The sequence below is a fragment of the Chitinophaga sp. W3I9 genome, from assembly GCF_050434025.1.
GTDB lineage: Bacteria > Bacteroidota > Bacteroidia > Chitinophagales > Chitinophagaceae > Chitinophaga.
This window is the reverse complement of sequence record NZ_JBNPWC010000001.1, coordinates 4,001,305-4,058,975: the sequence shown is the minus strand read 5'-3', so window position 1 is coordinate 4,058,975 and position 57,671 is coordinate 4,001,305. Positions and strand designations below refer to the sequence as shown.

Below are 57,671 nucleotides of genomic sequence, written 5' to 3'. Positions count from 1 at the left end.
TCCGGGCATTTCTTTTTAATGTAGTGGACAATTCGTTTTACAGCCCGTTGGGCCTTGAAAACTCAGCATTTAAACCCGGGTACATCTTCCGGAACATCGTATAAGTTACACTTACCATTATAAACGCCACAACAGCATCTACGGTTGCCAGTAACCCAAGTACGCTTAATTTTGATGCAAAGGCAAAGATGATATCAAAAAAGATTCCGGCGAACACCCATTCCTTTAACCGGAGCAACTTGCCAGGCGCTAAAAGAACGGCTACACCAGACAGTTTGAAAACACCAAGCAGGTATATGAAATGTGAGGGATACCCCAGTTGCTGCGTTATTCCCCATACAATGGAATTTCCGGTGATTTCAAAAAATCCGCTTGCTCCAAACCATAAGGAAGTGAGTACGGTTCCTATCCAATAAATTGTTGTTACAGTTTTCTGTGTCATGAGAATTTTTGGTTTATGTTATCAATGACACAAAGTTGTTGCAGGAAGGGGGAATAGTCCAGGTAATTTGAGGTGAAGCGGACAAATGAAAAGGCTGATTAGACAAAGCGCTACTTCAACCAATCCGCAATCGTAACCCCGCCAAGATACCCCATAACAAGCACCACCAGCCACCCCGCCAGCTGCATCCATACAGGATGCCGGTAATGTTGCAATAACCTTGCGCTGCCTGCCGCCACCAGCACTACTGCAAGCGCCACCGGCAATATAAGGCCATTAAGCGCGCCTGCCATCAGCAACAGCTGCACGGGGTTGCCGGCTATTACAAAAACAACAGTGGAAAAAAGTATAAAAACGCTGATAAACCAACGCTCGTTCGCCGCAATAAAAGGATGAAATGTCTTCAGAAAGGAAACAGAAGTATACGCCGCACCTACCACAGAGGTAATAGCAGCGCTCCACATTACGATACCAAAGAAACGGTAACCGATCTCCCCTGCCGCGATCCGGAATACAGATGCCGGAGGATTACCACTGTCGAGCACCGCGCCCTGTGTGATAATACCCAATGCCGCCAGGAACAATAAAACGCGCATGATGGCGGTAATAACAATGCCGCTTACTGCACTGCGGTTAACAAACCGTACCTGTGTTGTTCCACTTACACCAGCGTCCAGCAGCCGGTGTGCGCCGGCAAAACTAATGTAACCACCAACGGTTCCGCCCACAAGGGTAACAATGGCTTTGGTATTAATCACTGCGGGCCATACGCTTTGCCGCACCGCCTCCACCATTGGCGGATGGGAACTGATGGCCACGTACAACGTGAGCAGCACCATCAGGATACCAAGCCAGCGCGTAAACTGATCCAGCACATTGCCGGCCTCCTTCATCCAGAAAATAAACAGCGCGATACCACAACTCAGCAACGCACCATAAACAGTATCCATACCGGTGAGTACCTGTAACCCCAATCCACAGCCACCTATGTTGGCAATGTTAAAGGCCAGTCCGCCTGTTACCACTAATGCCGCCAGCACATAACCCAGACCCGGCAACAACGCGTTGGCAAGATCCTGCGCGCGGTACCCGGAAACAGTGAGGATACGCCAGATATTCAGTTGCGCACCGATATCCAGCAACACCGATATCAATATTACAAATCCGAAAGACGCCGCCAGCTGCTGCGTAAATACCGTTGTTTGTGTCAGGAAACCGGGACCAATGGCGGAAGTAGCCATGAGAAAGGCTGCGCCCAGCAGCACGGAAGATTTTTGTTTACTCAAGGCCGTTGTATAGTTAATTGATGATGATGTAATGCAACATGAATGGTGCGCGCAAATTCGACAGCATGTGCGCCATCGCCGTGAATACAGATGGTTTCAGCCGTCATCGGAATCGTATGCCCGTTAACGGTAGTTACCTTTTGGTCGGCGACCATCTGCAACACCTGGGCTATCACCTGCTCCTCTTTTTCAATAAGCGCATTGGGTTGTGAGCGGGGAGTGAGAGAACCGTCGTCCTGGTAGGTCCTGTCGGCAAATACTTCGCTGGCTGTTTTAAGTCCGGCCTCCCTGGCGGCGGTAATAAGCCAGCTGTTACTGAGACCGAAAAAACAAAGCCGGGAGTCCACATCTTTCACTGCTTTAACAATCACGCGCGCCATTGCGGGAGACTTTGCCGCCATGTTATACAATGCACCATGTGGCTTTACATGTCGCATAGTGGTATCGAGCGATTTGCAAACCAATTGCATGGCATACAGTTGTGTGGTAATCAATTCATACAATGCATGATCTGAAAGCTGCTGTTCTGTTCTGCCGAAATGTTCTTTATCTGCAAACCCCGGGTGGGCGCCAATAGCCACGTTATTTTCGAGCGCCAGCATTGCCGTACGCAGCATCGTATCATGATTGCCGGCGTGGTAGCCGCAGGCAATATTGGCGCTGCTGATAAAAGGCATAATAGCGGCATCGTTGTCCAAACCCTCTCCCATGTCGCAGTTGAGATCTATATAATGCATAGTGATGATGATTAAACAGGCTGCTGTTGCAGCCATTCCTCCAGTCGTAATTTACAGGCATTTTGAAGAAAGAGCAAGTCCTGCTCCTGTTTCCACAACAAGGCAGACGCCTTTTTTTCCTCGGTCATGCTGAAATGAATCTCCTGGTATGGCATGCGTTGCGAAAGGGAAGGCATATCCGCGGTTGTCACGTGCGCCAGCCGCCCATACCCACCGGTGGTTTGATGGTCGGCCATCAGTATAATGAGTTGTCCGTCCGGCAATAACTGGATGGTGCCCCTGGTGGTGCCGGCAGATAGCTGTTCCTCCCGCGGCTCGGTAGCCAGGGCCGGTCCGCTTAACCGGAACCCCATCCGGTCGCTTTGTTCCGTTAAGGTGAAGGCAGTGTTGGTAAATTGCTGACGGGTATCTTCGGATAACAGGTTCCATTGACTGCCCGGCAATGTATGTATAATGCCGTTTTTGGTATAAAGATGGCTTACATCAGCGGTCCATGGCAACGCTACAAACTCTTTACCCTGGAACCATGACGGGGAAATATTGCCTGACCGCAGGTGGAGGCGGTCATTTTTTTTCAGCGGCCGGCCATCAAACCCGCCGGCGCCTGCCTTTAAATGGGTGCTGTAGCTTCCCAGCCAGGGCGTCAATGCCAATCCTCCCCGTACTGCCAGGTAGCACCGCGCACCGGAAACAGGCTTGTTAAAACGCAGCACCGTTTGTTTACTGACCAGCACCGGCCGGTTAATATCGAGGGGCCTACCGTTGACGATTGCCCCGAAATCAGCGCCGGATAAGGATATCATGGCTTCTGTATCAAACAGGAAAGCAGATGCCGGAAAATGCAGTTCAATAGCCGCTTCGGTAATGTCGTTTCCCACCAGGCTGTTGGCAACTGCAAGTGCAACCCGATCCATAGCCCCTCCGGGGTTAATGCCCAGGTGCTGATAACCGTACCGCCCTGCATCCTGGATGGTATCCAGCAATCCTTGTTGTATTACCTGTATCAATGTTTTCTGGTCTTAATGTGTCAAATATAATGGGTCATCTCCCGGAAATCTTCCAGTGATACCGGCATAAACTTCACCTGGTCGCCAGGTTCGCAATAACAAGGGGCTTCCGCAGCGGCGTCAAACAGCCGCAAAGGGGTACGACCAATAATATTCCAGCCCCCCGGCGATTCCTGCGGATAAATACCGGTTTGTGCACCGGCAATACCTACACTTCCTGCCGGTACCCTGAGCCGGGGCTGCTTTAACCGGGGCGTAACCAGCAAGTCGTGAACGCTGCCCATGTAGGGAAAGCCGGGCAGAAATCCCAGCATGTACACCGTGTAGGTTTGTGCCGTATGCAGTTCGATGATATGCTCCGGGGAAACTTTCTTGCTCTCCGCCATCGCATGCAGGTCAGGTCCTAGGGAAGGATGATAGCATACAGGGATCTCCAGCAGGCGGGGTGGCGGGCCGGCAGTGATTTCCGCGGCCCCGTCCAGCGTTGCCGCAATCAATTCCCGGATCTTTTCACCGCCGTAACTATGCTGTTGACGATACAGCACCACCGCATCATATACCACCGTCAGCGAGGCATAGGCCGGGATAAGGTCCAGGATGTAAAGCTGATGCAGCTCCCGTAGCCGCCGGAACGCCTGCATCACCTGGCCATGAATATCCCCGCCAATCTGTTGTTCCCATTCGATGATAACAGCCCGGTCGCCCAGGGAAGATATACGGTAGTTTTTGTGCATATATCTATGAAGATAAAATAACTTTAAAACATTATGGTACATTGCTGTTAATACCGTAATTTCAGGGTACATAACATATCTATGAATGAACCTTTTTAGCCTCACCAAGCTTAAATTGGGTCCATCACTACTTTTATTGCTATTAGCGGATTGTTTTATTTTTTCGGGAGTAACAGCACAAATCAAAGCAGATTTCAATGCTTCATCAACCAGTGATTGCGAACTGCTACTAACAACATTTAGTGATAAATCGACAGGTCAGCCTATATCCTGGCAATGGGACTTTGGTAACGGTTATACCTCTACTGAACAGCACCCCGGGGCTACCTATGTCAAGCCGGGTGTGTACACCGTGTCCCTCACCGTGAAGGATGCAGCCGGACAATCTTCTACCATTACCAAAACAGGATTTATTACAGTAAGATCTAAGCCCAAAGTGGACTTCACGGCTACCAATGTAACCGGCTGCGCGCCTTTGCAAACCACCTTCACAGATAAATCAGACCCGGTAAGCGGCACCCTGCTCACTTATACCTGGGACTACGGAGATGGAACTACCGGCACCGGCAGCACCAGCACACATACTTATCAGCAGGCAGGAAAATATCCCGTAACACTCATTGTTACCAACAGTTATCAATGCACCAGCTTTAAATTGGTAGATACACTGGTAAGGGTATCCCCTCCTATTGTGGCCGGTTTTACGGTCGCCGATAAAATATTCTGCAGCGCACCCGCCATTGTGCAGCTCACCAATACCTCCACCGGTCCCGGCCAACTGGCCTATAACTGGACCTTTGACGACGGAAGCTCTTCTTCTTTAAAAGATCCCGGCACACATACCTTTACCAGCAAGGGCCTTCATTCGGTTACCCTGACGGTGACCAACGAACTGCGTTGCAGCTCGGTTAAAAAAGCAGCCGATATTAACGTAGCCGCCTATACTACCGATTTCACCTTTCCATCTCCTGTTTGTTCCAATACGCCGGGCATTTACAGCGGTGTATTTGCTACTACCGGTCAGCTCCAAGTAGCCTGGGAGATCAACGGTCAACCGGCTTTAAACAACCCGGATAATACTACCACCTACACCCCGCCTGCTACTGGTCCGTTACATATTAAACTAACCGCTACCTACGGCAAATGTGTGGATGTAGCAGAGAAAACACTGGATGTTAAACCATCACCGGCGGCCAACATCGCCGTAACCGTCCCGCTTTTCTGTAACCTGCCGGCTACCGCCACGTTCACCGGCAACGCTCCTGCCGCCGCTGCATGGAAATGGGACTTTGGCGACGGGCAAACCGCTACCACGCAACACCCCGCACATACCTATGCTGCAGAGGGTAACTACACCGCTACATTGCTAACCACCAGCAAGGATGGCTGTATGGCTACCACCAGCAGCAGCTTCGATATATCTCCCGTAAAAATAACCGCAGCAGCAAAAAACAACAGCGGTTGCGAAGGACTAACGGCCACCTTCAGCGCCGCTACCAACAATGCAGACGTCATTAAAACCTACCTATGGGATTTTGGCGATGGTAGTCCCGCATCGGCATTGGCAACTCCTGCCCATCAATATAGTGACGCAGGCATCTATACGGTTTACTTAACCTATACTACCGTCAATGGCTGCACGGGAAAGGTAGAGACAGTGAATAAGGTAGAAGTATATAAAAAACCGGTTCCTGACTTCGTTTCACCTGATGCGCCGAAAATATGCGGTAATAATCCCGCTGCATTTAAAGACCAGTCAGATATTGGCGACAGCTGGCGCTGGGACTTTGGAGATGGAGCCGCCGCCGCCGGCAAAAACACCACGCATAGCTATCAACGCCCCGGAACGTATGACGTGCAGCTGATTGTGGGTAATCACACCTGCTATGATACTATTGCGAAAAAGGAATACATTACTGCTACTACTCCATTCCCCCGGTATGCGGTAAGGCCGGTGGACTGTAACAAACGCACTGCTATCGTTTTCGAGGATCATTCCTTAGGAGCGGAATCCTGGGAATGGAATTGGGGCGACGGTACCGATACGGCCTATAGTAAGGCTACCGCTACTTTAACACACGTTTACCCGGGCAGCGGTACTTACCAGGTAGTGCTGACTACGAAAGACAGTCACTGTACCACCCATCAAGGATTGATGGTAACCGTGATCGCTCCTTCTCCTGTAGTCATCAGTACAGATAAAACTACTTTATGCAGCAATGAGTTGCTGAACGCGGCTATCACCAGCTACAACCCTGCTATATATAAAATCTCAGGCTACAAATGGCTGGCAGATGGCATCGACCAGAGCGATCCCGACAACCAGCAAACATTCATCTACAAAAATCTTCCTCCGGGTAAAAAACTGATACAATTATCAGCCGAAAACCTGCAGGGCTGTATAGACCTCAGTAACATTATACCCGTAAACGTTCGCGGACCTGTTGCCGGGTTTAAACTGCCGGCCGCAAAATGCGCCGGCACCGAACTCACTTTCACGGATGTTACCACTACGAAATACAGTGCAGGTATCAGTCAATGGCAATGGGATTTCGGCGATGGCACCCCGGTAGCCACCTTTACAAAAGGACCTTTCGTGCATACCTACGAGCAGCCGGGCAATTACAACCCGATGCTGAAGGTAACAGATAAAGAGGGTTGCGTAAGCTATGGTTATGACAACACCCTCCAGGTAAAAGGCCCTCATGCTGTATTCGACGCCAGCAGTTATCTTGTTAAACCAGGTACAGATGTATTTTTCTATAACAAATCCAGTGAAACCGGCGGCACTATTACCAGTGTGAACTGGAACTTTGGAGACGGGCATACTTCTGCCGCCACCGAAACAGTGGTAAATAACTACACGCTTTCGGGAACCCACCAGGTAATACTGCGCGTAAAGGATAACAATGGTTGTGAAGACAGTGCCAGGAAACAGGTAAGAGTGTCTGCTGTTGGTGCAGCCTTTACCTATAGCGGTATTTTTGCTAATGGCGGCAGTTGCGCACCTATGATCTTCTTCTTTACCAATACTTCCCTCAGCTATATTTCCAGCCATTGGAGCTTTGGCGACGGCACCACTTCTACAGAAGCGGATCCCATTCATACCTATACGGAACCCGGACGTTATGAAGTGATACTAACCGCCCGGGGCGAAGCTGGCGTAACAGATCAGTACATTGATACCATAGAAGTAAAAGGCCCCTATGCCGCTATAATAGCCAGTTCTGACGGCGGCTGCCTGGAAAAGGAGATCCGGTTTAATGTGGTTAGCAAGGGTACACAGGATTTCAGCTGGGATTTTACAGATGGTATTATCCTTCATACCAACGACCAGGTAGTGACGCATGTTTTTAAAACGCCCGGCATCTATCAACCGAGGCTGCTCCTCACTGACTCTGCCGGTTGCAGGGGCAGTGCACTGCTGCGCAATCCGATTGTTATTGACAAACTCGACGTGCAGTTATCATCCATGCCCGCTATCCTTTGTGGTAAAGGAACGGTTACTTTTAATCCTGTATTCAACAGTTTTTCGATTGATCAATTAGGGAAGCCGGCTACCTATCAATGGGATTTTCATCCCACATTGGTACCCTCCAATGAAACTACGGCCACCCCATCCTTCTTTATCCCCGCACCGGGTAAGTATGACTTTAGTCTTACCACCACTACCGCCTATGGTTGTAAACAAACAGTAACTACCAACGTAAACGTGTATACGAAGCCTGAAGCCAGCATTGCCGGACCTGATAAAGTGTGTGTGGAATCGCCGGTCAGCTTCACCGGCAGTGCCACCAACGACAATGGTCTCACCTGGGAATGGAACTTTCATAACGGGCAAACCCCTGCCGGCAGTAAACCTCCGCAACAAGTGTTCTCTCAGCCTGGTCCTGTGGATGTATCTCTTGTTGTTGCCAATAAAGACGGCTGTACAGATACGGCCCACCACCTGCTCAACGTGCAACCTTTACCTAATGCAAAGGCCACTTCACTGAGTGAATTTATCTGTTTACATAATACTACTGTACTACAGGCTTCCGGCGGCACCAGTTATGAGTGGACACCCGTAACAGGGCTCAGCAACCCGCTCACCGCCAACCCCGCGGCAAGTCCTGATACCAATACCATGTACCACGTGAAAGTAACAGACAGCAATGGATGCGTTAATACAGATCAATTGACGCTGGCCGTAATCCAACCCTTTAAGGTAACGGCCACACCGGATACCTCACTATGTCTTGGCGCAGTATTGCAATTATACGCTTCCGGTGCAGACTATTACAAATGGGAAGGCAGCGGCCTGACAAATCCCAATACGGATGCTACCACGGCTACATTAACGAATACAGGCAACTATACCTACACCGTAACAGGCTATGACAGCAAAGGATGCTTCTCCGATAAATCATCCCTGCAGGTAACCGTAGCGCCCCACCCATCGGTAAATACAGGCCCCGACCGGAATGTTCCCGCGGGCACTCCTGTGCATTTGACTGCTGCCGCAAGTAATGATGTAGTCAGCTATAAGTGGACGCCACAACAGGATCTCAATTGCCCTGGCTGTGCCAGCATACAGGTGACTCCCAACCTTACCACCATCTATTCCGTAGAAGTGGAAAACCGCTATGGCTGCAAAGCAACAGATGATGTTACGGTACACGTACTGTGTAACCAGTCCGCCGTTTTTATGCCTAACGCATTTACGCCCAACCAGGATGGTCAAAACGACCGCATTTATCCTAAGGGAAAAGGCGTAAAAGAAATTGAATACCTGCGCATCTATGATCGCTGGGGAAAACTGGTATTTGAAAAAACACATTTCCAGATCAACGCACCTTCTGCCGGTTGGGATGGCCGGATAAACAATACAGCGGCCGCTTTTGGAAGCTATATTTATTACATGCAAACCATCTGCGAAAACGGAGAGAAATTTGAATTCAAAGGAAGCATTTTACTGGTGAAGTAATCTTTCCAAACCCGGAGCAGATACCACCATCATCTTCATGGAGCTGTATGCCCCGTCCGACAATGGGTACGGCCGTTCATTCACCATCTGCACAAACTCAATGCTGAGCGCCAGGAACAACGGGAAAGGACTGTGCGGCGAAATACTGACGGTAAGCGTCAACGGCGCAGTAAAGCGGCTATCCAGCAGCAATGGAGCACTACTTACCTCGTCACTTTCAAAACGCGCTCCGGCAAAATCGATTGCACTCACTCCGCAGGTAATAATGACATGTGTTGCGCCGCGGGGAGCCTGCACCTCCTTTGCCGGCAGGAAAGGTGGTATTACAACGGTTCCCTTGCCGGTATCGCGATCGATGGCCGCCGTTAAGGGTGCATAAAAAGAAGTACTCATCACGCGCGCTGTATTGAATTCAAAATGCTCCATGATTTTTATATCGCCATCCATCACGTTGCGCCATCCGCGCTCACTGATCGTATCCGCTTTTATCACCTTCAGGAATTCCCGGAGGAGGCGGGGTGTAACGCCACCATCGGCTGCGTTCCTTATCATATTACGGAAAGCGGTGCGGAGCAGTTTCCCGGCCCTTCCGGCCCGGCCAAATTCCCAACTATTTTCCCTGCTGCGCTGGAAGGCAGGGTCTGTGGCTACCCGGGCGCCCGGCACACCGGATCTTTTTCTGACCACGTAACCATGTTTGGTTTTATAAAATGATAAATTTTCGAGTGGGCCAGTAAATTGCAGCAATCCATCTTGTTTGCTCATAGTAAAGTATTTTCGTTAGAAGAAAGGCAATTTAGGTAGCTATGCCTGTTAAGCTGCTCCTGTTGATCAACCAGGTACTATGCGAAGTTCTTTACCGGCAGGCACACGTAAAAACAAACCTGCCGCTTTTGCCGCTTTTTGTCACATTTTGCCGGAAATGGTTGTGACATAGTGTATGGGAAGTGTATGGGAAGTGCATGGGAAGCCCATTGGAAGTCCATGGGGAGTGCATGGTAACCGTATAGATAACGCAGGGAATACGCAGGGATCAGGCATGACTGAAGCAGGTGGTAGTCATCCCTCACCCGGTGGACATCGAAAGAGAAATGATGCTATTTACGCTGTAGCTCTTGAATATGCTTATATAAAGGTTAACAATTCTTCCGTTACCAGTGTACTTTACTTTATGTTTCCGCTTAAAACACTTAATTCATTCGCTGTTAACAGAATCATTTCATAAATTTACTATTAATTGTTATCACTAAACCTACCTATATGATCCCCCCAAAAGAAGTTGCTATTGACGATTCCAAGGCCGTACCATCACCTCCCAAGCCACCAAAAATTGTACAGTTAACGGATTTGCTCAAGGTTGTATTATGGCCAACAATTGCGTTACTAATCATTATAATATATTGGCGGCCTTTATATTTGATTCTGGACGAGTTACCTGGAGTAATAAATAACTCAGAATCAATTACAATAGGCAGCTTGTCTCTCAAAATTGAGAAAAGTATATCCCGGCCTCCTTCAAAAGAAATCCGGGATATTTTGAGTTCGATGTCAGCATCTGGCGTAGAGACCTTAATCACTGGTGAAGGAGTTACAAAGTATTATCACAAGAGTGAGGCTTTATACGGACAAGAAAAATACGCTGAACTGATAAAGCTCGGCTTATATAAGGAAATAGATGTTAATCATCTCAGCCTTGACCCTAATAATATTAAATATCAATACGGAGTTCAACCCACGGAGCTGGGCCTGCAGGTTCGGGATTACTTAATGAAAGTATTTGCTGCCATACTTAAAGAAGTGTGACAAAGCAGGTCCTTCACTTATAGGGCGAAGCCAGTAAATTCCCTGGCAATAAATGAGGCTGCCCCCCATCTTACTCCCCAAAAGTATGGATCACCTTCGGCTCGCCATTCCTTGCAATGTCGCTGATCAATGCGCTGTCGCCGGGATAAAATAAGCGCTTCCCGGTGCAGGTATGCAACCCACAGGGCCAGCAGGAAATTATGTTCTGTTGGATATTGATGTAATCCTCTCCCCTGTAGCTGACCAATGTTACACTGCCGCCCTGCTTAAGCGACACAAAGCTGTCGATGGCATGTTTCAGCCAGGGTAGATTCGCCACAGGATTTTCCACATCACAGGCGGTTGTCTTTTTCCTGTCTTTCTTACAGGCCGCTACTAACAATGCTGCAGCTAAAATACAGTAGATAAATCTCATAGGGTTGCATTTTTTTATTAAACGTTTTTATCCTGCATAAAGTTACATATTGCTAAAGCTAACGCACGGTAATGCCATAACGCATACCATTACCGGCCATCGGTACAACCAGTTGCACTTCCATTCCATTCAGCGTATAATCTGTAATTTGCACCGTGTTGCCGAATACTTTACCGGTCGACTTCACCTTATACCCCTCTCTCAATAATTGTTGCTGAATGGTTTCCAGGTCATTTTTATAGATAGTGTTGTAGGTTATTGTATTAGGCCTGTCAGAATACAATATTTTTTCCATAGTTAATGTTCCACCCTCCTTTTTCAGTTCATAAGCATGGTATGTATACGGCTCCTCCGGCGGCATTCTTTTATTAGCAAAAACAAACTTCTGCTTATCCTCCATCTCTATCCTGAAAGCGTCCATACTCATTTTATTCATCTGCCTTAAATTTTCAAGACTAAAGCTTTGGGCAAAGGTACTTCTGCCCAATAACAATAAAATGACAACTGCAATCGCCTTTATCTTTTTCATAATCTCTTCTTGAATTTAATTTGCTTCCGGTTCATGCATCAGCGCTTCCGGAAAACTATAGTTCTTATTAATCCAGGGAATAATGACGCTGTCTGTTTTCTTTTCTTTTTTAGAGACAAGACAACTGCTGCGTATAATTTTCAGGTCGTAATTTTTCTTTTCTGATTTGATAAACAAATAGTTTCTTTCGTTGCATATTTTCAGGCTTTTTTCATCATGCGACGACCCAAAATCACCATAGCTATGATGGACAACGACAGAAGTCAGGTTGTATAATTTACCGGCTTCCATCGCAATAATATCATCTTGTTCCACCAGATCTCCCATATGCATTTGCCCACCGGCGATTACCAAAGCTACCACATTAGTCCCGGCCTGAAGCAACTTCTTAAATCCCCCGGAATTGCCGTACATACCCCCACCTCCCGCATGTAGTTTAAAATCTGTCATCCGCCATTGTTGATCTTTTTGCTCAAAAACAAAGGCATCGCACCAGCCGTAGCTAAGAATGCCCTGCTCCCGCCCGGGATTCTCCACCACTACTACCGCATATACGCCACCAGGAGTTTGAAAAAACCGGGGATCGTTAACAATGCGTTGAGCGCTCTTTTTATTAACAGCCGCATCGTTTTTTACAGTATCGTATACAGGTTTTATAAAATTATTCACCGTCGCTTTGTCCAACCCGGGCTGGTCTATTAATTTAAGGTTCCAGCCTTTTTCTGCCCTGTCAGTTTGTAACAGGCTGGTACTCCGGATAAACCATTTGTGTTCTTTCTCTACCAGCACAAAGTTCTGGATATACCTTCCGTCACCGTTCACCGGGTCTTTTACTACCACATCTACTTTTGCTTCCATGTTTTTAGTGTCGCGCTGTCTTTTATAAGTAACAGACGACAGGATAACATGATTAATACCGCCGTAACTGCCTGAATCGGCAAATTGTTGCAGGGTGCCCCATTGAGGCCCGGTACACAACGCATAGGCACTGTCAAAATCCCGCTTTCCCAGGGCACCGTAAAATTTTTCTACAACGCCCTTGTATGCCTGGGCATAAATAAGGGGTGATGCAAGCATTAACAAGAAAAAAGAAATCAAAAATCTGCTATTCATTATCCCGATAAAAAAATACGTGACTCATAAGTTTTTTCACAAGATGGTCGTTGTGTTTTAAATCTAAAAGTAACCATAACACGGGCTACAATAAATACCTGCTTTCAGGTATTTATCTGCCGGTAAAACTGTACTACTTTTAAAAAGCCAATACCAATATACGCTTGCAGAAACCATCAAAATGAAATAATTGATGAACCAAAATAATCTATTTAAGATAGTATCGCTGCTAATAAGCAGCCTTTTTTATTTTACTTCGTGCGCGCAGGAAATGGAATATGCCATCCCACCGGGACAGTTTAGCCGGATACAACCTATGAGTGAGGGACTCCTGAGCGTAAAAACAAAAAGAGATGGACTATATGGTTTTATCAATGCCGCAGGTGAGTGGAAAATACCCGCCCAATATAATCTGTCATCCCCGTTTAGTGAAGGCTTCGCGTCGGTAGTACCAGCGGGTGCTGATCTCTATGGTTATATTAATAAAACAGGAAAACTGGTTATTGAACCAGGATATAAGGATACAAGACCTTTTTCCTGTGGACGCGCCATTGTGTGGATTCCAGGAGATAAAGGCTGGGCCTGTATCAACACTAATGGCAAAATAATATTTACGGCGGAAAGTATAAAAGCCGAACCTACCAGTATGCCCTATATGTTTAAAGAAGGCCTGCTGGAAGTTTTCCAGGCAGATAAAGATAACAATTTCCGCCACGGATTTGCGGATACTGCCGGCCGGTTGGTGATCCCCTATCAGTATAGCAATACCTTTTATTTTTCAGATAGCGTGGCGGTAGTAACAGTAACAAAAAAAACAGGGAACCAAAACGAAGGAGACGAATACCATGCAATAATTGATAAGAAAGGTAATACCTTGTTTACCATTGCCAACAATATAAATGAAGTAACAATATTTAAAAAAGGCATCGCCAGGTTCCTTGCAGATGGGCATTATGGATTAGTAAATAAGAAAGGTACAATAAGGTTAGCTCCCCGTTTTGATAGGTTGCCGCCAGATTACGATGGCGGGCCTCTTTGGGGCATCATACGTGGAAAGGCGGGTGACAGCAAAGACGGCTTCCTTTACTTATTGGACAGCAATTTTACAGAAACAGGCAAACTGCTCCTTTATGCCGCAGGCAAACGTATTACCGGCACTGAAGGCAATTTTAGCGAAGGGCTACTGGCGGTAAGACAAGATGATTTATGGGGTTATGTTGACACAAAAGGTAAATGGATCATACCACCACAATTTACCGAAGCCGGGCAGTTTAATGAAGGGCTGGCTATTGTGAGCAATAGTGAGGATTCAGTAAGCATTATTAAGAATCCATTGAGTAGCTCTAAATAACCTCCCTGGTTCCACGTCCCTTTCTATCTAAATCGGAATTAGCCTATATTTGCTTTGTCATTATTCTTCTTTTCCGAAATTCGCTTCTTTATGCGGCTCAGCGATTGATTTTTGATACCTAAATAAGAAGCAATATGAAACGAAGGTACACGCTGCACAATGTTGGGATGTTCTTGTAGTAAATTCAGATACCTTTGTTCATGGGTTAAAAATAGCAGTTCTTCTGTCCTTCCCTGAGAATGATTAAAAAAATGCTCTGCAAGAATTCTCCCAAATTTCTCCCATCCTTTATGAGATGCGTATAAATCCTGCAGATCGGGGTAATTCAGGCACAGGATCTCTGCATCCTCCAATGCTTCTATATAGTAGACACAGGGATACTGAAAAATAAAACTTCTGAAAGAAACAATAAATTGATGCTCGGAAAAGAAAAAAATGTTTCTTTCCTCATCGGTTTTAGGGTCATAATAATAAACTCTGAACATTCCCTTGACCACAATTCCTAAATCTTTACAAACAACATTTTGCTTGTTATAAAAATCTCCTTTTGCAATTTTCCGTTTATGCCAAAAAGCAAGACTAACAGAGAGATCCTCCTCTGTCAGTCCTGAAAATTCTCTTATTACCTGTCTTAATAAATAAGTTTCATCAGTAGTAATCATTTATCTGCATCAATTTTCTACTAATGTAGAATAAGTTACCGTATTCCGGCAGATTTGTTGAATTTTTTCTGTTTGATAAACTGATAAACAGCGCCCGCAATAAATAATACCAGTACCACTAACAGCGTTCTGCCAACCACAGGGTCGCCTGGTCCGCTTGCCAACGGGTGATGCAGCGGAATCCTTGTTAAAGTTTCGTTGACAGTTGGGATCATAGAAAGGAAAAAGCTGAATGAAAAACAAAAGTTCTCCCAGTAACGCGCTTTTTTACTTTCCTGTTTTCTTTTAAACAGGAAATATGAAATGCCTATCAATGCAATCACCAACAAACTAAGTCCATGCCCGGGATTGAACCCTCCATGCCTGGAGATACCCAGCGCGGTCAGGGATGTAACCAGTGTTCCGAGAAAGTAAACCTTGCCTGACCAGTGAGCCAGGCTGATTTTTCCAAATTTAAAAAAGGATGCCAGTCCTGCGATAATGGCTACCACACCAATAATAGTATGAAAGATGCCTAAAGGTGATATTCCCATAATTGAATATTTTTAGGCAAAGCTGGGGGAAAATGAGGACGTTTTTTTTCACTTAAGTTAATTTCAGAAAATGTTTTATTCGGAGGCTTACGCATCATGATAAGATCGACCACTCCGTTGCAACCTCTATCCTCTATAATGATACAAATTGTCAACATTATGATACAAATTGATGAACCGGTTAAAGAAAGTCTTTTTAACTTTTAGAAAGTTTAATCACATTAACCTCTAAATGTTATCTTATGAGCAAAAGGACTCTACTTTTGACCGCAGCCATCATTCTTAGCTGCGGTTTTAGCATGAAAGCCACTTCCGCGTTAAAACAAACAGCTTCCATCCCTGGCGTGAAGGCGCCGGCTTTCGCCTGGAATTTCATCTATGCCTTTGGTAATGGCCCTGTATCCGGCTTAAGCTGGTCGAGCAATTATTTGTATGTTTCTTCCGGCAGTTACATAGTATATTCCGCGAACGGATATGGATTCCTTACACCATCGACCCCGGTTTATTGTAATGCGGCAGACAATGCAAACACCTATGTACAGGTGGCTGTAAACGGCGGCCCCGTTTCGTATTATGACTTCCAGGAATATTAATTAAAAAAAGAGCAGCGCCTTTTTCAAAGCGCTGCTCTTTTATTCAGTGACTATCTTTCTTCCTGCGCTTTTGTTGCCAAATCCTTGATGTCTGCAACCATGTACGGTATTGCCCTGTGATAAGAATGATCCATACCTGAAAACACCCTGTAATTTGCCTGTGGCATTAACTTTTGGTAAGTTTCAAATTGCTGACGGGGAATCACCTCATCGTCTGTTGAGTAATAAAAATAAATATTATCCAGCTTGTTAAGATTACCTGCAAAATCATCTTCTATAACATATTCCGAAACATCCCAGTTCTGATCCTTCCAATAGGGAACACCGAACAGGATCATTCCTATTATTTTATCCGCAACCGGCTCCTGGGAAAAATGCTTTAATATTACAGAGGCTCCTAAAGAGTGGCCGAGCAGGATAACCTTTCCCGATAAGTTTTCCAGGCTGGCCGTTAAAACAGCGTCCCAGGCCTGATAACTGGGATTGTCAGCATCCGGAATAGGCGGGTATATAATCCTGAACTCATTGCCAAGTTCAGCCTTCAGGGCGTCTGCAATTACCTGTTCTTCTTCTGTGGTTACAAGGCCCGCGCCCTGGATTAATAATATTTCATAACTCATAGCACTTCGTTTAGTAAGGTGGTTAATAAAGCATCGCTATTCTACAAACTGCCGGGGCTGTATCCGAAATGTTTTTTAAACGCATAGGAAAAATGGGAAAGATCCTCGAAACCTGCATCGAGGTAAACCTCGGATGGCTTTCGTTTTTTTTCAGAGATCTGGTAATGCGCCAGTTCCAGGCGTTTTTGGGTGAGCCATTTGCCGGGTGTGCTGTTGAAAGCTTTTCTGAAATCTTTTTTAAAGGTAGTCAGGCTTCTGCCGGTCAGATAACCAAATTTCTCCAGCGGAAGATTGAAACAATAGTTTTGCTCCATGAAACTAACCAGGTCCAGTTTGCCGGGCTCTTCAAAATGCCCCAAGAGCAGATCCACCTGAGGGTCAATTACCCGGAGTACACGAATGGCTTCCTCGACTTTTAAGGCAGCGATGTCCTCCGGCAAAGCATCGGCCAGCTCAAAGTAAGGTTGTAAAGAATTGAACAAACTTTTCAATAAGGGATGTTCTCCTAAAACCATGAGCTCCGCACCATGGCGTTGTGAAGTGGCCAACTGATTCTCCGTATAATATTGCTGTAGCTTTTCTTTACGGAACACTACTGATATGGCGATGCAGGGCTGCCCCGCCAAAGGGAGTTTGCTCATCCTGCCCAATTGGTTACGGGGTAACAAGATCGTATCGCCTGCAAAAAACTGATAGTGACGTTCCGCAGTAACAATCCTCATTTCGCCGGAAACTATATGTACCAGCGCTGGTTGCGGTAAAATTAGCTCACGGCTGTAATGGGCCTCTTTCTTGCAGGCAATAAATACTTCGGCTACTTCCATCGGTATAAAGTTAGCTTTATTGATCGAGTAATTGCAAACGGATCAGGCTTTGTGCAGCGGCCAGTATCGCTTCCTCTGCAGGGCGCGGAGACCAGCCGAGCTGACGAATGGCCTTTGCGCTGGTTACGTTCATCACTTTACCCAACAGCGGGATCATCGATTTAACCATCGGGTCTTTCAACGCGGCAATACGTAACAAAGTATTGGGCAATTCTTTCACTTTAACTTTGTCGGCAGCAGCACCAAGGTTCTCTTTTAATATTTTTGCCACAGCCACCAACCAGATACTTTCGCCGGCAGTGGCAATAAAACGCTCACCGCTTGCTGCAGGATTTTCCATTGCACGCAGGTGCAGGTCCGCCACATCACGCACATCTATAAAACACGAGTTGATCTTAGGGCAACCCGGCATCTTTCCGGTCAGGAGATTTTTGATCAGGTGAATGGAATGCGAATAATCAGGTCCTAGTACCGGCCCCATAACCGTTACCGGATTAATAACAGCAAGTTCCAGCCCGTTTCCTTCCGTTTTGATGAAGTCCCAGGCCGCTCTTTCCGCCAGAGTTTTTGATTTTTGATAGGCTGGAGCATTTGCTGTATTCGTCCAGGTATTTTCATCGAAGGGTGCTGTTTGGTTAGGATGTCCGTAAACAACCGCTCCGATGGCGGAGGTCAGCACTACACGTTTTACCCTGGCATCTTTGGCTGTGCGCAATACATGCAGTATACCTTCCCGCGCCGGAATAATCATTTCATCCTCATGTTTGTAATTAACTTTTGGAGTAGGTGAAGCCACATGCAAAACGTAGGTGCAATCACTTACCGCTTTACTCCAGTTGGCATCTGAAGCAAGATCGGCCTGCACGAAATTTAGCCGGTCACCAGCGTCAGCGCCGCCTTCGCGCAACATGGCTCTCACGGTGTCCCCACGGTCCAGAGAACGCAATGTCGCTCTTACATGGTAACCGGCATTTAATAATTGAGCAATGCAATGCACTGCAATAAACCCAGTGCCACCGGTAACCAGCACCAATTTTTCTTTACTTGAGTTCGTGTTCATCTCATATTGTTTTGATGAACCAAAATTCGGTTTAAAGAAGATAGCTTGTTTTGTTTAAAAGGCGCATTATGCTTTGTTTAAAAGGCGGGGGAGATTAGACAGGCACCATCGCTTTAGGGCTTATCATCCGAAATGGCCTCCTCTATCCGCAGACTTTCTTTATGGATGGCATTGAGCATTTCAGTGACTAATTCGGCCGATAGTCCTTCTTTCTTACCCGCCTCAATCCCTCTTTCCAGCACCTTTTGAAAGCGGGCGGCCTGTAAAGGAGCAATATGATGCCGGGCTTTATAAACACCTATCTCACGGACAACCCGTTCTCTTGCCCCTAGCACCTCGAAAAGCTTTTTATCAAGCGAGTCGATGTCCTTTCGTTTGTTTTCCAAAACAGTATCAGTGATATTTGTGGACGGGCTTTGTCCATCTGCTTTGTCCGCAATGGCTATAGCAGCCAGAGTGATAATAAAGACAAGAAATGTATTTTTCATACCGGAAGGCCCGCCATTTTAATGCCATTTTTGGTGAGCGTCAATGTCATAGTAGGGATTCCCACGTCGTTTATTACACCAATCATAATAAAATTTGTATATTGTTGTCGTATATACTATATTTGTGACAACAATACACATACACAATGAGAAAATTGGAATTTGCATCCCTGCAAGTCAGGGATCTTGAAACCTCGAAAGAATTTTACATTACCAAACTAGGGTTTGAAGAAGCAGGAATCTCCAATCCGGGAGCCTGTATTTTTAAATTTAACAAAGGCGAAGCAAGTTTTGCCATCAGAACGCCTATCGGTAACCTCGAAGGAAAAGAACTCGGCATAGGTACCTCACTTTGGTTCGCAATCGATGAGAAAATAGAGGAGCTGCAAGCCCGGTTATCAGCAAAGAATGTGCCCCTGTTAGGCCCGGTCCAGGCAACACCTTTCGGGAAAATCCTCGTTGCTAAAGACCCCGACGGATACAACATCACCTTTCTAAAGTCAAACTAAATCATTCGGATATGAACAGGGATACGAAATACTGGATCATCGTGGCATCGAAAGACCATGTCAAAACCGGAATCGCAGAGGGGATTGCCCAAACCTGCCATGGAAAGGCATCACCTTTGAAAAGGATGCGTAAGGATGATTTCATTATCTATTATTCGGGAAAGCAGACACTGGGAAAACCCGAGGCCTGCCAGGAATTTACCGCGATAGGAAAGGTTATGGATGATGAAATCTATGAGATCCGGGTGTCTGAGAACTTTTGCCCATCAAGGCGTAAGATTGAATTTTTGCCAGGTGAGGATGTTTCTATTTTGCCGTTAATTCCCCGGCTGGATTTTATCCAAAACAAGAAAAGCTGGGGCTATCCATTCCGTTTTGGTTTCTTCGAGATCAACCGGCACGATTTTGAACTGATTTCTTCACAGATGCTACAAAAAAACTATGCCCAAAAAGATTGAGTTTCATTTTAAAAAGCCAGAGGACAGTCCGGGCTATTTGCTGGGACAGCTGACCATGTTATGGCAGAGAAAACTAAAGCGTGTTTTAGATCCTCTGGACCTGACGCATACCCAGTTCATACTGCTCTGTGCACTGGCCTGGCTTTCCAGGGAGAGCGATGCCGTAACACAGATCGATATTGCAAACCAGGGGAATGCGGACAGGATGATGGTATCGAAGGTGTTAAGAACACTGGAAGATAAAAAGTTTATTACCCGTCACGAGCATCCGACGGACACGAGGGCCAAAACGATCAGGCTTACAGCTACAGGGGAAAAGATCTTACAAAAAGCTATTATCAGCGTAGAAAATGCTGACCTGGAATTTTTCACAAAATTGGGTACTGATCTGGTGGCGTTCAATGCTAATATGGCCAATCTGATTAAAGAGAACAAAACAGAATAGTTTTCTCCAATCGCTAATGGGTCCTTCCGGTTTTCGCTGGTAAGACAGTTTCAACAGCACGAATGTAGAACGACTGTTCAACAGGTACTGCCGACTGGAACTTTCCTGTAATGCCATACTGCCAGGCCACCACAGTAACTTTTAACGGTAGCTTTGCACGTGGCGGCACGCTTGTAAAAACCAGCTTATTGTTGTCAATATATGCGGGACCTTCCTTTACATAATAACTCACCGGCAACCCCGAAGTCGCCTGTGCCGCCAGTGGCAGACCTTTTATCCCCTTTCGCTGATCCGGCAGTGATTTGAAATGTATCTGCTGCGCTTCGCCGGTAGTTTGCGGTAGCGGTATCTTAATATTCAACTGCTGTACAGCGCTCTTAAACGTATCATCTCCTTTATTCTCCGCTACCAGCCAGATATCGTTGCTTCTCTTGGTATTATTAAAGCCCATACGGTAAAAATCCAATCTGAAAGTGGTGTCATTTATCTTCTTAACGGGGCCGCATATACGATTAATTTGCAGCGCCGTTGAAGCATGTTGAGTAACTTGTTTCGTTCTGGCCGAATCGCTAAAAAATGCGCTGATATGAAAAGTGCCATCGCTTAGCGGATGGATGTCTAGGGCATATACAGCATGAGATTTACCGGGTATTAGCGGCTTGCCATCCTGCATAAACCCGATGAACTGTTGCTGTTTTCCTCTTGCCATGCGGTAATACTGTTCGGTGGCATCGGCCATTTGCCGGTCAAATACCCATGAAGCAGATTGCCTGTTCCCCGTATATGCGTTGAAAGGCGCCGCAGCGGCGTTAGGCAAACTATCCCTGTGCCATCTGTCCACCAACCATCCCTCCTCCGGCTGCACCGGATGTAAACCCTTTGCACGCCAACGGAATTTCATCGCTTTGCGTATAAACAAGGAGAGATAATCGACTAAGGCATCTGATGCATCAAAATGACTGTGACCGGCATCTGCAAATAAGGAGATGACGCTACGCGGATGTGATTGTATGTAGGAGAATGCCGGGACAATCCGGTCTTCCCACCACTCATATTCTCCCATGATAAAAAGAGAAGGCACACCATTTATATCCCTGTTGCCCCAATCCGGATTGGCCTTACCGCTACCGGTTAGTGTTGTAAGCGGCGCATCGCCATGAAGGGATATCACTGCCAGCGTTCGTGCCGGATTCCATGCCGCAAAATTCCAGGGAAAACTGGCCTGGGCAGAATGGCCGATAGGAATAACAGGAATTGTTTTTAGCTCCGTGTATCCGGAGACCTCTGCCAGCCGGTTCATCATCATCTCAAAATCTGCAGGTGCATTTTTGGTGAAATCGAACATCTGCGTGGTAATAGGGGTAACCCATATTTCTCCCACCCCAAGTTCAGCCAATGTTTTACGGAATGCAGGATGTTCCAGCACCGTTTCTTCCGTCATGTTATGCTGCCCCCAAACTACCGCCTTTAACTTTTTACAGTTCTCAGGTATCCAGAGAAATGCATGCGGAGGTGCTTTCGTCTCACCGGAAATAATATTGTCTACCAGAATACTCCACTGCCAAACCTGCGCAGCAGACCGGGATGCAATGAGAAGAAATATTACAATTGCGAAACTTACCTTCATCCTTCTTTGGGTTTTAATGCAGCCGAACACGTACCGTAGTGGTATTTGAAATATTGGAGGCCGCAGCCACACCAATCAGTACCGGCTGGTCAGCGCGCCATTCTACAGATGCCAATTGCTGCCATTTTATACCATCGTAGGATCCGGAACCTGTTATGGTATTGCCTGATCGCTTAAGCTTTAACCAGTAACTTCCTGTCAGGCGGCCGTAGGTTACCGCCGGCGGTGTTAATAGTTCCCTTGCAATAACAGATGCATTAATTCCGGGAGCCTTCCGTTGCAGGAACTGCATCATCCATGCAGGCACTTCTATTTCCTTTGTTTTACCAGGGTACAACATCAGCGCGGCAAAAGGACTGTCGGGCTCCAGCCCGGACCTGATCATCAGTCCCACCGTTGTAAACTGTGAACTCGGCTGCGGACACACCCCGACAATCATCTCCTCATTTCTTAACAGCTTCCTGTAGGTATAATTGAAAGCTTCCTGCAAGGTGTCTGTAAATACGCCCCCTGCCTCTATCCTGAGCAGATTGCCATCATACTGTGCGTAACCGGCCTTTCCTGTATTTCCGATATCACGGTTACGCCAGCCGCCGGGAAGCCCTCCGCCCGCTAGAGATACAGGGATTGATGCGGCTGATTCTTTTCCATTACTTATTCCTGCAACAGTATAATAGTATACAACTCCTTTTTTTACATGATCATCCGAGAAGAAATTTCCCGTAGAAGTTCCTATTGTTAGATACGGACCATTTTTTTTATCTGCCCGTTTGATTATGTAAGACGAAGCATCTACCAGACCAACCCAGCTCAGCGTACTTGCATCAGGCGTTGCTGTCAATACCAGCCCGGCAGGACTTTCAGTGACAATATTTTGTGCATGCCTGTTTCCCTCTCCCGGATCAATGGAATAAAATAAGGTACCATACCCGGGATGATCTGCCCCCGGATTACCGGGGCCTTCAGGCCGGAGTTTATCAGCCGCCGCTTTTGTAAACGGCGCCTCTATCCCCATCCTGTGTACATAGTGATTATACACCTGTTCAAATACAGCACGCAGATTACCCCGTGCCACCTCCGATGGACGCATATGGCTGTATTTACCTGTGCGGTCAGGCATTGGCGTATAGGGAATATCGTTATACCCCAGGTTATATTTTGCGGTGTATTCAAATCCTTTTAATAAACGGTTGTCAGCATAGGCATATAGGTTCAGTCCCTGGTGCCAGGCCATTTCGCAGCATTCGGCCAGCATGCCAATGCCGAGCTGCGTGTGGGCCTGATCCCTTCCTGTTTCCTGTACCTGGCCGGTGTCGTTAATAATATAGTGAGTAAGGCTTCCATTCCCCCATCCGTTTACATAGTAGCGGACTGCCGTTTCAAAAATTTCACGGTCATTGCAGAAAATCCCTATCCCCATCACCGTTTTAAGCGCGGCATCGTCCCAGTTGCCATTTGCAAAAGGCGCAAACTCCGCAAGAACAGGATAAATCACCTGGCGAAAATGTTTCTCTGTACGCTTTGCGGCATCTTCCGGCCACCCCGCATTACTGTGTCTTATAATCTCTGCGGCGTTAACCATTTTAAATGGGCCCAGGCCGGCCATCAGCACGGCGTCTTTTCCGGTAACCGCCTTCAGCGTATTACTCCATGCGTCAATGATGCGGATCGCTGTTTCGGCATAGCGTTTATCACCGGTGATGGCCCACATCAGCGCATTCTGATAAGCGGCATTGGCATCACTGTCATAGTCGGACTGGCCAATGCCCGGGTTTCTGCCCACGGTCGTCAGCGGTCCCTTTATCCTGTAATCATAATGTGAAAAAGGACTTTCCCTGAAAACTAGGTAACCTTCGTATATGGGTGACCGTTGCTGTGCCACGCCGTTTCTCATGCGCTGTAAATCAGCCTGGCTATGCAGCAGGCCAGGGTGTAAAAAAGCAGGCGCCTGTGCGAAAGCGGTATCATAAAACAATAATATGCATGCCACAAATGATACGATTATTAGTATCACATTTTTCGTGCGACTCATCATCTATTCGATTTTTATTTTTCGGGGTTGTTGGCGCCTGATCTGAAAATGATGGCCTGTCCACCTTTCGCTAAAAGCTTTACCGGCAGCTTGTCGGTATTGTTGAGTGTAACGGTTCGCTTATTGATGGCTTGATTATCGCCGTCTTCATAAATAGTGGCAGTATAAGTAATGCCAGGCCGGAGAAAAGAAAGGTCCAGCATAGTTTCCCAATCCTGCGGGCCGGCTGCACAACCAAGGTACCAGGTATCTCCTTTTCTCCTCGCCACTGCTATACCCTTTCCGATATCGCCCGACAGGTAATGCGATTCATTCCAGGTAGTAGGTACATAGTCGTAGAACGCGATCTCTTCATCGTTGATATAGTCGTTGGGCTGGCCATACCAGAAAACGGCCTGCAGCGGGCTGTAGTAAACCACACTGAGCGCCAGCTGCTGGGCTTTCGAAACTTTTATATTTTTTGAAAAACTATTCTTCGAATTCGGGAAACAATAGGTAAAATCAGCAGCTCCGGCGAAAAAGCGCGTAAATGGCAGCGTAGTATTATGAAAAGCATCAGGGCTGTTTTCATCTCCTCTTATGCCTTCCTGCGTCAATAACGCCGGGTAGGTCCGGCTAAGACCAGTAGGTTTGTAATTATCGTGTATGTTCAGTACAAAACCATAATGCTGGACTTTTTTAATGGCCTGCGACAGCCAGCTGAGACCCGCCTGGCTAAGACCATCCACGAAACCGAATTTAATACCTGCTACACCCCATTGCTTATAAAGCGGGAGAATGGTATCCAGTTTGCTTTTCAGCCCTACATAATTTACATACAGGATAACCCCAATATTTTTTTCCTTGCCATATGCTATCACCTTCGCCATATCAATCGCGGGGATTACCTGGCAGGGATCGGAAGACGAACGGAACTCCGCACCATACCAGCCTGCATCAAACATGATATGCTGAAAATGATGCTTTACTGCAAAATCAATACAATCCAGTCCGCTTTGGGTATTCAGCTGTGCACGGATAAGTTTCCCAGGCCTGATCCACGATAAATCGCCTGGTGCAGGCGCATCTGCCAGCTTCAAATTCAAGGTGCGGCAATGAGCCAGCGCAATAGCAGAACCGGCTACACTCAACGTTCTCCATGGTGTTTCAATTTGTTTGCTAAACAGTACAGCGGTATCACGAGGAAACTTTACCGCCAGGGTATTTCCATCAACTCCACGGGTCAGTTCCACTTTCGTGTAATTAAGGTTCGCGGCCTCTCCAAGCTGGCAATAATTTCCATCTGCCAGGAGTGTAACCGGCAAATCCGTAGTAGTGTGGAAGGTATCCACCAAGGTCGGCGTAAAAACAGACTCCTGGTTGTATTGATAGATGAGTGGAGAAGATGGGAAAGAGAAGGTAGTCAACTCCCGGAGCTGATGCGGTACGGCGTCAGCAACAGATACGGCATAACGGAATGCCACACTGCTGTCCATCACCCTGAAATCCAACCTTACCTGGTTACCACTATTGGTTTTCAGATACAATTTTGCCTGCCGGTAATTGCTATACAAAGTGTCCTGTTCGCCCAACGGACTCGCAAAAGATTCCCGGTGCAATGCAGGCTTAACATACCGGCTGATTTTTGCCGTGTTGAAAGACACGCCATCCACTGTAATCTCAAGTGCAGACCTGGTCGTAATTGTTTTTTCTTTAAAAAAGAGCTGATAGCTGAGCTTCCCACCTTCAGCCCGTAATTCCAACACTGTTGTTCCACCCGGGGATGCAATGGAGTATACTTTTTGTGCAGCTAGTTGCCCATACTGCAAAAGAAGTATCAGGCCCAGCATTCCGGGTGATTTCAACCAAAAGAATCTTTGACTCATTTTCAATTTTTATCAATTTAAAAAATTAATTGTGCTATTTCTGAAAAAGGTACTCCAGCAAGGTATTCACCATACACTATTCTGTTTTCCTGAATACCAGGCTATCTACAAACTCACCTACAAACATCCGCGCCATATCTGCTGTTTTATACCATCCTGGTTTTCCCTTCATATTATCGGACATGAGTGTTCCATTAATTTTCAGGTTTTCGAATACAACGTTCCTGACCCTTCGCGCTTCGCTGTAGCCGGTAATAATAGAAAGTTCCGGGTTATCGCCGTTGTAGGTTATATTTTTGAATAGTATATTTTCTATGCCTTCGCCGGGCGCTGTGCAGTATTTCTTATTAAACGGGATCTGCAGATGCACCAACTGGCCGCACCTGATATTCTCTATGCGGATATCTTCAAAGGATACATCTCTCACAAGATTATTATCGCCCGCATTGATGGCCATGCATCCCTGGTAGTCCACCTGCATTTCCCGGTGCTCCAGGATATCGATGTCGGTATAACGCACATTTTCGATCGTATCCGGATGCGGCGTATTCCCATGGAGACCAATATGAATGGGATGCGCAACATCTGCCCAGAGCGTGGAATGCTGCATGACTATATTCCGGCAGCCACCCACAAAACCCTTTCTTGTGGCGTATACGGTACTGCAATCATCTGAGTTGCGGCAAAAAACACCATCATACAATACATTATTGCTGGCAAATACATTCATGCCGTCACCCCATTTGTAAGCGCTGATGCTTTTTACATTCCTGACTATCACGCTATCTGAACTACCCACCGGGCATTGTGTGAGGATAATACCCTCCAGCAATACATTTTTTGAATGCGAAATTTTCACCCCTTCCTGCCCGGGAGAATCAATAATACCCCTGCCGCCTATTTTCACATCCCGTACACTGTCCACCACAAAATGGCCTTTTACTACAGCACCACCGGCGAGGTACACGTATTTTCCGGACGGCACTTTCAGCACCCCGCCTTTGATTTCGTGGATACCCGGACCAAAATAAATAACATTTTTTGCTTTCGGATCCGGGACCGCTGCCTGTACAGGATTGGCAAACAAATGAAGATTATGAAATTTATCTCCGTTGATTTCAATGGAAAGATGCTTCGGCTGAAGCAGGCGGAAATAAATCGTATTGTTTACCACCTTGCGACCAATTCCGTATGAAAGCGGCCGTATTGCCACCTGTCGTATTGGTGCCCTGTTGCTGGTGATGGCAACTTCTACTTCTCCAGAAAAATCAAAGGATGCCATGGAAGCGTTTTCCACATGATGATTAACTCCGCGTACCTCATCTACCTTTACATTATACTCATATAAGTCCTGCCACTTGCCACCGGGTTGCCGCACCTTCACCATAAAATCTGCGTTATGCGCAGGATTTCCCGCCTCTGGTGCGGGGAAAGGATAAGCCACCAATTGCTGCTGCTGTGCCATACATACTGCTGAAAACAACACACAAATAATAATACCGGTTAGCTTCGTCAATATCCGATCGAAATTCATCATTGTAAAATTGAAAACACTAATAAAATTACTTGCCGTAAAATTCAATTTCCGCTATGTTACAGTTGCCTGCCGGAGAGTAATAATAGATATAGCGATAACTATTGACAGTTGAAATTTGCGCATCCGTATACACACCATTAGGCGGTGCAGCGGCAATGGTATAAAGCACCACATAGTCGGACAGTGACGGATCATTGGCTGCTCTTATCTGTCCGCCCACCATCCGGGCGGCATTGCCGCTCCTGGGTACGTAACGTACCGATTTCAGTAATGCCGCTTTCCCTTCTCCCATATCGTATCCAACATAACCGGTTGCGGTAGGTCCATCTATGTAGGTATTCAGATTACCGTCTACAGCAGCAGGAATCATGGTGGCCGGGTTATTGGACCAGGAGCCTGAATGTCCAAACAGTATACCGGTAAGCTTCTCCGCGTTTATCAGCAGGTATTGTACAATGAGGCGCTGACCATCAACAACCAGTGTTACGGATCCGGGAAGCGCATCCGGCACCTTGAATTTTACCTGTGCCGATGCAACGCTCAGCACTTCTGCCTCCTTTGCACCAACAAACACATGAACGAGGGATTTATCTGTTCCGAAGTTATTTCCTGTGAGCGTAATTTCATCGCCTGCCTGTGCTTTATCCTTACTCATAGAAATCAGTCGGGCAGAGGCTTTGAAGGTAAATACCTGCGGTATGGAATCGCGCTTGCCAAATATCTCAACGGTGACTACACCGGTGATGCCTTTTGGAGGGACCTGCACTACAATCTTATTGCCGGTAACGCTTCTCACAGTATCTGCACGCACGTTACCAAAATATACTTTCACTGCACCAACCACTTCCCCGAAATCCTGCCCGTCTATCGTTACATTGGACAATGCATATCCCTGTTTAGGTGAGAAGTCTGTCACCACGGGAGCAGGATAATTAAATTCCCTGAATTGTGCATCCTTTTCACAGGCAGGGAGAAATATGCCGGCAACCAATATCATTCCCGGCAGGAACAGGTTTTTAAAAATATTGCTAGTCATATAAAATGCGCGCTGTTAATTGTGAATTGAATGTTTTCAATAACCCGGGTTCTGCAGCAGATTTTTATTTAAGATCATCTGCGAGGTGGGAACCGGGTACAGGTAATGTTTCTTTGCAACACTGTTATTACGCGAACTGGCGACCACCACACATTTCAACATACCGGCCGGTGTTGCCGCGGTTTCCTCTCCAAACACATAGGTGGATGGTTTATAGGCAGCCGTTGGATTGCCTGCGGCATCTTTAAACGGTGTTTCATAAGACGCATCGCCCACTACCCTGCCAAGCCGGGAAGGATTCAGTGATGCCTCCAGTATGCCCCAGCGTTTCAGATCGTCAAAGCGTTTACCTTCACGATACAATTCCACAGTACGTTCCCTCCTGATCTCTTCCTTGATATCCAGGCCGTTTGCAGTCACCAGTGCATTGGTGAGATGGGCTACGCCGGCACGGTCACGCAGTTTATTGATGGATGCGTCTAACTGTCCGTCTGACATGTTTCCATTCAATTCTACCAGCGCTTCCGCATACGTGAGGTATACTTCCGCAAGGCGGATGACAGGCCAGTTGGCCGATTCAGTACGATCAGTTCTGCGGCCGCCGAAACCGTAAACACCATATTTGTTGTTGCCATAGCCGCTGGATCCCAGGCCGCCGAAGTCCAGCGTCACGGTTGCCGGCGCTGTAGCGGAAGCATACAGGTAGTTCAGTAAACGCAGGTCACGGTTTTGAAACTCAGCGGCAGCCGTATGGTATCCCTGGAACAGGGATGACTTTGCCGGTGGCAAACCGTCTGTACAAACCGCCATATCCACAAACTTGCGGCTGGGGTACAACTGCCCTACGGTCCAGGTGATGTTGATGCCGGATTGCCGCAGCGTATAGTCGTACACGGTATAGAGGATAAATTCCTTGTTGGATTGCTTATTGTAACCGCCAGGGTTACTGCCTTCATCTTCAAGATTGAATAAATACCAGGAACTTGAATTGGCCATTTTTGAATCGCTGTTCTTGTTCCACAACTCATAACCGCCGTTGTCCATTATCTGCTGGCAAAGGCTCACGGCCTCATTGAGGTATTTGCCGGCATTGGCAGGATCGTATCCCGCAGTGCCTGCGCCAACGCTGCTGCCATCGCCATCCGGCGCCTTGCCTACATATTTTTCCCAGGTAGCTTCATATAGTTCCACCTGCGCCTTCAGCGCCATGGCGCCCCACTTACTTATTCTGCCTTTATCGGCAGTACCAATATTCTGCTCGGTGGGCAATCCTGCAATAGCCAAATCAAGGTCAGCTAATATCTGGGAAACTACCTGGTAGCGGCTGCTGCGCTTGTCATAGAGTTCAGGCGACTCCACACCCAGTACCGTTGTTACAATGGGTACCCCACCATAGAGTTTGAGCAGGTTAAAGTAAGCAAAGGCACGAAAAAAATAGGCTTCTGAAACATACTGGCCGATTTCACCGCCACCGGTATACGCAGCTGCCTTTGATAACAGGATATTACAACTTCTTATACCATTGTAATTCCAATTGGTGCTGCCAACAGCAATAGTACCAGTGCCGATGTCCGAGCCATTGCCATTTGTATTGGCGGAAAGGTCAGAGCCATTGTCCATGGAACCAAAATTCCATCCGGGTAATTGACCATAGAACCCTGTGGCGAAGTCTTTGAAATCCGACGGCTTCTTAAAATATACTGCGTCCGTAAACTGGGCATTCGGTTCCAGGTCAATAAAATTCTTCTGGCAGGCAACCATTCCCAAACAAAGGCTCCCTATGATAATATTATTAAGTATAGATTTCATGAGTTTTGTTTTTATAAGTTCCGGTATGAAAGATGAATACCTTATAATCCCAGGTTTAAACCAAAGGACCAGGTTCTTCCGAATGGATAGCCACTGTTGATGGAAGCCTCTCCCATTTCAGGATCAAATCCGTCTTTAATGGAAGTCGATTCCCATAGGTCGTTGCCGGAGAAGTATACACGGACCCTGTTCAGTTTTGCTTTTTCAGTCCATCGTTGTGGCAGCGTATAACCGAGTATGAGTGATTTCAACCGGATATAACGGTTGTTTTGCAGCATAAAATCATTATTGGCATAGTTCCAGCCTGCACGGGTTGGATTCACCGTTAAACGCGGGTACATCGCTTCCGGGTTGCTGGTGGTCCAGGTCTTACCGAGGAATATAGGATTCTGGTTAGTGTATACTGCGCCAAATGGATAAGCCATATAGCCATTACGCATCATATTCTGTTTAAGCTGTCCCTGGAAAGTGGTGAAGATATCAATACCTTTCCAGGAGGCGCCGAGGTTAAGGCCAAAGGTGAGATGAGGTGTGCCGTCGCCTGCATACACCAGTGAGCTTTTTTCATTTCCGATATTGGTAATATTTTTCGTACCGGCTACATCTACCCTTTTCGTGTCGCCGGGGCGCAATGCAACCGCCTGATTGTTCTGAGGCATATTCGCCAGCAAAGTACTGCCTCCATAGGCGGCATAATAAGCGTCTACATCAGCCTGATCGCGGAAGTAACCGTCTGTTTTGAAAACGAACCACGACTGATACGGATAACCATTCACAATATCGTTTCTTCCGGGGCCATAACTATCTCTCCCTTCCACGCCGCTAACCACTGTATTGGTATTGCTGATATTAAATGTGGCACTGTAACTGAAGTCTTTTTTCGAGTCTTTCCACGAGAGTATAAACTCCCATCCTTTGGTTTTGAACCTGCCGCTGTTCGTTTTCGGAGCCGATCCACCCAGCACGGAGGGATAGGTTACGTCTATCAGCATGCCGATATTTTCTTTTACGAAGTAATCTACGTTGGTCGACAGCCTGTTGGACAGGAAGTTCAGGTCCACTCCGATATTCTGCTGCTTTACTTTCTCCCATGTTCTGTTATAGCTGATCAGGCCATTATTATTAAGTCCGGTCGACTGCTGCTGCGTAACGGGAGATCCCAATGCCGTTGTTCCGATATTGACGGTAGACAAATAGTCGAATGCACCCAGCCCGGATGCTTCATTACCGGTAGTGCCGTAGGTAGCACGGATCTTACCAAAACTTAGAATGGAGTTAAATCTTTCCATAAAACCTTCGTTGGTAAATACCCATCCCAGCTGCACGGTACCAAAGTTTTTGAATTTATAGCCGGGGGCAAACCTGGAATTACCATCTCTTCTTCCCACTAACTCTAACAGGTATTTTTCCGCATAGTTATAATTCAGGCGGCCAAGATAAGAATAGCGGCCATTCAGACTTTTAGACCCTGAATTGGTTTGGGTGGTGGTAGACGCCAGGCCGATGTCATACACGCCCATATCGGTAAAGCCTATACGCTGGGCCGACACCCACTGTGCATTATTCTTTTCGGCGTTGATACCGGCCATTGCTGCAATATGGTGTTTCGTGGCGAGGGTTTTATCGTAACGCAGTAATCCTGAATAGTATTGGTAGGTACCCTGCCAGGCATAGGTATAATAAGTATTATTGGTTCCTCCTGTGTTAAGACCAATACCGGTAGGTACGTTATACCAGTTGTATAACTGCACCGGTAATACGTAACGTTCCTGGTTGAACCGCTCGTTCTGAAGAGAAACCAGGCCTTCCAGCGACAAGTCTTTTGTGATCTGGTAGGTTGCCTTTACATCCACTCTGCCTGTCAGTGAATTCCTGTTGTTTCGCCCACCGGCTGCGCTCATAGCTGCCGCATTCCTGTTGGCGCCGCCATCGATACCGTTAAAGGTAGCAAACCAGTTGCCGTAGGGATTCTTTGCGGGGAAGAACGGCATATCATATGCATAGAGGGTATTATCCAATCCTACAGCAGGCTCGCTGGTTTTTGCATCGATCAGGCTGATATTGGTTTCCAGTTTCAGGTCCTTTGTCAGGTTGTAGTCGTAATTAAACCTGGCGTTGTATTGTTTCTGTCCGTCGTAGGCGGTAGCCAGATTACCCTGGTTATCTGCATAGCCGAAAGACAGGCGATAGGACGACTTTTCTGTACTGTTGGAAATACTCAGATTATGCTGATAGGAATATCTTGGCGCAAACATTTCCTTAATCCTGTTGGCATTGTATATATAGAACTCGGTACCATACAGTGGATACGCGCCTTCAACGCCCTGTTGCATTTTCTTCACGTTATCTTCGCCCCATACCCACCAGTTGGGAACGGTTTCCTCCTTGTTGGCTTCCACCCACATGGTGGCATATTCCTGCATGGAGGGTGAATAACCGGTGATACCGTTTGTAACGAAACGCATATTGCCGTTGTAGTCTACTTTGAGTTTGCCCTTGCCTCTTTTGGTAGTAACAAGTATCACCCCATTGGCTGCACGGGATCCGTATATAGCCGCAGATCCATCTTTCAGCACAGAGATACTTTCAATATCATCCGGATTGAGGTTCTGAAAAGAGTAATTGTTGAGAACAGGCACGCCATCTACTACAATCAGCGGATCACTCCCATTTACAGAGGAGGCGCCGCGGATACGCATGGAAATCCCTTCGTTGCCCGGGCGGGGAGAACTTCTTGTAACCAGCAGGCCCGGCGTTTGCCCCTGGAGTGCCAGGGCGATGTTGGTGACCGCCCGGCTTTCAAATATTTTGCCGGATACCTGTTCTACCGCACCGGTGAGGGTAGCCTTCTTTTGTTTGGCATAGCCAACGACTATCACTTCGTCGATATTTCCGGCAGGCTTGAGTTTTATATCCAGGAAACCTGCTGTGACAGGCACTTCCAGCTTTTCAAAGTTCAGGTAACTAACGGTCAGTGTGGAGGAAGAGGTGGATACCGGCAGGGAGAAGAGTCCATTTTGGTCGGCGGTTGTTCCCACCTTGAGTCCTTTAACCAAAATGGTGGCGCCAATTAATGGCTCGCCCGTTTCGGCATTTACCACTTTGCCGGAAACGGTTCTCCCGGTTTTAACCTGTGCCGGCAGGGAGTTTACAATTAATAGTAATAACATTGTTCCGAGGATGGCGGCACATGTTGGTAATAGTCTGATTTTACGCATACCAGTTTTTTTTGTGGCGTTGAACGTGGATAATAAATCTTGATAAAGCTTTTGTACTGTTTTTTACTGACAAAAAATCAGGGATAAATCACGCTGGTGATTCATAAAACGTAGAATGATTGTCATAACGGGTAAATTCAATTTTGATTGATAAGTATTACTGGCCAGTATGCAAAGTAAACACCAAGCACTCCCAACTATAAGGGGGAGTATTCGCATAAAAAGGGGGGTGTAGTGTGAAATTTAGGGAGAATTTACCCCTCCCCGGGCGGATTTGCCGGGAAGGGGAAGCGGGGGTTAACATATCCGGGTGTCAGACTTTCTTTCGACCTGCCCTCTTTTTCCGTGTATCTGTCTGTTCAAGGTTGTATTTATCTTCGAATACCTTCCGGTAACGCCTTATATATTCGGAAGGATTCACGCCAAATACCTTGTTGAACTGTCCACGGAAAAATTTAACGTCATTAATGCCGACCTGGAAACCTATTTCATTGACATTCAGACTTGTATTTATCATCAGCTCAGCGGCTTTCCTGAGCCGTATAAAACGCACGAACCCTCTCAGCGACTCCCCGGAAACCTGCCGGATCTTTTTATAAACCGAAGAGTGGCTCATGCCAATTTCCCTGGCCAGTACCTTTATATTGAATTCATCATTATCGAGGTTAGCCTCCACTATTGCAATACATTTTTCGACAAACTCCTTATATTGACCTGACACTTTAAAATCATTCTTACGGAGAGTCACTTCGTTCAGAAAATAATTACGCAGGTTATCCCTCATCTGCAGTACCCCCTGCACAGCTGCCGCTAACAACTCCTTGTCAAATGGCTTGGTGATGTAATAGTCGCTGCCAACTTCAGCGCTTTCCAGCTTTCCCTCTTCAGAGGAGGAGCCCGTGAGCAGGATAACCGGGATATGATTCAGCAATGCATGCTGTTTGATTTCTTTGCAGAGCTCCAGCCCTGACATCGTCTCCATCCTGATATCGCTGACCACTACGTCCGGTAGTATGGCTATTGCCTTTTCCAGGCCTTCTTTCCCATTGCCGGCTTCCTCTATGTTAAATGCTGAGCGGAACATGCCTGAAATGTATTGGCGTATCTCCGCGTCATCATCTACTATCAACATGGTTTGTTTGGCCGTTATTATGGTACCGATCGCTTCCTCGTCAGACGGTCCGTCCAGTATTTCTTCGGGCTCTTCATCTGCCATTGTGGTCAAAAAACTGGTTCTGTCAACGGGAACACTATGGGGAGAATCTGAATGAACCTCGTTCTTACTACGGGGCAAAACAACTTTGAATACAGTGCCCTTGCCCTCTTCGCTTTCAAAATTGACATTGCCGCCGTGCAGCGCTATAAACTGTTTCACCAGGTACAGGCCAATACCGAATCCCGGTTGTTGTGTATGACCATTGCCCTCCGACCTGTAGAACTTCTCAAATACGTGATGGGCGCTGTCGGCACATATTCCATAACCAGTGTCCGCAATGGTTATTTCCACCTGGTCGCCGGCACAAACGAGTTTCATTTCAATGCTGCCACCGGCAGGAGTATATTTTAAGGCATTCGATAACAAATTGAATAACGCTATCTCCAGCTTCTCCCTGTCACCGGATATCCATAGCGCCTCGCTTTCGCAAACAAATGAATAGTGCTGACTGGCCGACTGGGCCTGCTGTTCAAAGTACTGGAATACCTCCTGGCATAATTCCGTGAAATTAAAACGGGCTGGCTTCAACCGGTCTATATCACTGTCTGCCTTCCTGAACAACAGCAATTGATCCAGCAACCGTAACAGCCGGCGGGCACTCCGGTATATGGTAGTCAGCTCGCGATGGTGCTTTCCGCCGGGCTCCTGCTCTGTCATCAGGTCCTTCACAGGATTAATAATGAGCGTGAGCGGTGTGCGGAACTCATGTGATACGTTGGTAAAAAAGGCGATCTTCTTTTCATTGAGTTCCCTTTCTTTCTCCGTATTCAGATTTGCCATGGCAACCTGGTACCTGAGCCTGCGTTGTTTTGTTTTATAGGTAATATAAATGGCCGTCACTGCCAGTACCATGAACAGGTATAGCAAATATGCCCACCAGGTGTCATACCAGGGAGGCAATACTATTATCTCCAGGCTTATTTCGTTACTGATCCATTGACCTTCTGCGCTGGTGCTTTTTACCCGGAATGTGTAATGACCCGCCGCAAGATGTGTATAGGTGGCAGTTCTTGTATTCCCGGCCTGGACCCAGTTTTTATCCCAGCCATCCATATAGTAGGCGTAGGAGATCTTATCGGAAGTAGAATAATCCAGCGCGGTGAAGTCGAAAGAAAAGACGGCATCGCGGTAGGGCACCCGGACTTTCTGTATGTCGTCACCCAGCCGTTTGGCAATGTAGCCTGGTCGCTGCCCTACAGGCATATTGTTAATATGGATATCGGTGAAAAGCATTCTGGGCTTTTCGCCTGATGCTATAATATTTGATGGCCGGAAGATGTTCAGCCCTTTAATTCCTCCAAACATCAATTCGCCCGAGTTAAGCCGTAGCGCTGCATTGTAATTAAACTGGTTACTGGAAAGGCCATCGCCCTGGTAGAAATTGGTAAAATTTTTCCGGGTGGCATTGAACCTGGAGAGGCCATAAAAAGTACTTAGCCACAGGTCTCCGGCTTCGTCTTCCAGGATATTGAGTACTGCATTGTTGCAAAGCCCTTCGGCTGTAGTATAGCGTTCCAGTATTTTACCGTGCGTACGATCAAATAAAATCAGGCCTCCTCCTTCGGTACCGATCCAGAAACGCCCTTTACTGTCTTCATGAATGGCTCTTACCGGGTTGCCCAGCGTATAGGAGGTATGCATTTTGTTTTGAGGGTCAATCTTTATCAGGCTGCGAAGATTCCCCGCCCACAGTTGCCCGGACCGGTCCTCGTTCATCGTAAACAGATCCCTGATCCTGTCGTCAAAGAGTCTGAAAGAATCCTGCTGCCTGTCATATTTATACAATGCGCCCTTATATAATGAACCTCTGCCAAAGGTTCCAGCCCATAGCGTATTCTTGTTGTCTTTATACAGGTAAACGGTTTTACTCTCTTTTTGGGTGTTATTATAAAACAGGCGGTAATGCCGGAAGCTATTTGTTTTTTTGTCAAACCGGTTGATGCCTCCCCAGAAAGTAGAAACCCAGATATGCTGCTCATTGTCGCATCGCACATTTGTTACAAAATTATCGCTGAGAGATGCAGGTACACCTGCCTGATGAACGAAGTTAGTGAACAATCCTGCTTTTCGCTGCCACCTGCTTAGCCCACCACCATCTGTACCTACCCAGATGGTTCCGTCGCCCTCTTCGCAGAAGGTGAAAATGAAATTGCTGACAAGACTGTTCCTGTTTAATGGGTCGTGGAGAAAAGACTGAAACCTGTCTTTTTTAGGATCTATGATGTTAACGCCCCCCCTTAGTGTTCCGATCCACTTTCTACCGTCCGCATCTTCATAAATTGCGCTTACTGAGCCACTTGCAAGCGTATAGTTGCTATTGCCCGAGGGGATACTCTCCGCTACCGTTCCGTCTTTTGTATGAATGATATTTATGCCTCCTCCATTAGTGGCAATCCACAGCTTGCCGCATTTGTCGAGGAACAGGCCGGATACTTTGTTGTAAGAGAGTTTTCCGTTTTCTTCCGTATAGCTCTCCTGGTATTGGTTAGCGGGAATGGAGTATTTCTGCAGTCCATTTGGTGTACCTATCCAAAGCAGGTCCCTGTCGGCTTTTATACAGTCGCCCGTCGGATTAGTTCCGTTAATCAAACTAACCCGGGCAGCGCTTTTATCCATGCGGCACAATCCTTTCCCCTGCACAAACAGCCATACATCGCCATTAGCGGCCACCTCAATGGCTCCTGCATCATATGAAACGAGGCGCACCCCATCAGCATCCAATGGTAACGGTATAGCAGTATAGGTTCCGGCGGGGCAAAACAGCAGGCCGAGTCCCTCTGTCCCAATCAACATATTTCCTTTCGCATCTTTTTTAATATCGCGCACAACTGCCGTGATCGGCTCATATCTTGTTGTACCGGTTACCTGGTAACGTACACTGCTGAATTTCCCGGTTACCTGATCGTATATGTTAAGTCCCTGACGCGTGCCTATCCACAGTTTATACTGCAAATCCTCGTTAATCGTGAATACCCAGTTATTTACCAGTGAACTGCTGTCGTTGAACCTGTTGCGGAATACCTTAAATACGTTACCATCGTACCTGTTCAGCCCATCATAGGTGCCAAACCACATAAATCCTTTGTGATCCTGGAACACACAGCGCACAGCGTTATTCGATAAACCCTGTTCTATGCCCAGGTATGATATAACATGGTAACGATTATCCCGGGCCTGGGAACCCGGTGTGTGGAATGTTGCCGCAATAAGCAGCAAACAGTGCATTACAAATTTTCTCATCCCGTGAAATTGAAAATAGTACACAAGAATTACTGACAATTCCTTCTATCTTCCTATTATGATCTGGTTGACTGGCTGAACTACGAATTTACCCCATGTCCTACATGATTAAGGTCTATTCTCATCATTCAGAGTGCATAATAGTAATTATTGTCAAAATGACAATTTTTTATTTTGAGGTGATATTGGGGCGATGACCGTCTGCCGGGAGGGGATGTTGGAACCGGGGCATTGTTTCTTTCTGTGCGCTAAGATATAGTCCAATTAACCATGTCGGTTATGTGCCAGGCGGTCCTCACCCGGCGATTCAATAGTTAGCATAAAAACAATTCCACGTTAAAGCATAAACCTTATTTGGCGGCGGCAACTCTTCTATTAAGATCAGGCCAATATTTCACATACCCGACATCTGTGGAATCTCCTATCTGCAATTTTGGATCCTTTGAACCATTCTTATACGCCTCCCCATTGACATAAAAAAGATAAGAATAAGATCCATCATGACTAACAGGGCTATTACCCATATAATTTTTTGTCATCGATAATTATGGCCCTGGTCCTCTGTGCATCATGTTTCAATAAATAGCTGGTTAGTTGTCTTTTACCAACCTTACAGAAGATAAAACTAAACATGATTAAAAAAGCAATAATTGTTGCTATACACTTTAACTTATTCATTGCATTTATCACTTTTCTCCTCTAATTTGCCCTTGCTCCCTCATTCTCATGATAAAGAGCATTCAGCATATGGAAGGTCTATGTCTTTGTAATATACTTTCTAAATACAAGTCTAAAAAGAACCCATCCTGCCAAAATAAAAACAACAATTCGAACAGGTATCACGAGGGCACGTTGGGCTGGATCGGAGTATAAGATGCTCCAACCTATGAAGTTAACTGGTAGAGTGAGTAACACTCCCCACATAGCCCACTCACCATAAAATAAATTATAGTGTCAACAATAATTGCTCTGTCATACTTTGCAATAGTATTTGACTTTGTAAAAGGAAAAATGGTTAGCGTCATCGGTATACTCTTGGCTTTCATTACCCGACAAGAACCGCCAGCCGCTGTCCGCATTTTCGGTAGGTTCTTCTCTATACATGTAACCGAGGGAGCCGCCATCTACTGTAATCATATCAGAAGCTATACAACCCATATTTGAGTCAATAACCTTAATGATATCTTCGGCGGATATTTTGAACTTTTTCCCTTTCATAAATTCAACATCTATTTCGCTGATGGGTTATCAAATCAACCTGAATGATGGGATGATAAACAGGCTTACTGAAAATCCCACAACTCCTTGCCGAATCCCTCATCCAAATAGGGGAAAACAGTTTCCTTGTAGTTGGCATTCCGCTGTACATTATTCAAAATGGTATTTACCAATATTATGATATCATATGTTTTACTATTGGACAGAAAATTTTATTCTATACTCCTTTGGTGTCATGCCAGTAGTCTCTTTAAAGAAGAATGAGAAGTAAGAGATATTGGTATAACCCAAACTGTAGCCAATTTCCTTTATTGACAGTTCGGAGCTATGAAGGAGTTTTTTGGCTTCCAGGACTACCCGTTCCCGAATCATCTCCAGGGGTGACTTCCCAAATTGCTTGCGACAAATAATTCCCAGGTAGTTAGGTGTTATGCTCAGTTGCTGAGCATAAAAAGCGACAACTTTTTGAGATTTATAATGCTTATCTATTAAGGCATGGAACTTATTTGAAAGGCTTGCGCCTTGTGATATTTCGGTATATCCGTGTACATGTTCTTTCCATAAGTGTACAATTAGAGCAATAAGCCTGGCCCTGGCATTAATTAACTCAGGGAAAACAATATTTGAGCCAATTTCTTTTTTGATCGCATTGAACTCAGAGCTAAATCTCTCATATCCTTCTTCATCAAGGCTTAGGGCAATATTTTTATTTAAAGATGAGAATGTGTGCCTTATTGGAATTGTAAATGTTTCCATTAAGGCGCTTTTTATTAAAAGTCTTCTACCGAAGGACTCAGGCGAAATTTTCCAATCAAACGTTTTATCAGGAAGATGGATGAAAATCTGCTTTGATCGGAGTTCAAACATGGTATTGCCTGTCCTGCATTCACCAGCGCCATTGTCAAGCAGAACAATCGTAAAAGATCTATCCGGAAAGTAATTTAGTTGTGCTGAACTTGAAAATTCCTGATATAGCACGTTGGACTCATTTTTAACTATTCCGGCCCGATTAGAATTCAACTCAATTGAATGGTTATTATTTTCTTCAGTCATCTGATTTTAATATAAATTCCGAAAATACCATGAAATTAATAATTTGCATAGTACCATAAATAAAATAATAATAAAAAACCGGTGCATTTCAAGACAAAAATATAAAAATAACAGTTGGGCTCAAAATTCGTCCAGGCATACAAAAAATATCAAAATAAAATGGAATTTGTGTCGAATATTGTGATATTAATGTCTATCATTATCACTTCCTGAGACTTCAATTTATATTCTATCCTACCCCGATTTTAGCATGAGGTATTTTTTTTAATTTTATGATGTTGATTCATTTTCAATAAAATCATAGCCTCAAATTATTTATATGAGGATCAGAATGCCTGAAATAATGCTCAGGGAATTGGCACGACTAATACGGTGGGTTTCAGTGGCTGGTCAGCTAAAGGAGTCTGCTCATTGAAAAGGATTGTGTTTGTATTGATACTGTTGAAGATCAAAGCGGTAATTCCCAATCCTCTGTTTAACTGTCTGTAAAAACTTGTATTTATGAAAGAAGACCATCATGCAGGAGATCAGCATCCTGGAGGAACAGAATGGGTTCTGAAGGCTATACCGGATGCTGAAAACCCATATCGGCTGCTGAATCTTAAACTAACTCCGGTGAAAAGCTGGGCTGCGGGCATTCCTGCAGTGATGGCGGCGATGAAGGATCTCATGGAGGAGAAGGCTTTTTTAAGAGGAAACATTGCCTTGCTGAAAATGAATCAGTTTAAGGGCTTTGACTGCCCCAGTTGCGCATGGCCTGACCCTGATGATGAGCGGTCTCCGATAGCTGAGTATTGTGAGAACGGCGCAAAAGCCTTGGCAGAAGAAGCAACTACTAAAAAACTTACTACGGAATTCTTCAAGGATAATTCCGTGGTTGATCTGGCAAAATTAGATGATTACAGGATTGGCAAATTGGGACGGTTAACGGAACCGATGTACCTGCCCAAGGGAGGAACGCATTATCAACCGATATGCTGGGATGACGCATTCAAAAAGATTGCTGAGCATCTTAATGCGTTGGAAGCTCCTGATGAAGCGGCATTTTATACCTCAGGGAGAACAAGTAATGAAGCTTCCTTTGTATACCAACTTTTCGCAAAAGAGTTTGGAACCAACAATATGCCTGACTGTTCCAATATGTGCCATGAAACATCTGGTTCGGCGCTACGTCCCACCATTGGTATTGGCAAGGGAACGGTGAAGTTGGAGGATTTTTATGATACTGATGTAATAATTGTTATAGGACAAAATCCCGGAACCAATGCGCCAAGAATGATGAGTGCTCTGGCAAAGGGAAAGAAGAACGGGGCCAGGATTATAGCGGTCAATCCTTTACCTGAAGCTGGATTAATGGGCTTTCGTAATCCACAGGAAGTATCAGGTGTTTTGGGGAATGGAGAAAAACTGGCAGACCTGTATCTACCGGTGAGAATAAATGGTGATATGGCATTCTTAAAGGCTATAGAGCTGTTATTGCTGGAATTTGAAAAGCAATCTCCGGGAGAAGTATTGGATCACCGGTTTATCAGGGAAAAGACTGTAAACTATGATTTATTCATTGAGCAGTTTGCGAATTATAACCTCGATGACCTTGCTGCTGAGGCCGGACTCGAACCTGCTGCGATATATGAGGCTGCACAAATGCTCGCCTTTAAAAAGCGCATAATTGTTTGCTGGGGCATGGGACTTACCCAGCAGCCTAACGGAGTGGACATGATCAGGGAGATGCTGAATATTTTACTGCTAAAAGGAAGTATAGGTATACAAGGCGGAGGTGTTTGTCCTGTGCGGGGGCATAGCAATGTACAAGGAAACAGAACAATGTTAATTGATGAAAAGCCAACTGACGAGCAGCTGGACCGACTTGAAAACTTCTTTGGGTTTAAAGTGCCGCGTAGTCACGGATATGATGTAGTGCGGGTCATTAAAGCCATGCACGATGAAAAGGTAAAAGTTCTGTTTTGTATGGGCGGAAACTTTCTATCTGCAACGCCGGACACGACTTATACTGCAAATGCGTTGAGAAAACTTAATTTGTTGGTATGTGTTTCCACAAAATTAAACCGTGGCCATTTGATTCATGGGAAGGAAGCTATCATTTTACCGACATATGGGCGCAGTGATAAAGACATTGTTAATGGTGAGCTTCAATTTGTTTCTACCGAGAATTCAATGGGAGTAGTACAGCATTCTAAAGGTGTATTGGATCCTGTATCCCGGAACCTCATCAATGAAACCCAGATTGTGTGCCGAATGGCAATGGCTACATTAGGAAGCAGGGCAGTGGTAAATTGGCAGCGGTATCACGATAGTTATGACGCGGTTAGAGACGATATTGAGCAATGCATTCCTGGATTTAAAGATTATAACGTGCGGGTGCGGGAAAAAGGAGGGTTCTATCTGCCCAATGCCGCTCGCGATGAGCAGCGTTTTGCAAAGCAATACGGATATCGGGCACCCTTTACACTAACTGTAGTTCCGGAAAACCGGCTTGCCGATGACGAATATATGATGGCAACAACCCGCACCCATGATCAGTTTAATACAACTATTTACGGTTTGGATGACAGGTATCGGGGTATACATAATGAACGGCGTGTGGTATTTATGAATCAAAAGGATATTGATAAAGCAGGATTCAAGGCAGGAGACAAGGTAGATTTATTTAACTATGATGACGACATTGAACGTATCGCTCCTTTATTTATTATAGTATCGTATCCTATACCGGAAAAAAATACTGTTACATATTTTCCTGAAACCAATGTGTTGGTATCGGTAAACAATGTGGTAAAAGAGAGTAATATGCCAGCGTCAAAATATGTAAAAATAAAAATTAGAGGACATGATCCGGAAGTATATAAAAAAATAGATGAAATGCTTCATAAAGGGCAGCTTCAACGCTAACCTGTATTAAGTGGTGATAATGCTGATATTTAAGCGGTATTGTATCTGAATTTATTTATATAAATTGTGTGATAGGAGATTTTAGATTTCGGTATCCAGTTTTTTGCTTTGCCTCTAAGTATTTTACTTACGCTACATTTGTAATACAAGCCTTTCCCAGAATTAATCAGCACAATAGAATTATGATTATCAGAAAGAAGGAACACTGGTTCAGGATGCTTTTTGTGTGGCATGGATCTGTGCTTCCCAAAGTACTGCCACGGCTGGTAGCGCTATTTATACTTTCATTTGTGATAGTATATCTTCATGGTCACATCCTGTCCTATAAAGTTCCGTTAAACCCGGCGCCGCTTACTTTGTTTGGCTTTGTGCTGGCCTTATTCCTGGGATTTCGCAATAGCGCAAGCTACGAACGTTTCTGGGAGGGCCGGAAGCTATGGGGAAGCATGCTCAACGTGACACGTTCTTTAACACGACAGGCTTTAACACTTGTTAATCCTCAATTGAAGGATGAGGAAGTTCTTGAATTCGTACAAATGCTTAGTGCTTGTACTTATGCTCTTAAACATCAGTTAAGAGGAACAGATCCACGACAGGACCTTGAATGTCGCTTGAAGGAACGATTATTTAAAATAGTGGAACCGGAGCATTACAAACCTACCGTTATAATGAGGTTTTTAGGTGAATGGGTACAGAAAGTAAAGCTTGACAATAAAATAGATTCTATTCAGCAGGCCCGTTTCGACGAAAATCTTGATAAAATAGCTGAGATAATTGGCGGTTGCGAGAGAATTGTTTCTACTCCCATCCCATACAGTTATCGGGTATTACTACATCGGACCGTTTATATCTACTGTTTTTTGTTACCATTCGGACTGGTGGACAGTCTCAGCTGGTTAACGCCTTTTATAGTCGCGTTTATTGCATACACATTTGTTGCCTTTGAAGCCATAGCAGATGAGATAGAAGAGCCTTTTGGGGTGGATACTAACGATCTTGCGCTTACCAGTATGTGCGAAATGATTGAGGTTACATTATTGGAACTGATAGGCAAAGATGTGGATACAAACCGACAGGGCAATGACGGTTTCGTTGATTGAACTTTTGGTAAAATTGCACAGAGGGAATGACAGGTAGCTGACCGGATAGCGTAATTTTTTGAAATAGGGTTATTTCAGGGAACTGTTATTTTTTGCATCAAAGCTTACCGTCCAGTTGATCCCAAACTGGTCTGTCACCATTCCAAATAAATCACCCCAAAAAGCAATCGCCAGGGGGACCGCAATTTGACCGTATTGAGCGAGCCCTGAAAATATTTTTTGTGCTTCGGCTTTGTTCTCCGCCGAAACAGACACACAGAAGTTATTACCTTGTATGAGGGAGGCGGCACCTTGTTCGTCTGCATCGCAGCCCATCAATACGGACATCCCTATTGGCAGGGAAATATGCATAATAAGAGCTTTATTTGCCTGGGTAACCTGGTATCCCTGATTGGCAGGCAATTCACTGTACCGGACAATATGGCCAAAGTCTCCACCAAATATTAACTTGTAATAGTTGAATGCTTCTTCACAAGTGCCGTTGAAAGTAATGTAAGTATTTGTTGTTGCCATGTTTTATTTTTTATGATTGGTTTTTTTTTGCACAGAATGTCTTTCTGCCTTCATTTGTGACTGTGCGCTTATAGCATTTTCGATGTTCTTTATTTTTTGCTGAAGATGCTCTATGCGGTTAATCAGATGATGTATGGCATCTAATCCTGCGATATTAATATCCAGTTCGTAATGCAATCGCCTGAATTTCTCGAAGCGGGGCAGCTGCTCAAATGCCAGGTATGATTCTTTCCCCGAACGGATAAGCTCAATCAATCCATACTCATCCAGCTGCTGGACAAATGATGTTTCTACTTCATAATAGATACAACATTGTTCTACTGAAATTTTTTTTGATGACTTCATACGTATTTTCCATTTACCGCTCTTTGGAGAGCTGTTGAAATAATTCTTTTTCCTTTGCTGTTAAGTTTGTCGGCAACTTTACCTCGTATGTTACATAGAGATCTCCATAAGTATCTTCCTTTTTATAAACAGGAAAACCCTTTCCTTTTAACCTTATTTTTGCTCCGTTTTGCGTTTCTGGCAAAACCTTAAGTTTTACAGCCCCTGACAGGGTGCTAATGGTTTCTTCGCCACCCAGCATGGCTTTATAAAGGTTAAGAGGGACAGTTGTGAACAGATCATTCTGTTTTCGGATAAAGTTTGTATCGTTTGTTATATTAAAAGTGATATAGAGATCACCGTTCGGTCCTCCGTTGACGCCGGGTGAACCATAGCCGGAGATTTTTATTTCCTGGCCGTTTTCAACGCCTGCAGGAACCGTGATGCGGATGTTTTTCCCGTTTACAGTGAATGATTGCTTATGGTTATGATAAACTTCAGATAATTTGAGTTGTAATGAGGCTCTTATGTCCTGACCTCTGAATTTGGATTGCCTGCCACCTGCTGCATTGTAATGGCCAAACATCGATTCAAAGAAGTCCGAAAAGTGGCCTTCATCAGCTTCGTTGCGGGAATAGTAGTCGCCACCGCCAAATGGATTCGCGTTGGCATAACTAGATTTATTTTGTTGTTGCCTGCGTGTTTCTTCAAACTGGTCAGCGTGTTTCCAGTCTTTGCCATATTGATCATATTTTTTTCTTTTTTCGGGATCACTCAATACTTCATTGGCTTCATTGATCTGCTGAAATAATTTCACCGCGTCGGGGTTTCCTGGGTTTAGGTCCGGATGGTGTGCGCGAGCCAGTTTCCGATAGGCCTTTTTTATTTCCTCCGTGGTAGCATTTTTGTTAACGCCTAGAATTTTATAATAATCTATATAATCCATTTCATTTTTTGATTAATAATGGTAATCCGTCTGTAAAGCCGCAGCTACTTTGCTTTGTATGCGTTAAGTAAATCGACTGAAGGTGCAAAGAAAAGAGTTCCGGTTTGAGCGATGCTGAAATCAAGGATACGATCATAGTTGCCGGGGGGATTTCCGATGTACATACATTTCAGCATTTCATTAGTGGTGCTGAACGTATTGGCATATGAGATAAAATAGGTGCCGAATTCATTTTTTGCTGCATTTCTAAAAGGCATATTATCCCGTACGATCTTCAAATCATTACCTTGTGCGTCAGTGATGCCAGCCAAGGCACTGTGGGAGTTGCCCGGTTTTATGTTTTCCGGCATTTCAATATCGCTGATCTTATAGCGTCCAAAAACTTTTTCCTGTTGCTCATCCGACAGACTGTTCCATGCCTCCATATTGTGCACGTATTTTTGTACAAACAGATAGCTGCCACCTTCATATTGGAGATCCTCTTTACCCACCATACCAAAACGTGCCCTTTGTTTTCCAATAGGATTTTCCGTACCATCTACAAAACCCAATATTGACCGGCCATCCCAATATCTGAAGCCGTGCACTTCCTCCACGCGGTCTGCGACAGTGTTTAACACCGCAGCAATGGCTACCGACATATCGATACATGCGGAAATATTAGCCGCCCGAAAATGGAAATGGATATCTCCCGGGGTGGATACTGCGGTGTATTTCCCACCAACTATAGGCCGGAAATTTGTTAACTCCTTTGGTACCGGCGTAGGTAAGTTCAGCTTTATCCATGCCTCATAGCCAATTCCCATGACACAGCTGACCCTATCCTCCGGCATTCGGACAGCAAAGGAATGGTTTAGGTTGGCAACCACTGCACAAACCTGTTCGAACGCAGGTTGAATATCAGCGTCTTTTTTAAATACCCAAACACAAAAGATGGTATTTGTATTTGGATAATCCGTTACATTCTGGGATTCAAAATGCTTTTCATAATTATCAGAAGAATTCATATTGTATCTATGTCTTTTGTCTTTGTTAAGGCCTATTGATTGTGGAAAAATGTATTTTTTAGGTTCAACCCCATTCTGACAAAAGTAAATCTTAGTTAGGTCAGAAATGATTAGCGTAGAATTGTTTTCGATATTGTTTTCACAATATTGGATACTAATAGTGTTGTGCATATTATCCTATACATGACGATAAATATTAGTTTTACGATAGAAATTATCCTTGAGTAGTTAGCTCCCTTGAGATGATAAATAAACTTGAGATGGTAAATAAAGTAAATAGTATGACATTCATTGTTGTTACCCGGATTAAATAGTTGATGAGTAATTACCTCATTACTTCCGTGATCAATGAGTGGTCAAATTGATGCAGGCATATTTTAAATTGGTTACCTCAGGTAATGTATCCTTAAGCTTTATTCTTTAAATACTTTAATTTCTATTTATGGGCAAAATAATCGGAATAGATTTAGGTACTACTAACAGCTGTGTGGCGGTAATGGAAGGCAATGAACCCATCGTGATAGCTAATGACGAGGGAAAAAGAACTACCCCTTCAGTAGTGGCTTTCAGTAAAAACGGAGAACGTAAGGTAGGTGATCCGGCAAAACGGCAGGCCATTACTAATCCTCACAATACAATAATGTCTGTAAAGCGATTTATGGGTAGGAAGTTTGACGAGGTTCAAAGCGAATTATCTCATGTTAGCTACAAAGTAGTCAGAGGTGATAATGATACCATCCGTATAGATATAGAAGGCCGCCTATATACTCCTCAGGAAATTTCCGCAATCATTTTGCAGAAGATGAAAAAAATTGCGGAGGATTATTTGGGACAGGCGGTCACAGAAGCTGTAATAACAGTGCCGGCTTACTTTAATGATGCTCAAAGACAAGCTACAAAAGAAGCGGGTGAAATAGCCGGGTTGAAAGTAAGCCGTATTGTAAATGAGCCTACCGCTGCAGCTCTGGCGTATGGACTAGGGAAACAAGACAGAAATCATAAAATCGCGGTATTCGATCTTGGGGGAGGAACATTCGATATTTCTATTCTGGAACTTGGTGATGGCGTGTTTGAGGTAAAATCTACTAACGGTGATACTCACCTTGGCGGTGACGACTTTGACAAGATTATCATGGACTGGCTGGCAGAGGTGTTTAAGAGCAATGAGGGCATTGATCTTCGTAAAGACCACATGGCATTGCAAAGGTTAAAAGAGGCTGCTGAAAAGGCAAAAATTGAACTTTCTTCAGCTACAGAAACCGAGATAAACCTTCCTTATATTACCGCTGTGGATGGAGCGCCTAAGCACCTGGTAGTAAAACTTACACGGGCCAAATTTGAGCAATTAGCAGATTCTTTGTTTGAGAGATGTCTCAAGCCCTGCCAGGCAGCGCTGAAAGATGCCGGGCTGGCAGCTAAGGATATTGATGAGATCATACTGGTAGGTGGAAGCACCCGTATTCCGAAAGTACAGGACATAGTAGAGAAGTTTTTCGGTAGGAAGCCTAATAAAGGGGTGAACCCGGATGAAGTAGTAGCAATTGGAGCTGCCATACAGGGCGCCATCCTAACCGGGGAAGTAAAAGACGTTGTACTCCTGGATGTAACACCATTATCGCTCGGTTTGGAAACGATGGGAGGCGTAATGACTACACTAATACCTGCCAATACAACCATTCCTGCAAAGAAATCAGAAGTGTTTTCTACTGCTAGCGATAATCAGCCCGGAGTGCAGATACAGGTATTGCAGGGAGACAGATCGATGGCCAAGGACAATAAAAGCCTGGGGATTTTCAATTTGGATGGCATTCCACCTGCACCCAGAGGCGTTCCCCAGATTGAAGTAATATTTGATATTGATGCGAATGGTATTTTGAATGTCAGCGCCATAGACAAAGGCACAGGGAAACAGCAGACCATCCGTATTGAGGCTGGAAGTGGGTTGAGTAAAGAGGAGGTGGAGAAGATGAGGGCGGATGCAAAAGCGAATGAGGCGGTAGATAAAGCTGCCAGGAAAAAAGCAGAAAAGATGAATCAAGCCGACAGCCTGATATTTCAGACTGAAAAACAGTTAAAGGAATTTGGAGATAAGATATCTGCCGATAAGAAGACGACGATCGGGGACGCATTATCCGCTTTGAAATATGCACATGAACATCAGGATGATATTGCTATTGATAAAGCCTTAACCGACCTCAATGCAGCATGGGCTGCGGCGGGTGAAGATATGTACAGGCAAAATGATGGTTCAGCGGGCGGTGATACGACTGCAAATGCACAGGCTCAACCTGATCAGTCCAATAGCAGCGGCGGCGGGGATGTTACTGATGTGCCTTTTGAAGAAGTGAAATAGCATTGGCTGTTTTATGTTTATGAATTGATAGAAGCTCTCCGTGATACCTTTTTCTTTGGTAATGATTGTTATTACTTAGTATCCTTAAAAGTTATGAGAAAAGCAACGATGAGAGTAAATCGCCTCATGTTTAGATGGGTATAGGGTTAACAAATTTCTTCACTGCACAAAACGGTACGTTCGATTTTAAAAATCGAAATCCTCAGTTTGTCGAAATTGTTTTATTGGCTATACCGGAAGGCGATTGCTTTTCCGTCCGGCAAAGATTATGATGAATAACGGCAATCGTATTTTTTTTTATAATGCCCTAGATAATCGAATTACTCAAAATTATCTTAGCCCTTTTAAAAATCTCTCTCAGAATAAATAGTAGGTGCCCAATTACACCCGCCGATCAAAAATTTATTTCAAATTTATTCGCAATTAATCAACTGCCAACCGTTATGATAGAATTACCTTTCTACTGTATGGAGATTATATGGAGATGTGTCTTTTAATTCCACTTTTGTTCCCGTAGTTTTACATTAGAAAGTTCTTTTAAAAAATAAGCCACCATAGGATGTTTGCAAATTGTTTGCAAATTTGTTGGAAATAAGAAAGGCCCGCTTGCGCGAGCCTTTCTAAGTAGTTGGTAATCAATGTGCCCAGAACAGGAATCGAACCTGCACTCCCTTTCGAAAACAAGATTTTGAGTCTAGCGCGTCTACCAATTCCGCCATCTGGGCAATCTTACTAATGAACTTCGCCGCGTCAATTGCGGGATGCAAATATAGAAACTCTTATTTAATCTGCAAATAATTTTTACATTTTTGTATATAAAAATTTCGCACCCCGCATAAACAGGGCGTTTCAGGAGTTCACAAATGACTAAAATACCCTAAATTCAAAGATGGAAAACAAGATACACATCGGACTTATCAGGGAAGAAAAACACCCGCATGATAACAGGGTAGCCTTTACGCCCAAACAATGCCAATGGATCATGCAACATTTTCCACGGGTTCAAATCTACGTACAACCATCCCCGTTACGATGCTTCAAAGACGATGAATACGAAAAAGCAGGCGTCCCGCTGGAGGAAGACCTCTCCCACTGCACCACCCTGCTGGGCATCAAAGAGGTTCCCACCGATAAATTGATCGCAGGAAAAACATACCTCTTCTTCAGCCACACCAAAAAGAAACAGCCGCATAATCAACACATGCTGCAAACCATCCTGGAAAAAAATATCACACTGATAGATTATGAATGCCTCGTACACCCCGACGGACAACGAATCCTGGGCTTCGGCTTCTTTGCAGGTATCGTAGGCGCGCATAACGGCCTGATGGCATACGGGGAAAAAACACAGTCCTTTCATTTTAAAAGGGTGCACACGTGCCACGACTTCCAGGAACTCATCAATCATTACTTCGGCATCAAACTGCCTCCGCTGAAAATAGTAATCACCGGCTCCGGACGGGTAGCCGCCGGCGCACTGGAAATCATGGGCCTGCTAGGTATCAAATATCTTCCGCCGGAAGAATACCTGATCAATACTTATTCCTACCCGGTATATACTCAACTGAAAGCAGGCGAACTCTATCTGCGGAAAGATGATAAAACATACAGCCGGGCCGACTTCCACGCACATCCGGAAGCATACGAATGCCGCTTCCTTCCCTATGTGACCGTAAGTGATATACTCATGAACGGGATCTACTGGGACCAGAAAATCCCGCCGCTCTTCCAGGCAGATGATCTGAAAAAAGAAAACTTCCGCATACAGGTCATCGCCGATATCACAGACGATACCAACGGCTCCATTCCCTGCAACCTCGGCGACAGTACCATCGAAAGCCCCGTGTACGGCGTTACAAAAGATAAGATGGAACAAACAGAACCTTATCTCCCCGGAACGGTAGACATGATGTGCGTAAGCAATCTCCCCAACGAACTGCCGCGGGACGCCTCACAGTATTTCGGGGACCAGCTGATGAAATATGTTTTTGATGAGCTACTGCAAACAAACAGCGAGATGATCAGTAATGCAACGATCGTCGCTAATGGCAAACTAACCGCTAGGTATGCTTACCTCGAAGACTATGCAAAAGGAGCGCTATAGCAACAGGTTAACAGCGCCTTTCAGCTGTTTTTCTATCCCATCAATGTTCTTATAACGGATGAAATATACATAGGCTCCCACCGGTTGCAACTGCCCTTTATATGTACCATCCCATCCCTGCAACAGGTTAGTCGTGGAAAATATTTCCACGCCCCAACGGTCAAATACTCTAAACTCCAGCAATACCTGTCCGTTCGGCTGACGAAGCCTGAACACATCATTCAGCCCATCACCATTCGGCGTAAATGCATTAGGGACATACAAGTCAGAAGCACATTCCTTCACCAACGTTTGCAGGTTAACCACACCGCATTCATTGGAAACAGCCACCCGGTAAATACCCGGGTAACGGATGGCGTAAACATTCCCGGAAAATCCGCTCTGCCATTCATATTTGTCGTATCCCGGAACCAACGTTATAACGGTTGGCCGGCCGGAAAACAAGCACACTTCAGGGACAAGCATTACCTGCGGCTTCTCTTTTAATGCCAGGTACACAATAACCGTACTATCGCAGCCACTGGTAGTAAACAATGCGCTCACATAACGCCCGGTACTGCTCACACTTCTGCCGTCAGGCAGCGTATAAAATTGTCCATTGCAAATGGTATCATATTTTTCCTGGCTGTAAACAGGCATTACAGTAAGCCGGGTGGTAATAATGCTATCACATCCATGATAGGAAGCGAACGAAGATACATACGTACCGGAAACCCTCACTGACCGCCCGTCCGGTAATATATAAGGTTCTCCCTCACAGGTAATAGCAGTCTTCGCAATATTATAACGCGATTGCATCTGCAGGTTTGTAACAATAATGCTGTCACATCCTTTATCACTCTTGAAACGGGAAGTATACTGCCCCGTAATACTTACAGTCCGGCCATCCGGCAAGCGGTAAGTATCACCATCGCAAATGCTAATGGATTCCGCGGCAGTATAAACCGGATTCACCACCAGTGTTGTGATAATAACACTGTCGCAGCCCGCCGAGGACGTAAGAATACTGTTATAGATGCCCGCAGCAGTCACCACCTTCCCATCCGGTAAGCGGTAATTATCGCCCTCACAAATAACTGCATCCTGCAGATAGTTCTTCTCCGGCACATACAGTTCAGTGGTAATGATACTATCGCAGCCCTGGTAAGTTTTCAGGGAAGATGTATAGCTACCAGAACTATTTACCTTTCTTCCATCAGGCAACTGGTACTCCTGTCCGCTGCAGATAGTCACTTTCTCCGTCAACTGATATACCGGCAATATTTTTAAGGTGGTGTTAATAATGCTGTCGCAACCATTGCTCAATCTTTTCAGCGTACTAACGTAAACGCCGGCGGTACTCACTTCCCTGCCATCCGGCAGCGTATAAGTGACGTTACTGCAAATACTTTTTGTAACACTTTCCTCTATCTTACTGCCAAGGATGATATCCTGTATTTTCTCATCAGTACTGCATCGACGCGTTACCTTTACTTTTACGGTATATTTTTTTTCGATGGCATATGTATGCCGGGGCGACAGGTCGGCAGAAGTAGTTCCATCTCCAAAATCCCACAATATACTCGTTACATCTACTTCATTATTCAGCCTGAAAACAGGGCTACGACTACAGAGGTCCGATGCAGTAAAGTCCGCAGGAAAATAAAGAAAGCTATTTACAAATGTGGGAAAAGATACAGAAGTTCTGTGTTGCCCGGTGCCGGGAGGCTCCATATCTATCGCATCCCGTTCAAAATTACAACCTACACCCCTCACCTCCGGGTTATGGATCATACCCACATACCGGTATCCCCCGTAGTATCCCTGCTCATACCCCATATAAATATGCCCGTCAGGCCCCATCTGAAGTCCGCCCATCTGGATATCATCCGTATTGGTGACTATTGTTTGCTGGGAAGCATTGATGTTGGGCGCCGTCAAATCATACTGGTATAACTTACCCCAATTCAGATAGTTCATGCTCACTACGTACAGCAGCTTCCCGCTGATAGTAAATTCAATGCCAAGTGGGAAAATAATATTGAGCGAAGCAAAAGGAGGACTGATCACGCCTGTGCTGTTATTAAACTTCAGCAAATCTACCACGCTCATAGCGCCCTGACGGATAGATCCCAGGGAATGCACCATAGTGCCGCCGTCAGGCGAAAACTTGATATGACCGGTTTCTTCCCAGCCTCCCGGATGAATAACTGCACCAGTTGTATAAGTAGTGGCAGCAGATAATCCGGCAGGGGAAAGCAGGTATACATGAAAGGTAGCGGTATTGGCGGAATGCGTTACTACCCAATAGTCCCTCCCGTTACAATGCCGGGTAGCCGCCATTTTCTCCGTACTCTGACTATTACTCAGCAACGGGGTATTCTTGGTGGAAGGAATGATATCACCTTTACCGTTATCCAGCGCCATATCCAGTATATTATAACGGAACCCTTTATTGGTCATTGTAGTAAACAGGTAATACTGCCCCGGATGTCCCGGAAATGGTACGGCAATACCCGACTGCACACTGGATGGGTCGCCCATGAGACCAGTTCCATTGGGCATAATGCCATGTTGGGCATTCCAAACGGTAGATCCCTCTGTATAAAAAAGTAATTTCCCGGTGGCGCCATCACAAATGGTGGCTACCCCTTCGCGGGTGTAAGTTCGTCCATCAGTAAGAACGGTGGCAGGGGTAGTGTTGAAGTTAAGCCCGGCATTATATCCAAAGTACCAGATATTGATCTCTTTCTGGGCATGCACAATAACGGGCAACAATAAAAACACCAAACAAATTCTGGCTACTCGAAGCATATCAGGATAAATAGAGTGCCAAAATACAAAAAATCTACAGGTATAAATAATATGGCCGTAATAAGGCGATAAATTCAGGCGTATATACATGCTCCGCATCATACACGGAAAGTTCGCTGATCACAGTATTCACCGGCTTCCTCGAAAAAATACCCACGGTCCGAAAAAAGCCATGGTTCACACTCTGCCGGATATACAACGCCTGCTTCAAATGAAACCCTGCTGCCTGCGCCAATACCCGGAAACCTTCAAAGGCAGTATAAGGCAGTAACACCGACAACTCTCCCGACGCCGCCAATTGCTGGTCGACTGCCGCAATCAATTCCTGGTAGCTCAGGTTGGTGGCATGCATGGCCTGGTCTTTCTCCGCCTGCCCACTCTTCAACGCACGCTCATAAAAGGGTGGATTGCTGATAATAAAGTCATACTTCACCAACCCATCCAGTTTTCGTATATCCTGCCGGGTTAGGGTTAAACGGTTCGCCCAGGGCGATTCTTCAAAATTCTGTATGGCCTGGTGAGCGGCTCCGGCGTCCAGTTCCACCGCTGTGATTTCAGCATCTACCTGCTGCGCCAGCATAAGACTCAGCAGGCCGGTACCGGCGCCTAAATCCAGTATAGCCGGCGCCGTTATATCGTTGTCCGCCAGGTACTGTGCTGTGAAAGCCCCTTGTATACAGGCATCTGTACAAACTTTCATGGCGCAATGCTCCTGGTGAACCGTAAACTGTTTAAATTTAAAAAATGTATTTGCCATCTTTATTTTGAATCTAACACCACCGCCAGGTTAGGCATCCGTAAATTACGGTGCACAGATACCGGGTTGGCCTGCCTGATCACGCAGTTTTCTACTTTACCGCTGCCGCCTGTACGTTGCGGCAACTGCTGAACATATAACACCTGCGGTACATTACGGCTGATGCCCACTACTGCCTGCTTCGCAAAGCGACTGTAGAATTTGGCCACCAGCTGATTCTTTCCTTCTTTCAAAGATAATAATAACACTTCCGATTGCGTACCTCCCCTTTCCGGGTTATTGTGCAATAACTGCTCTTCCCCGTTCAGATATACTGCAATACCATCTCCGCTATTAAAACTTACCAGGTAATCACCGGCTTTCGGCGCCGTGATCTCCTGTAAAATATAACTGGCCACACTTTTATCTGCGGTTAATGTAATAGGTGCATCATTCTTCCAGTCACTGTGCAGTGTCCACGCAGCATTATCCTTATTGGGCCAGGGTTTGGACGGATCAATATCTTTCACACTTCCATGCGTGCCATCAATACCGGACCAGAAAGGACCCGCGCTGTACATTGGTCCCCACTGCAGGGAAGCCGGGTCATTTTTCAGCGGACTGGTAACACCACCATCCAGCAACACTTCCCTGGTGCTGCCATTTAGTGTCAGCAAAATTCGTTTGCCTTTCTCTGCATCGCTATACACCAGCTCCAACGCAGCAGGGCGCGGTGTGGTAAATGCCCACGACTCACCCACCTCACTGCGGTAATAGCTTTCATAATCAATACCGGAGAAGCTGAATAACGGCGTAGCATTATCCCTGCTCAAACGCGTAGCATGATGTAATAAGTGAACCGGTGTAATCGCCACAGGTCCTTTGCAGGCAACTGCCAGCACGGCAATGTCTTTATCTGCGAGCTTAAAATCTGCGGGTAACCGGAGATAGGTGTTACCATCTTTGGCAGATATTTTAACGGGTACTTTCTTTCCATTGCTCAATAAGGTTACCTGGCTGATCTTACTGTTCAGTCCTGGTAAGATAATAGTGCCATGTTCCGGCTGCTGCAGTAAATGCAGGTACAATTTTCCGGGCTTCGTAGTCACTTCGCCCCAGGCAAAGGTAGTATCGAACGGATTGGCAGAAGCGCTGTAAATAGCTTCACCATTGAGTTTCAGCCAGGCGCCGTTTAACAGCAGCACCTCTTTTTCAAAGTCCACCACAGAACCGTCGCCACGCGGGCCAATATTCAGCAGGTAGTTTCCGCCACGGCTTACCACTTTAATCAGCCCCTCCAGTTTTTCATGCGCCTTGTCTTCCGCCTTGCCATGCTCCTGCCAGCTGCGATAGCCCCATGTTTCATCATACACGGAAGCAGGCGTTTGCCATGCGGAAGCAATCTTATAGTCAGGATACTGGTTATCTCCCATTACACAAAAATCACCGGCATCATTTCCCAAACGGCCACTCACCATACAACCCGGCTGCAAACGATGCACGATATCAGCAAGGTCCCTGCTTTGCTGCGCTGTCAGTGATCCCATATCAAACCAGATCTCGGATACCGGGCCATAGTTGGTCATCAGCTCCGTTACCTGCTTCTTATTGAATTCATGATGCTCGGGGGTAATAGGATCACTATTACTGCTGGAAATAGGATACGCCTGTGGAAAATGCCAGTCGATCAAAGAAAAATACATCCCAAACTTCAACCCATGCCTGTGGCACGCATCCGATAATTCTTTCAGCACATCCCGTTTGAAAGGCGTTGCATCCACTACATTATAATCTGTATACGCAGTATGAAACATGCAAAAACCATCATGATGCTTGGAAGTCATTACCACCGATTTCATACCCGCCGCCTTTGCCAGCAGCACAATTGAGTCAGCATTCCATTGTTCGGGGTGAAACTGTTTGGCCACGTCTCCATAGGTATCACTGTAAATACCGGCATGCGCCTGTATCTGTTCACTATATCCCTTCGTAACCGGCTTGCCCTCCCAAACGCCTCCCAGCGTGGAATAAATAGCGCCCCAGTGTATAAACATGGAATACTTCTGATTCTTCCACTCCGTTTGCGCCACAGGTTCCTGTGCTACCGCAAACTTTCCTACCACAATAAGCGCCAGTAAAATGCTAAAAATTCTCTTCATAGATAATAAGTAATGTAAAAATCAATAAAATCAGCGTAATCCTGCTCCAAGACAATTTAACATCGCCGAAGGCGATCCCAAAGCACGACTTAAAGCTAAACCGATATACTATTGATTTAGAATAGGATTTTAGCAATTAGCAGTTCGTTTTTAGCCAACCTTGTTAATGAACTTAAAAAGCGGCTCTCGCAGTAGGCACCGCATCCAGTGACGCAAAGTCACCCGCCAGGTATTTATAGTAAGCAGTAATGGCAATCATACCCGCATTATCCGTACAATATTCGAACTTAGGAATAAATG

44 protein-coding genes and 1 tRNA gene (1 of these 45 running past the window's edge) are annotated in these 57,671 nt (G+C 45.5%); 11 read left to right on the top strand and 34 right to left on the bottom strand.

Annotated elements, in window-relative coordinates; genetic code table 11:
* Positions 1-37: 37 nt before the first annotated feature.
* The 5 genes from QFZ51_RS16680 to pxpB all read right to left on the bottom strand — a co-directional run bounded on the left by QFZ51_RS16680 (position 38) and on the right by pxpB (position 4,206).
* Complete coding sequence (locus tag QFZ51_RS16680) at positions 38-442, bottom strand: DoxX family protein (RefSeq protein ID WP_429047327.1); 405 nt, start codon at positions 440-442, stop codon at positions 38-40.
* 110 nt (positions 443-552) lie between these two features.
* On the bottom strand, positions 553-1,728 hold the full coding sequence (locus QFZ51_RS16675) for an NRAMP family divalent metal transporter (RefSeq protein ID WP_429047325.1): 1,176 nt from the start codon (positions 1,726-1,728) through the stop codon (positions 553-555).
* Positions 1,725-2,501, bottom strand: a complete 777-nt coding sequence (locus QFZ51_RS16670; protein WP_429047324.1) for a 5-oxoprolinase subunit PxpA — start codon at positions 2,499-2,501, stop codon at positions 1,725-1,727. Before QFZ51_RS16670 ends, QFZ51_RS16675 begins: the two co-directional genes overlap by 4 nt.
* Positions 2,477-3,472 (bottom strand): biotin-dependent carboxyltransferase family protein, encoded by a 996-nt coding sequence (locus QFZ51_RS16665; RefSeq protein WP_429047323.1) that lies wholly within the window; start codon positions 3,470-3,472, stop codon positions 2,477-2,479. Before QFZ51_RS16665 ends, QFZ51_RS16670 begins: the two co-directional genes overlap by 25 nt.
* 20 nt (positions 3,473-3,492) lie before the next feature.
* A complete protein-coding gene (gene pxpB / locus QFZ51_RS16660; protein ID WP_429047322.1) occupies positions 3,493-4,206 on the bottom strand; it encodes a 5-oxoprolinase subunit PxpB in 714 nt (237 codons plus the stop codon).
* Between the two features lie 85 nt (positions 4,207-4,291).
* On the opposite strand from pxpB, the gene QFZ51_RS16655 reads away from it, so the two are divergent.
* Positions 4,292-9,172 (top strand): PKD domain-containing protein, encoded by a 4,881-nt coding sequence (locus QFZ51_RS16655; protein ID WP_429047321.1) that lies wholly within the window; start codon positions 4,292-4,294, stop codon positions 9,170-9,172.
* Here the strand turns inward: QFZ51_RS16655 and QFZ51_RS16650 are convergent.
* Positions 9,158-9,937, bottom strand: coding sequence for a hypothetical protein (locus QFZ51_RS16650; protein WP_429047320.1), 780 nt, complete (start codon positions 9,935-9,937; stop codon positions 9,158-9,160). The genes QFZ51_RS16655 and QFZ51_RS16650 overlap by 15 nt on opposite strands.
* Positions 9,938-10,432: 495 nt before the next feature.
* Here QFZ51_RS16650 and QFZ51_RS16645 point away from each other — a divergent pair, with 495 nt between their 5' ends.
* Complete coding sequence (locus QFZ51_RS16645; protein WP_429047319.1) at positions 10,433-10,975, top strand: hypothetical protein; 543 nt, start codon at positions 10,433-10,435, stop codon at positions 10,973-10,975.
* Between the two features lie 70 nt (positions 10,976-11,045).
* On the opposite strand, the gene QFZ51_RS16640 is transcribed toward QFZ51_RS16645, so the two are convergent.
* From QFZ51_RS16640 to QFZ51_RS16630, 3 genes are read right to left on the bottom strand one after another with little or no spacing between them, the layout of a single operon-like run.
* The gene (locus QFZ51_RS16640) at positions 11,046-11,390 is read right to left on the bottom strand and encodes a hypothetical protein (RefSeq protein ID WP_429047318.1); all 345 of its coding nucleotides are present in this window, start codon (positions 11,388-11,390) and stop codon (positions 11,046-11,048) included.
* Between the two features lie 58 nt (positions 11,391-11,448).
* A complete protein-coding gene (locus QFZ51_RS16635; RefSeq protein WP_429047317.1) occupies positions 11,449-11,919 on the bottom strand; it encodes a hypothetical protein in 471 nt (156 codons plus the stop codon).
* A 15-nt stretch (positions 11,920-11,934) separates the two neighbouring features.
* Positions 11,935-12,996: a hypothetical protein gene (locus QFZ51_RS16630; RefSeq protein WP_429047316.1), complete on the bottom strand. Its 1,062-nt coding sequence runs from the start codon at positions 12,994-12,996 to the stop codon at positions 11,935-11,937.
* Between the two features lie 307 nt (positions 12,997-13,303).
* Here QFZ51_RS16630 and QFZ51_RS16625 point away from each other — a divergent pair, with 307 nt between their 5' ends.
* The gene (locus QFZ51_RS16625) at positions 13,304-14,383 is read left to right on the top strand and encodes a WG repeat-containing protein (protein ID WP_429047315.1); all 1,080 of its coding nucleotides are present in this window, start codon (positions 13,304-13,306) and stop codon (positions 14,381-14,383) included.
* 38 nt (positions 14,384-14,421) lie between these two features.
* Here QFZ51_RS16625 and QFZ51_RS16620 read toward each other — a convergent pair whose 3' ends face one another.
* Positions 14,422-15,045, bottom strand: coding sequence for a Crp/Fnr family transcriptional regulator (locus QFZ51_RS16620; protein ID WP_429047314.1), 624 nt, complete (start codon positions 15,043-15,045; stop codon positions 14,422-14,424).
* Positions 15,046-15,080: 35 nt separating this feature from the next.
* Entirely contained in the window at positions 15,081-15,578 is a 498-nt protein-coding gene (locus QFZ51_RS16615; RefSeq protein ID WP_429047313.1) for a hypothetical protein, read from the bottom strand.
* A gap of 242 nt (positions 15,579-15,820) precedes the next feature.
* On the opposite strand from QFZ51_RS16615, the gene QFZ51_RS16610 reads away from it, so the two are divergent.
* Complete coding sequence (locus QFZ51_RS16610; RefSeq protein ID WP_429047311.1) at positions 15,821-16,171, top strand: hypothetical protein; 351 nt, start codon at positions 15,821-15,823, stop codon at positions 16,169-16,171.
* 50 nt (positions 16,172-16,221) lie between these two features.
* Here the strand turns inward: QFZ51_RS16610 and QFZ51_RS16605 are convergent, their stop codons facing one another.
* The 4 genes from QFZ51_RS16605 to QFZ51_RS16590 form a co-directional block, all read right to left on the bottom strand.
* Positions 16,222-16,791, bottom strand: coding sequence for an alpha/beta hydrolase (locus QFZ51_RS16605; RefSeq protein ID WP_429047310.1), 570 nt, complete (start codon positions 16,789-16,791; stop codon positions 16,222-16,224).
* Between the two features lie 41 nt (positions 16,792-16,832).
* Entirely contained in the window at positions 16,833-17,615 is a 783-nt protein-coding gene (locus QFZ51_RS16600; protein ID WP_429047308.1) for a helix-turn-helix domain-containing protein, read from the bottom strand.
* A gap of 16 nt (positions 17,616-17,631) precedes the next feature.
* Entirely contained in the window at positions 17,632-18,675 is a 1,044-nt protein-coding gene (locus QFZ51_RS16595) for an SDR family oxidoreductase (RefSeq protein ID WP_429047307.1), read from the bottom strand.
* A gap of 113 nt (positions 18,676-18,788) precedes the next feature.
* Positions 18,789-19,163, bottom strand: a complete 375-nt coding sequence (locus tag QFZ51_RS16590) for a chorismate mutase (protein ID WP_429047306.1) — start codon at positions 19,161-19,163, stop codon at positions 18,789-18,791.
* 146 nt (positions 19,164-19,309) lie between these two features.
* Between QFZ51_RS16590 and QFZ51_RS16585 the strand changes: the two genes are divergently transcribed.
* The 3 genes from QFZ51_RS16585 to QFZ51_RS16575 are packed head-to-tail and all read left to right on the top strand — an operon-like array spanning position 19,310 to position 20,575.
* Positions 19,310-19,672 (top strand): VOC family protein, encoded by a 363-nt coding sequence (locus QFZ51_RS16585; RefSeq protein ID WP_429047304.1) that lies wholly within the window; start codon positions 19,310-19,312, stop codon positions 19,670-19,672.
* An 11-nt stretch (positions 19,673-19,683) separates the two neighbouring features.
* Positions 19,684-20,130 carry an EVE domain-containing protein gene (locus tag QFZ51_RS16580; protein ID WP_429047303.1) on the top strand — a complete coding sequence of 149 codons (447 nt, stop codon included), beginning with the start codon at positions 19,684-19,686 and terminating at the stop codon, positions 20,128-20,130.
* Entirely contained in the window at positions 20,114-20,575 is a 462-nt protein-coding gene (locus tag QFZ51_RS16575; RefSeq protein ID WP_429047301.1) for a MarR family winged helix-turn-helix transcriptional regulator, read from the top strand. Before QFZ51_RS16580 ends, QFZ51_RS16575 begins: the two co-directional genes overlap by 17 nt.
* A gap of 13 nt (positions 20,576-20,588) precedes the next feature.
* On the opposite strand, the gene QFZ51_RS16570 is transcribed toward QFZ51_RS16575, so the two are convergent.
* From QFZ51_RS16570 to QFZ51_RS16525, 10 genes are all read right to left on the bottom strand, one after another.
* Positions 20,589-22,202 (bottom strand): hypothetical protein, encoded by a 1,614-nt coding sequence (locus QFZ51_RS16570; RefSeq protein ID WP_429047298.1) that lies wholly within the window; start codon positions 22,200-22,202, stop codon positions 20,589-20,591.
* A gap of 13 nt (positions 22,203-22,215) precedes the next feature.
* A complete protein-coding gene (locus tag QFZ51_RS16565; RefSeq protein ID WP_429047297.1) occupies positions 22,216-24,192 on the bottom strand; it encodes an alginate lyase family protein in 1,977 nt (658 codons plus the stop codon).
* 56 nt (positions 24,193-24,248) lie between these two features.
* Complete coding sequence (locus tag QFZ51_RS16560) at positions 24,249-26,099, bottom strand: glycoside hydrolase family 97 catalytic domain-containing protein (RefSeq protein ID WP_429047295.1); 1,851 nt, start codon at positions 26,097-26,099, stop codon at positions 24,249-24,251.
* A 76-nt stretch (positions 26,100-26,175) separates the two neighbouring features.
* Positions 26,176-27,636, bottom strand: coding sequence for a glycosyl hydrolase family 28 protein (locus QFZ51_RS16555; protein ID WP_429047292.1), 1,461 nt, complete (start codon positions 27,634-27,636; stop codon positions 26,176-26,178).
* A 25-nt stretch (positions 27,637-27,661) separates the two neighbouring features.
* A complete protein-coding gene (locus QFZ51_RS16550; RefSeq protein ID WP_429047290.1) occupies positions 27,662-28,672 on the bottom strand; it encodes an IPT/TIG domain-containing protein in 1,011 nt (336 codons plus the stop codon).
* A gap of 36 nt (positions 28,673-28,708) precedes the next feature.
* Positions 28,709-30,481 carry a RagB/SusD family nutrient uptake outer membrane protein gene (locus QFZ51_RS16545; RefSeq protein ID WP_429047288.1) on the bottom strand — a complete coding sequence of 591 codons (1,773 nt, stop codon included), beginning with the start codon at positions 30,479-30,481 and terminating at the stop codon, positions 28,709-28,711.
* A gap of 41 nt (positions 30,482-30,522) precedes the next feature.
* Positions 30,523-33,699, bottom strand: a complete 3,177-nt coding sequence (locus QFZ51_RS16540; protein ID WP_429047286.1) for a SusC/RagA family TonB-linked outer membrane protein — start codon at positions 33,697-33,699, stop codon at positions 30,523-30,525.
* A 313-nt stretch (positions 33,700-34,012) separates the two neighbouring features.
* Complete coding sequence (locus QFZ51_RS16535) at positions 34,013-38,155, bottom strand: hybrid sensor histidine kinase/response regulator transcription factor (RefSeq protein ID WP_429047284.1); 4,143 nt, start codon at positions 38,153-38,155, stop codon at positions 34,013-34,015.
* Between the two features lie 972 nt (positions 38,156-39,127).
* On the bottom strand, positions 39,128-39,373 hold the full coding sequence (locus tag QFZ51_RS16530) for a DUF2185 domain-containing protein (protein WP_429047283.1): 246 nt from the start codon (positions 39,371-39,373) through the stop codon (positions 39,128-39,130).
* A gap of 195 nt (positions 39,374-39,568) precedes the next feature.
* Complete coding sequence (locus QFZ51_RS16525) at positions 39,569-40,426, bottom strand: helix-turn-helix domain-containing protein (protein ID WP_429047282.1); 858 nt, start codon at positions 40,424-40,426, stop codon at positions 39,569-39,571.
* A 501-nt stretch (positions 40,427-40,927) separates the two neighbouring features.
* Between QFZ51_RS16525 and QFZ51_RS16520 the strand changes: the two genes are divergently transcribed.
* Together QFZ51_RS16520 and QFZ51_RS16515 are read left to right on the top strand one after the other, a co-directional pair.
* Positions 40,928-43,336, top strand: a complete 2,409-nt coding sequence (locus QFZ51_RS16520; RefSeq protein WP_429047281.1) for an FdhF/YdeP family oxidoreductase — start codon at positions 40,928-40,930, stop codon at positions 43,334-43,336.
* A gap of 182 nt (positions 43,337-43,518) precedes the next feature.
* A complete protein-coding gene (locus QFZ51_RS16515; RefSeq protein ID WP_429047279.1) occupies positions 43,519-44,436 on the top strand; it encodes a bestrophin family protein in 918 nt (305 codons plus the stop codon).
* A gap of 69 nt (positions 44,437-44,505) precedes the next feature.
* Here QFZ51_RS16515 and QFZ51_RS16510 read toward each other — a convergent pair whose 3' ends face one another.
* The 4 genes from QFZ51_RS16510 to QFZ51_RS16495 are packed head-to-tail and all read right to left on the bottom strand — an operon-like array spanning position 44,506 to position 47,226.
* On the bottom strand, positions 44,506-44,949 hold the full coding sequence (locus QFZ51_RS16510; protein ID WP_429047277.1) for a VOC family protein: 444 nt from the start codon (positions 44,947-44,949) through the stop codon (positions 44,506-44,508).
* A gap of 3 nt (positions 44,950-44,952) precedes the next feature.
* Positions 44,953-45,294: a chaperone modulator CbpM gene (locus tag QFZ51_RS16505; RefSeq protein WP_429047275.1), complete on the bottom strand. Its 342-nt coding sequence runs from the start codon at positions 45,292-45,294 to the stop codon at positions 44,953-44,955.
* Between the two features lie 13 nt (positions 45,295-45,307).
* Positions 45,308-46,219 (bottom strand): DnaJ C-terminal domain-containing protein, encoded by a 912-nt coding sequence (locus tag QFZ51_RS16500; protein ID WP_429047273.1) that lies wholly within the window; start codon positions 46,217-46,219, stop codon positions 45,308-45,310.
* A gap of 44 nt (positions 46,220-46,263) precedes the next feature.
* Complete coding sequence (locus QFZ51_RS16495) at positions 46,264-47,226, bottom strand: Dyp-type peroxidase (RefSeq protein WP_429047272.1); 963 nt, start codon at positions 47,224-47,226, stop codon at positions 46,264-46,266.
* 442 nt (positions 47,227-47,668) lie between these two features.
* On the opposite strand from QFZ51_RS16495, the gene dnaK reads away from it, so the two are divergent.
* On the top strand, positions 47,669-49,579 hold the full coding sequence (dnaK, locus tag QFZ51_RS16490; protein WP_429047271.1) for a molecular chaperone DnaK: 1,911 nt from the start codon (positions 47,669-47,671) through the stop codon (positions 49,577-49,579).
* Between the two features lie 641 nt (positions 49,580-50,220).
* On the opposite strand, the gene QFZ51_RS16485 is transcribed toward dnaK, so the two are convergent.
* Positions 50,221-50,304: transfer RNA gene (locus QFZ51_RS16485), tRNA-Leu, on the bottom strand.
* 164 nt (positions 50,305-50,468) lie between these two features.
* Between QFZ51_RS16485 and QFZ51_RS16480 the strand changes: the two genes are divergently transcribed.
* Positions 50,469-51,683 (top strand): NAD(P)-dependent oxidoreductase, encoded by a 1,215-nt coding sequence (locus QFZ51_RS16480; RefSeq protein WP_429047269.1) that lies wholly within the window; start codon positions 50,469-50,471, stop codon positions 51,681-51,683.
* Here the strand turns inward: QFZ51_RS16480 and QFZ51_RS16475 are convergent.
* The 4 genes from QFZ51_RS16475 to tsaD all read right to left on the bottom strand — a co-directional run.
* Positions 51,678-54,476 carry a gliding motility-associated C-terminal domain-containing protein gene (locus tag QFZ51_RS16475; RefSeq protein WP_429047267.1) on the bottom strand — a complete coding sequence of 933 codons (2,799 nt, stop codon included), beginning with the start codon at positions 54,474-54,476 and terminating at the stop codon, positions 51,678-51,680. The two genes, QFZ51_RS16480 and QFZ51_RS16475, sit on opposite strands and share 6 nt — an antisense overlap.
* A 34-nt stretch (positions 54,477-54,510) precedes the next feature.
* Positions 54,511-55,233 carry a tRNA1(Val) (adenine(37)-N6)-methyltransferase gene (locus tag QFZ51_RS16470; RefSeq protein WP_429047265.1) on the bottom strand — a complete coding sequence of 241 codons (723 nt, stop codon included), beginning with the start codon at positions 55,231-55,233 and terminating at the stop codon, positions 54,511-54,513.
* A 2-nt stretch (positions 55,234-55,235) separates the two neighbouring features.
* On the bottom strand, positions 55,236-57,371 hold the full coding sequence (locus QFZ51_RS16465) for an alpha-L-fucosidase (RefSeq protein WP_429047263.1): 2,136 nt from the start codon (positions 57,369-57,371) through the stop codon (positions 55,236-55,238).
* Between the two features lie 172 nt (positions 57,372-57,543).
* Positions 57,544-57,671: the 3' portion of a tRNA (adenosine(37)-N6)-threonylcarbamoyltransferase complex transferase subunit TsaD gene (tsaD, locus tag QFZ51_RS16460; RefSeq protein WP_429047262.1), read on the bottom strand. 877 nt of this gene lie beyond the right edge of the window; 128 of the gene's 1,005 nt are visible here — the last part of the coding sequence; its start codon lies beyond the right edge, outside the window; the stop codon is at positions 57,544-57,546.

Coding starts and splice junctions, on each gene's coding strand:
- QFZ51_RS16680 (WP_429047327.1), bottom strand. CDS start 442: ATGACACAGAAAACTGTAACAACAATTTATTGGATAGGAACCGTACTC.
- QFZ51_RS16670 (WP_429047324.1), bottom strand. CDS start 2,501: ATGGCTGCAACAGCAGCCTGTTTAATCATCATCACTATGCATTATATA.
- pxpB (WP_429047322.1), bottom strand. CDS start 4,206: ATGCACAAAAACTACCGTATATCTTCCCTGGGCGACCGGGCTGTTATC.
- QFZ51_RS16655 (WP_429047321.1), top strand. CDS start 4,292: ATGAACCTTTTTAGCCTCACCAAGCTTAAATTGGGTCCATCACTACTT.
- QFZ51_RS16650 (WP_429047320.1), bottom strand. CDS start 9,937: ATGAGCAAACAAGATGGATTGCTGCAATTTACTGGCCCACTCGAAAAT.
- QFZ51_RS16645 (WP_429047319.1), top strand. CDS start 10,433: ATGATCCCCCCAAAAGAAGTTGCTATTGACGATTCCAAGGCCGTACCA.
- QFZ51_RS16640 (WP_429047318.1), bottom strand. CDS start 11,390: ATGAGATTTATCTACTGTATTTTAGCTGCAGCATTGTTAGTAGCGGCC.
- QFZ51_RS16635 (WP_429047317.1), bottom strand. CDS start 11,919: ATGAAAAAGATAAAGGCGATTGCAGTTGTCATTTTATTGTTATTGGGC.
- QFZ51_RS16630 (WP_429047316.1), bottom strand. CDS start 12,996: ATGCTTGCATCACCCCTTATTTATGCCCAGGCATACAAGGGCGTTGTA.
- QFZ51_RS16625 (WP_429047315.1), top strand. CDS start 13,304: ATGGAATATGCCATCCCACCGGGACAGTTTAGCCGGATACAACCTATG.
- QFZ51_RS16620 (WP_429047314.1), bottom strand. CDS start 15,045: ATGATTACTACTGATGAAACTTATTTATTAAGACAGGTAATAAGAGAA.
- QFZ51_RS16615 (WP_429047313.1), bottom strand. CDS start 15,578: ATGGGAATATCACCTTTAGGCATCTTTCATACTATTATTGGTGTGGTA.
- QFZ51_RS16610 (WP_429047311.1), top strand. CDS start 15,821: ATGAGCAAAAGGACTCTACTTTTGACCGCAGCCATCATTCTTAGCTGC.
- QFZ51_RS16605 (WP_429047310.1), bottom strand. CDS start 16,791: ATGAGTTATGAAATATTATTAATCCAGGGCGCGGGCCTTGTAACCACA.
- QFZ51_RS16600 (WP_429047308.1), bottom strand. CDS start 17,615: ATGGAAGTAGCCGAAGTATTTATTGCCTGCAAGAAAGAGGCCCATTAC.
- QFZ51_RS16595 (WP_429047307.1), bottom strand. CDS start 18,675: ATGAACACGAACTCAAGTAAAGAAAAATTGGTGCTGGTTACCGGTGGC.
- QFZ51_RS16590 (WP_429047306.1), bottom strand. CDS start 19,163: ATGAAAAATACATTTCTTGTCTTTATTATCACTCTGGCTGCTATAGCC.
- QFZ51_RS16585 (WP_429047304.1), top strand. CDS start 19,310: ATGAGAAAATTGGAATTTGCATCCCTGCAAGTCAGGGATCTTGAAACC.
- QFZ51_RS16580 (WP_429047303.1), top strand. CDS start 19,684: ATGAACAGGGATACGAAATACTGGATCATCGTGGCATCGAAAGACCAT.
- QFZ51_RS16575 (WP_429047301.1), top strand. CDS start 20,114: ATGCCCAAAAAGATTGAGTTTCATTTTAAAAAGCCAGAGGACAGTCCG.
- QFZ51_RS16570 (WP_429047298.1), bottom strand. CDS start 22,202: ATGAAGGTAAGTTTCGCAATTGTAATATTTCTTCTCATTGCATCCCGG.
- QFZ51_RS16560 (WP_429047295.1), bottom strand. CDS start 26,099: ATGAGTCAAAGATTCTTTTGGTTGAAATCACCCGGAATGCTGGGCCTG.
- QFZ51_RS16555 (WP_429047292.1), bottom strand. CDS start 27,636: ATGATGAATTTCGATCGGATATTGACGAAGCTAACCGGTATTATTATT.
- QFZ51_RS16550 (WP_429047290.1), bottom strand. CDS start 28,672: ATGACTAGCAATATTTTTAAAAACCTGTTCCTGCCGGGAATGATATTG.
- QFZ51_RS16545 (WP_429047288.1), bottom strand. CDS start 30,481: ATGAAATCTATACTTAATAATATTATCATAGGGAGCCTTTGTTTGGGA.
- QFZ51_RS16540 (WP_429047286.1), bottom strand. CDS start 33,699: ATGCGTAAAATCAGACTATTACCAACATGTGCCGCCATCCTCGGAACA.
- QFZ51_RS16535 (WP_429047284.1), bottom strand. CDS start 38,155: ATGAGAAAATTTGTAATGCACTGTTTGCTGCTTATTGCGGCAACATTC.
- QFZ51_RS16530 (WP_429047283.1), bottom strand. CDS start 39,373: ATGAAAGGGAAAAAGTTCAAAATATCCGCCGAAGATATCATTAAGGTT.
- QFZ51_RS16525 (WP_429047282.1), bottom strand. CDS start 40,426: ATGACTGAAGAAAATAATAACCATTCAATTGAGTTGAATTCTAATCGG.
- QFZ51_RS16520 (WP_429047281.1), top strand. CDS start 40,928: ATGAAAGAAGACCATCATGCAGGAGATCAGCATCCTGGAGGAACAGAA.
- QFZ51_RS16515 (WP_429047279.1), top strand. CDS start 43,519: ATGATTATCAGAAAGAAGGAACACTGGTTCAGGATGCTTTTTGTGTGG.
- QFZ51_RS16510 (WP_429047277.1), bottom strand. CDS start 44,949: ATGGCAACAACAAATACTTACATTACTTTCAACGGCACTTGTGAAGAA.
- QFZ51_RS16505 (WP_429047275.1), bottom strand. CDS start 45,294: ATGAAGTCATCAAAAAAAATTTCAGTAGAACAATGTTGTATCTATTAT.
- QFZ51_RS16500 (WP_429047273.1), bottom strand. CDS start 46,219: ATGGATTATATAGATTATTATAAAATTCTAGGCGTTAACAAAAATGCT.
- QFZ51_RS16495 (WP_429047272.1), bottom strand. CDS start 47,226: ATGAATTCTTCTGATAATTATGAAAAGCATTTTGAATCCCAGAATGTA.
- dnaK (WP_429047271.1), top strand. CDS start 47,669: ATGGGCAAAATAATCGGAATAGATTTAGGTACTACTAACAGCTGTGTG.
- QFZ51_RS16480 (WP_429047269.1), top strand. CDS start 50,469: ATGGAAAACAAGATACACATCGGACTTATCAGGGAAGAAAAACACCCG.
- QFZ51_RS16475 (WP_429047267.1), bottom strand. CDS start 54,476: ATGCTTCGAGTAGCCAGAATTTGTTTGGTGTTTTTATTGTTGCCCGTT.
- QFZ51_RS16470 (WP_429047265.1), bottom strand. CDS start 55,233: ATGGCAAATACATTTTTTAAATTTAAACAGTTTACGGTTCACCAGGAG.
- QFZ51_RS16465 (WP_429047263.1), bottom strand. CDS start 57,371: ATGAAGAGAATTTTTAGCATTTTACTGGCGCTTATTGTGGTAGGAAAG.